The sequence below is a fragment of the Acidimicrobiia bacterium genome (assembly GCA_035471805.1).
Classification (GTDB): Bacteria; Actinomycetota; Acidimicrobiia; order Spongiisociales; family JAHEDJ01; genus JAHEDJ01.
Genome location: DATIPS010000057.1, coordinates 1 through 57,671 on the forward strand (window position 1 = coordinate 1; position 57,671 = coordinate 57,671).

56 protein-coding genes (1 of these 56 running past the window's edge) are annotated in these 57,671 nt (G+C 62.3%); 49 read left to right on the top strand and 7 right to left on the bottom strand.

Translation table 11 applies throughout. From position 1 onward, the window contains the following. Window positions 1-97 precede the first annotated feature (97 nt). Window positions 98-556: an SRPBCC family protein gene (locus VLT15_11340; protein ID HSR45805.1), complete on the top strand. Its 459-nt coding sequence runs from the start codon at window positions 98-100 to the stop codon at window positions 554-556. Window positions 557-804: 248 nt separating this feature from the next. Continuing rightward, window positions 805-1,194 (top strand): rhodanese-like domain-containing protein, encoded by a 390-nt coding sequence (locus VLT15_11345; protein HSR45806.1) that lies wholly within the window; start codon window positions 805-807, stop codon window positions 1,192-1,194. Between the two features lie 37 nt (window positions 1,195-1,231). Here the strand turns inward: VLT15_11345 and VLT15_11350 are convergent, their stop codons facing one another. Next, window positions 1,232-2,068 carry a hypothetical protein gene (locus VLT15_11350; GenBank protein ID HSR45807.1) on the bottom strand — a complete coding sequence of 279 codons (837 nt, stop codon included), beginning with the start codon at window positions 2,066-2,068 and terminating at the stop codon, window positions 1,232-1,234. Window position 2,069: 1 nt separating this feature from the next. Here VLT15_11350 and VLT15_11355 point away from each other — a divergent pair, with 1 nt between their 5' ends. Next, entirely contained in the window at window positions 2,070-2,225 is a 156-nt protein-coding gene (locus VLT15_11355) for a hypothetical protein (protein ID HSR45808.1), read from the top strand. A gap of 140 nt (window positions 2,226-2,365) precedes the next feature. Here the strand turns inward: VLT15_11355 and VLT15_11360 are convergent, their stop codons facing one another. After that, complete coding sequence (locus VLT15_11360; protein HSR45809.1) at window positions 2,366-3,013, bottom strand: hypothetical protein; 648 nt, start codon at window positions 3,011-3,013, stop codon at window positions 2,366-2,368. A 264-nt stretch (window positions 3,014-3,277) separates the two neighbouring features. On the opposite strand from VLT15_11360, the gene VLT15_11365 reads away from it, so the two are divergent. Both VLT15_11365 and VLT15_11370 read left to right on the top strand, forming a co-directional pair. Continuing rightward, window positions 3,278-5,173, top strand: coding sequence for a potassium transporter Kup (locus VLT15_11365; protein HSR45810.1), 1,896 nt, complete (start codon window positions 3,278-3,280; stop codon window positions 5,171-5,173). 109 nt (window positions 5,174-5,282) lie between these two features. Beyond that, the gene (locus VLT15_11370; protein ID HSR45811.1) at window positions 5,283-5,474 is read left to right on the top strand and encodes a hypothetical protein; all 192 of its coding nucleotides are present in this window, start codon (window positions 5,283-5,285) and stop codon (window positions 5,472-5,474) included. A 114-nt stretch (window positions 5,475-5,588) separates the two neighbouring features. On the opposite strand, the gene VLT15_11375 is transcribed toward VLT15_11370, so the two are convergent. Next, complete coding sequence (locus VLT15_11375; GenBank protein HSR45812.1) at window positions 5,589-6,785, bottom strand: methyltransferase; 1,197 nt, start codon at window positions 6,783-6,785, stop codon at window positions 5,589-5,591. A gap of 76 nt (window positions 6,786-6,861) precedes the next feature. Between VLT15_11375 and VLT15_11380 the strand changes: the two genes are divergently transcribed. After that, on the top strand, window positions 6,862-7,470 hold the full coding sequence (locus VLT15_11380; protein ID HSR45813.1) for a Maf family protein: 609 nt from the start codon (window positions 6,862-6,864) through the stop codon (window positions 7,468-7,470). A 146-nt stretch (window positions 7,471-7,616) separates the two neighbouring features. Here the strand turns inward: VLT15_11380 and VLT15_11385 are convergent, their stop codons facing one another. Then, the gene (locus VLT15_11385; protein ID HSR45814.1) at window positions 7,617-8,600 is read right to left on the bottom strand and encodes a patatin-like phospholipase family protein; all 984 of its coding nucleotides are present in this window, start codon (window positions 8,598-8,600) and stop codon (window positions 7,617-7,619) included. Between the two features lie 49 nt (window positions 8,601-8,649). Between VLT15_11385 and mshD the strand changes: the two genes are divergently transcribed. Then, entirely contained in the window at window positions 8,650-9,522 is an 873-nt protein-coding gene (mshD, locus tag VLT15_11390) for a mycothiol synthase (protein ID HSR45815.1), read from the top strand. Between the two features lie 411 nt (window positions 9,523-9,933). Here the strand turns inward: mshD and VLT15_11395 are convergent, their stop codons facing one another. Then, window positions 9,934-10,764 (bottom strand): aminoglycoside phosphotransferase family protein, encoded by an 831-nt coding sequence (locus tag VLT15_11395; protein ID HSR45816.1) that lies wholly within the window; start codon window positions 10,762-10,764, stop codon window positions 9,934-9,936. Between the two features lie 79 nt (window positions 10,765-10,843). On the opposite strand from VLT15_11395, the gene thrS reads away from it, so the two are divergent. Together thrS and VLT15_11405 are read left to right on the top strand one after the other, a co-directional pair. After that, window positions 10,844-12,775 carry a threonine--tRNA ligase gene (gene thrS / locus VLT15_11400; GenBank protein ID HSR45817.1) on the top strand — a complete coding sequence of 644 codons (1,932 nt, stop codon included), beginning with the start codon at window positions 10,844-10,846 and terminating at the stop codon, window positions 12,773-12,775. Continuing rightward, window positions 12,772-13,266, top strand: a complete 495-nt coding sequence (locus VLT15_11405) for a hypothetical protein (GenBank protein HSR45818.1) — start codon at window positions 12,772-12,774, stop codon at window positions 13,264-13,266. Before thrS ends, VLT15_11405 begins: the two co-directional genes overlap by 4 nt. Window positions 13,267-13,348: 82 nt before the next feature. Here VLT15_11405 and VLT15_11410 read toward each other — a convergent pair whose 3' ends face one another. Next, window positions 13,349-14,632: a citrate synthase gene (locus VLT15_11410; protein HSR45819.1), complete on the bottom strand. Its 1,284-nt coding sequence runs from the start codon at window positions 14,630-14,632 to the stop codon at window positions 13,349-13,351. A gap of 24 nt (window positions 14,633-14,656) precedes the next feature. Continuing rightward, a complete protein-coding gene (gene fusA / locus VLT15_11415) occupies window positions 14,657-16,705 on the bottom strand; it encodes an elongation factor G (GenBank protein HSR45820.1) in 2,049 nt (682 codons plus the stop codon). Window positions 16,706-16,801: 96 nt separating this feature from the next. Here fusA and VLT15_11420 point away from each other — a divergent pair, with 96 nt between their 5' ends. The 40 genes from VLT15_11420 to VLT15_11615 all read left to right on the top strand — a co-directional run. Then, window positions 16,802-17,377 carry a CDP-alcohol phosphatidyltransferase family protein gene (locus VLT15_11420; GenBank protein HSR45821.1) on the top strand — a complete coding sequence of 192 codons (576 nt, stop codon included), beginning with the start codon at window positions 16,802-16,804 and terminating at the stop codon, window positions 17,375-17,377. Continuing rightward, on the top strand, window positions 17,356-18,255 hold the full coding sequence (locus tag VLT15_11425; GenBank protein ID HSR45822.1) for a phosphatidylinositol mannoside acyltransferase: 900 nt from the start codon (window positions 17,356-17,358) through the stop codon (window positions 18,253-18,255). Before VLT15_11420 ends, VLT15_11425 begins: the two co-directional genes overlap by 22 nt. After that, a complete protein-coding gene (locus tag VLT15_11430) occupies window positions 18,207-19,295 on the top strand; it encodes a glycosyltransferase family 4 protein (protein ID HSR45823.1) in 1,089 nt (362 codons plus the stop codon). Before VLT15_11425 ends, VLT15_11430 begins: the two co-directional genes overlap by 49 nt. Before the next feature lie 20 nt (window positions 19,296-19,315). Then, window positions 19,316-20,431: a DUF3048 domain-containing protein gene (locus tag VLT15_11435; GenBank protein HSR45824.1), complete on the top strand. Its 1,116-nt coding sequence runs from the start codon at window positions 19,316-19,318 to the stop codon at window positions 20,429-20,431. Between the two features lie 23 nt (window positions 20,432-20,454). Then, the gene (gene pdxS / locus VLT15_11440; protein HSR45825.1) at window positions 20,455-21,330 is read left to right on the top strand and encodes a pyridoxal 5'-phosphate synthase lyase subunit PdxS; all 876 of its coding nucleotides are present in this window, start codon (window positions 20,455-20,457) and stop codon (window positions 21,328-21,330) included. A gap of 2 nt (window positions 21,331-21,332) precedes the next feature. Continuing rightward, window positions 21,333-21,905 (top strand): pyridoxal 5'-phosphate synthase glutaminase subunit PdxT, encoded by a 573-nt coding sequence (pdxT, locus tag VLT15_11445; GenBank protein ID HSR45826.1) that lies wholly within the window; start codon window positions 21,333-21,335, stop codon window positions 21,903-21,905. Continuing rightward, window positions 21,905-22,648 (top strand): YebC/PmpR family DNA-binding transcriptional regulator, encoded by a 744-nt coding sequence (locus tag VLT15_11450; GenBank protein HSR45827.1) that lies wholly within the window; start codon window positions 21,905-21,907, stop codon window positions 22,646-22,648. Before pdxT ends, VLT15_11450 begins: the two co-directional genes overlap by 1 nt. Window positions 22,649-22,742: 94 nt before the next feature. Next, window positions 22,743-23,234, top strand: coding sequence for a crossover junction endodeoxyribonuclease RuvC (ruvC, locus tag VLT15_11455; GenBank protein HSR45828.1), 492 nt, complete (start codon window positions 22,743-22,745; stop codon window positions 23,232-23,234). Further along, window positions 23,231-23,806, top strand: a complete 576-nt coding sequence (ruvA, locus tag VLT15_11460) for a Holliday junction branch migration protein RuvA (protein ID HSR45829.1) — start codon at window positions 23,231-23,233, stop codon at window positions 23,804-23,806. Before ruvC ends, ruvA begins: the two co-directional genes overlap by 4 nt. Further along, window positions 23,803-24,834, top strand: a complete 1,032-nt coding sequence (gene ruvB, locus VLT15_11465; protein HSR45830.1) for a Holliday junction branch migration DNA helicase RuvB — start codon at window positions 23,803-23,805, stop codon at window positions 24,832-24,834. The genes ruvA and ruvB overlap by 4 nt, the downstream gene beginning before the upstream one ends. 41 nt (window positions 24,835-24,875) lie before the next feature. Beyond that, on the top strand, window positions 24,876-25,901 hold the full coding sequence (gene queA / locus VLT15_11470) for a tRNA preQ1(34) S-adenosylmethionine ribosyltransferase-isomerase QueA (protein HSR45831.1): 1,026 nt from the start codon (window positions 24,876-24,878) through the stop codon (window positions 25,899-25,901). 8 nt (window positions 25,902-25,909) lie between these two features. Beyond that, window positions 25,910-27,022: a tRNA guanosine(34) transglycosylase Tgt gene (tgt, locus tag VLT15_11475; protein ID HSR45832.1), complete on the top strand. Its 1,113-nt coding sequence runs from the start codon at window positions 25,910-25,912 to the stop codon at window positions 27,020-27,022. A gap of 46 nt (window positions 27,023-27,068) precedes the next feature. After that, complete coding sequence (gene yajC / locus VLT15_11480; GenBank protein HSR45833.1) at window positions 27,069-27,359, top strand: preprotein translocase subunit YajC; 291 nt, start codon at window positions 27,069-27,071, stop codon at window positions 27,357-27,359. Continuing rightward, complete coding sequence (secD, locus tag VLT15_11485; protein HSR45834.1) at window positions 27,359-28,819, top strand: protein translocase subunit SecD; 1,461 nt, start codon at window positions 27,359-27,361, stop codon at window positions 28,817-28,819. Before yajC ends, secD begins: the two co-directional genes overlap by 1 nt. Further along, complete coding sequence (gene secF, locus VLT15_11490; protein ID HSR45835.1) at window positions 28,816-29,886, top strand: protein translocase subunit SecF; 1,071 nt, start codon at window positions 28,816-28,818, stop codon at window positions 29,884-29,886. The genes secD and secF overlap by 4 nt, the downstream gene beginning before the upstream one ends. A 53-nt stretch (window positions 29,887-29,939) precedes the next feature. Next, complete coding sequence (locus VLT15_11495) at window positions 29,940-30,467, top strand: adenine phosphoribosyltransferase (GenBank protein ID HSR45836.1); 528 nt, start codon at window positions 29,940-29,942, stop codon at window positions 30,465-30,467. After that, on the top strand, window positions 30,457-32,646 hold the full coding sequence (locus tag VLT15_11500; protein HSR45837.1) for a bifunctional (p)ppGpp synthetase/guanosine-3',5'-bis(diphosphate) 3'-pyrophosphohydrolase: 2,190 nt from the start codon (window positions 30,457-30,459) through the stop codon (window positions 32,644-32,646). Before VLT15_11495 ends, VLT15_11500 begins: the two co-directional genes overlap by 11 nt. Window positions 32,647-32,722: 76 nt before the next feature. After that, window positions 32,723-34,564, top strand: a complete 1,842-nt coding sequence (locus tag VLT15_11505) for a type II secretion system protein (protein HSR45838.1) — start codon at window positions 32,723-32,725, stop codon at window positions 34,562-34,564. A 2-nt stretch (window positions 34,565-34,566) separates the two neighbouring features. Beyond that, window positions 34,567-35,193: a prepilin-type N-terminal cleavage/methylation domain-containing protein gene (locus tag VLT15_11510; GenBank protein ID HSR45839.1), complete on the top strand. Its 627-nt coding sequence runs from the start codon at window positions 34,567-34,569 to the stop codon at window positions 35,191-35,193. Between the two features lie 8 nt (window positions 35,194-35,201). After that, window positions 35,202-36,686, top strand: coding sequence for a polymer-forming cytoskeletal protein (locus VLT15_11515; GenBank protein HSR45840.1), 1,485 nt, complete (start codon window positions 35,202-35,204; stop codon window positions 36,684-36,686). A 79-nt stretch (window positions 36,687-36,765) separates the two neighbouring features. Then, window positions 36,766-37,407, top strand: coding sequence for an MBL fold metallo-hydrolase (locus VLT15_11520; protein HSR45841.1), 642 nt, complete (start codon window positions 36,766-36,768; stop codon window positions 37,405-37,407). A gap of 4 nt (window positions 37,408-37,411) precedes the next feature. After that, the gene (gene hisS / locus VLT15_11525; GenBank protein ID HSR45842.1) at window positions 37,412-38,647 is read left to right on the top strand and encodes a histidine--tRNA ligase; all 1,236 of its coding nucleotides are present in this window, start codon (window positions 37,412-37,414) and stop codon (window positions 38,645-38,647) included. Then, the gene (gene aspS / locus VLT15_11530) at window positions 38,626-40,410 is read left to right on the top strand and encodes an aspartate--tRNA ligase (protein ID HSR45843.1); all 1,785 of its coding nucleotides are present in this window, start codon (window positions 38,626-38,628) and stop codon (window positions 40,408-40,410) included. The genes hisS and aspS overlap by 22 nt, the downstream gene beginning before the upstream one ends. Before the next feature lie 84 nt (window positions 40,411-40,494). Beyond that, a complete protein-coding gene (locus VLT15_11535) occupies window positions 40,495-41,841 on the top strand; it encodes a replication-associated recombination protein A (protein ID HSR45844.1) in 1,347 nt (448 codons plus the stop codon). Between the two features lie 9 nt (window positions 41,842-41,850). Then, complete coding sequence (locus VLT15_11540) at window positions 41,851-42,018, top strand: hypothetical protein (GenBank protein HSR45845.1); 168 nt, start codon at window positions 41,851-41,853, stop codon at window positions 42,016-42,018. Window positions 42,019-42,098: 80 nt separating this feature from the next. Then, window positions 42,099-44,723 (top strand): alanine--tRNA ligase, encoded by a 2,625-nt coding sequence (gene alaS, locus VLT15_11545; GenBank protein HSR45846.1) that lies wholly within the window; start codon window positions 42,099-42,101, stop codon window positions 44,721-44,723. Between the two features lie 13 nt (window positions 44,724-44,736). After that, entirely contained in the window at window positions 44,737-45,132 is a 396-nt protein-coding gene (gene ruvX / locus VLT15_11550; GenBank protein ID HSR45847.1) for a Holliday junction resolvase RuvX, read from the top strand. Beyond that, the gene (gene mltG / locus VLT15_11555) at window positions 45,129-46,244 is read left to right on the top strand and encodes an endolytic transglycosylase MltG (protein HSR45848.1); all 1,116 of its coding nucleotides are present in this window, start codon (window positions 45,129-45,131) and stop codon (window positions 46,242-46,244) included. Before ruvX ends, mltG begins: the two co-directional genes overlap by 4 nt. Then, window positions 46,241-47,026, top strand: coding sequence for a hypothetical protein (locus VLT15_11560; protein HSR45849.1), 786 nt, complete (start codon window positions 46,241-46,243; stop codon window positions 47,024-47,026). Before mltG ends, VLT15_11560 begins: the two co-directional genes overlap by 4 nt. A gap of 48 nt (window positions 47,027-47,074) precedes the next feature. After that, a complete protein-coding gene (locus VLT15_11565; protein ID HSR45850.1) occupies window positions 47,075-48,070 on the top strand; it encodes a DUF4388 domain-containing protein in 996 nt (331 codons plus the stop codon). Between the two features lie 8 nt (window positions 48,071-48,078). Beyond that, on the top strand, window positions 48,079-49,761 hold the full coding sequence (locus VLT15_11570) for an ATPase, T2SS/T4P/T4SS family (GenBank protein ID HSR45851.1): 1,683 nt from the start codon (window positions 48,079-48,081) through the stop codon (window positions 49,759-49,761). A gap of 123 nt (window positions 49,762-49,884) precedes the next feature. Beyond that, the gene (locus tag VLT15_11575) at window positions 49,885-51,456 is read left to right on the top strand and encodes a PilT/PilU family type 4a pilus ATPase (GenBank protein ID HSR45852.1); all 1,572 of its coding nucleotides are present in this window, start codon (window positions 49,885-49,887) and stop codon (window positions 51,454-51,456) included. A gap of 9 nt (window positions 51,457-51,465) precedes the next feature. Then, window positions 51,466-52,686 carry a type II secretion system F family protein gene (locus tag VLT15_11580; GenBank protein HSR45853.1) on the top strand — a complete coding sequence of 407 codons (1,221 nt, stop codon included), beginning with the start codon at window positions 51,466-51,468 and terminating at the stop codon, window positions 52,684-52,686. Window positions 52,687-52,978: 292 nt separating this feature from the next. Further along, window positions 52,979-53,488, top strand: coding sequence for a prepilin-type N-terminal cleavage/methylation domain-containing protein (locus VLT15_11585; protein HSR45854.1), 510 nt, complete (start codon window positions 52,979-52,981; stop codon window positions 53,486-53,488). 89 nt (window positions 53,489-53,577) lie between these two features. Further along, window positions 53,578-54,063, top strand: coding sequence for a prepilin-type N-terminal cleavage/methylation domain-containing protein (locus VLT15_11590; GenBank protein ID HSR45855.1), 486 nt, complete (start codon window positions 53,578-53,580; stop codon window positions 54,061-54,063). A 93-nt stretch (window positions 54,064-54,156) separates the two neighbouring features. Then, window positions 54,157-54,930: a prepilin peptidase gene (locus VLT15_11595; GenBank protein ID HSR45856.1), complete on the top strand. Its 774-nt coding sequence runs from the start codon at window positions 54,157-54,159 to the stop codon at window positions 54,928-54,930. A gap of 147 nt (window positions 54,931-55,077) precedes the next feature. Then, on the top strand, window positions 55,078-56,223 hold the full coding sequence (gene pilM, locus VLT15_11600) for a type IV pilus assembly protein PilM (GenBank protein HSR45857.1): 1,146 nt from the start codon (window positions 55,078-55,080) through the stop codon (window positions 56,221-56,223). Next, the gene (locus VLT15_11605) at window positions 56,223-56,843 is read left to right on the top strand and encodes a hypothetical protein (GenBank protein HSR45858.1); all 621 of its coding nucleotides are present in this window, start codon (window positions 56,223-56,225) and stop codon (window positions 56,841-56,843) included. Before pilM ends, VLT15_11605 begins: the two co-directional genes overlap by 1 nt. After that, window positions 56,840-57,511, top strand: a complete 672-nt coding sequence (gene pilO, locus VLT15_11610; GenBank protein HSR45859.1) for a type 4a pilus biogenesis protein PilO — start codon at window positions 56,840-56,842, stop codon at window positions 57,509-57,511. Before VLT15_11605 ends, pilO begins: the two co-directional genes overlap by 4 nt. A gap of 1 nt (window position 57,512) precedes the next feature. After that, window positions 57,513-57,671, top strand: partial view of a hypothetical protein gene (locus tag VLT15_11615; protein HSR45860.1) — the start only. 387 nt of this gene lie beyond the right edge of the window; 159 of the gene's 546 nt are visible here — the first part of the coding sequence; it begins with the start codon at window positions 57,513-57,515; its stop codon lies off the right edge, out of view.

Below are 57,671 nucleotides of genomic sequence, written 5' to 3' on the forward strand. Positions count from 1 at the left end.
CTGAGACTGCTCAGCAGGACACGGGACAGATGGAGACCGTTCAACAGGGTCTTTTGACTCTGGCATCTTCGTGCGCTGACTGGTACTGATCGAAGCCATGGACCAATCGGCAACAATCATCATCGATCGGCCCGTCGCTGAAGTGTTCGACTACGTCATGGAGGTATCCCACGATGCCCAGTGGCGCACCGGCATTGTCGAAGCCGCCTACACGTCGGAAGGACCACTCGGAGTGGGAACAACCGGGTTCGACCGGATTTCGGGTAGTGGCCGTGACACAATCGCAGCGTGGACGGCTGTCGAGTACGAACCGGGGAGCCTCGCCAGATGGACATTCGACTCAGGTCCAATCGAAGGTTCGGGTGGCTACATCTGCGAACAGGCCGGAGACGGGACGCGGTTCACTCTCGAATCACGGGTTAGATCGACGGGTCCTCTCCGGTTGTTGGGGCCAATCTTCGGAATGGTCGTCAAACGACTGCACCGCTCTGACGTTCGGAAGCTCAAGAACATCCTCGAGAACCAGGGCGGGTCGGTCGTCGAGGAGGAAACGTAGCTTGAACGGCCTGCTCGAGCTTGCCCCGAACACGTGACAGGGTTTCTTCTACAACCGGCGAGATCGACCTCTACGTGGATGGGCCGGCTTTACCAGGTACTACCAGACGCATTACACCGTTTCGGCACTTGCTACCTGCCAAGCACAGCGACGTGGCCGGTCTGACGTTTATGGTCGGATGCAGTTCTGCGAGGTTTGGCAGGTCGGGTTGTGTCCCTGAAGAACCCCGAGCTGTGGAGGAGGGTGGCGTGAGGAGAACCGTGCTCCAGATGTGGGCCGAGGCGAACGAGAGGGTCGAGATTCTCCCTCCCGGCGAACTCGCCAAGGAGTTGGAATCAGGAAGGGTTCTGCTGCTTGATGTTCGAATGCCAAACGAGATAGAACGGTCTGGTCGGATCCAAGGCGCAGTCCCGGTGCCTCGACAGGTGCTGGAGTGGTGGGCTGATCCCGACAGCCCCTACTTCCGGTCTGACGGAGTCTTTGGCGACTTCGACAGGCGCATCGTCACCTTCTGTGATGGCGGCGGCAACGGGGCGTTCACGGCAGTCGCACTGCAGGAGCTGGGCTACCGCGATGTGGCAACCCTCGAAGGCGGTTTCTATGGATGGGTTGGTGCCGGCCTGCCCGTGACGACCTGAACCGCCTGAATCAGGATAGGTACGGCTCTTCGCAAAGTCAGGGCAGTCCCAGTTCCTCCGCCAACCACTCGGAGCGGTCGGACGATGCCTGTTCGCTGGCGAAGCTGTGGGTTGTGTCGTAACTCTCGATCCGCTTCGGTTCGCTGCCGGCATCGTAGAACTGGATGGACATTTCGGCCGTCACGTTCTCGTCCCGGTCGGCGTATTGGAAGAACAGGGAGGCCGGAGCTGCCCGTCCGATGTGGTCGATACCGTCGAATGGGACCATGTCTTCTGAGTCCCAGAACTCAGAGAGCGAGGGGACACCTGCCATCAGAATGTAGGTGCGGAATCGTCTGTCGACGTCGGCGAGGATGGCTCCGAACGCCGCCCCCCAACTATGGCCGACGAATCCGAGCCGAGAAACGTCCACATCAGAACGGGCGCTGAGTAGGTCTGTGCCCCGGCGAAGACCGACCACGACTTCGGCGAAGTAGCCGGCGTCCTGTCTGAACGGAGCGTTGACGAGTAGCGACACAACTCCCTCTGTTGCCAGCTTCTTTGCCTCCTCCAGAAAACTGGATCTGGAACCCCCTCCCCAATGCATGAACACGACTCCGGCGAACGGGCCCTCTCCCACGGGAACAACCAGGTATGCCGAGACCCGGGTGTCGCCGCTACCGCCTGCGTAGGAGATGTCATGGACTTCAGCACCATCGACCTCGGACATCGACACTTCCTCGATCGCGAGCGGAACTTGCGGGTCGTATTCGAACAGCAGTCGCGCTTCCTCGCCGCCGGCGACTTCTGTCGGGGGTAGGGAGGCCGGCGCCGATGGTGTAGACGTGGGACCGGTGGTACCAGAGGAGCCACATGCCGCAAGGAGGACTGTCATCATGAACAAGGAGCCCGACCGGTGTGATGTTCGCCGTCCCGAAGAAGAACCGCTGCAACTCGGCACCGGCCCGGCCGGACCCGACGTGGCGGACACATGGAAACTGGGGGAACGGTCTACGGACAAGAAGGTCCAATCGAAAGCTCTCCTCCGATGAAACCTACCCCGATCCACGAAAGGAGGCGCCCTCCTATGGGCAAAGTGCCGGCCGGGATGATTCGATTACGGCGGGGGACAGGGGAAACCTGCGAAGGCAGACGAACCGGGGCATGTAGCGCGGCGGCGGGCCGGAATCGCCTACGAATCGACCCTTTCGAGCAGGATGCCGTCGATTCGACCTCCGACTGTGTCGGTCGGATCGCCGCCTGCCGGTCGACACTCCAGACTCATCCGGTCGCCTGCTCGGGGTTCGATGATCATCGCGTTCGACTCGAGGCGGCGGGTCTTGACCGTCACCCAATGCAGTCCGGCCGGAATCTCCCACTCACCTGTCTGTCCCGGCCGGAGCTTGCCTAGCGGTTCGTCATCGAACGAGACCGTGTAAGGCCGACCTCCCATTTCGAGAGGACGGGTGATGAGCAGGAATGACGCGGTCGGGGAAGCCGCATTCGGATGCTCATCTGCGTAAACACCGCTGCCCGGCTCCTCGGTGTGTGTCCCAACGGACGGTGGCGGCTGTTCTCCACCGGTTCGAGGCTGTGTGGCAGGCGTGCGACTTCGACGACGGGCACGTCGGATCAGGTGGACACCAGGTAGCACTGTGACGGCCAGCAGGAACAGGTATGCGCCGGTGTTGTCTGTCACCCTGTCGTCGCTCGACACGACACCGTCCACGAACGTCAAGAGAAACAGGCTCCCAAACAGAATCAGGAGAACGCCGGAGATTGCCGCGACGCACCCACAGCCACTCCGGTTGCTTGCGTTCAGGTCATCGTTGACGTTCATACCTATTCCAGGGATCCCCCAGGACCATACCAAGCCGAACCGGGCAAGCCGGGGAAAGGGACCGGGCGGCCCGGGTCAACCGGGTCCGCATTGGATCAGTTCAACGCCGAAGTGTTTCGAAGGCGGGACCATCCGGTCGTCTGCCGGGCGGAGATCCTCTCGGAGTTACTTCGGGTCGTGGTCACCACACCTAGCATGTCAGACAGTGTCTGAGAACCTGATCATCAGGGGCCCTTGTTCCGCTCCCGCCATTCGCGCGGCGTCATGAGTCGCCGGCCGAGATCCGGAGGCGAGTCGTCGCCGATCCCTGTGGCAGGGGCTGTTGCCGCGCTCGGTATCGTGTTCGGAGACATCGGAACGAGCCCGCTCTACGCACTCCGAGAGTCCTTTCTGGGGCATGAAGGCCTCGAGGTCAATGAAGCGAACGTGCTGGGTATTCTCTCACTGATCTTCTGGGCGCTGGTGATAGTCATCTCGATCAAGTACCTGGCCCTCGTGATGCGAGCAGACAACGGCGGCGAAGGCGGGATCCTGGCACTCACCGCGCTCATCGCACCCGGCCGGAACGGCGCGGCGGGTCGCCGTCATGGTGTCCTGATCCTCATGGGTCTCTTCGGCACTGCCATTCTCTACGGTGACGGGATGATCACTCCGGCCATCTCCGTTCTTTCCGCGGTAGAAGGAGTGCACGTCGCCACCCCGGCACTGGAGCACTATGTGGTCCCGACGGCTGCGCTGATTCTCGTCGGGTTGTTCATGCTTCAGCGTCGCGGGACGGCCAGAATCGGGTCGGTCTTCGGGCCGGTGATGCTCCTTTGGTTCATAGTCCTGGCCGTGCTCGGGTTCGCGCAACTGGCCCAGGAGCCGTCGGTCCTGGCCGCACTCAACCCGGGACATGCCGCCTCGTTCTTCGTTCGCAATGCCGGTCTCGGCTTCCTGGCGCTCGGCTCGGTGTTTCTCGTCGTCACCGGTGGCGAGGCCCTGTACGCCGACATGGGCCACTTCGGAAAGCGTCCGATCCAGATTGGCTGGTTCGCTCTGGTCCTTCCGGCTCTGTTGCTGAACTACTTCGGTCAGGGGGCGCTCCTCTTGACCGACCCCGGCGCCATCGACAACCCCTTCTACAGGATGGCTCCGTCCTGGGCTCTTTACCCGATGGTGGTTCTCGCCACGGTGGCGACGGTGGTTGCATCTCAGGCGTTGATCTCCGGCGCGTTCTCGTTGACCCGGCAAGCAGTGCAGCTCGGCTATCTGCCACGGGTCCGAATCGAGCACACCTCTGCGCAGGAGATCGGCCAGATCTACATACCCTCAGTCAACTATGCCCTCATGGTGGCGTGTGTGGGACTGGTGTTCGGTTTCCGCTCGTCCGGCAACCTCGCCGCCGCATACGGCGTGGCTGTGACCGCCACGATGGTGATCACCACGGTCCTCTTCTACGCGGTGGCTCGTAGCCGCTGGCACTGGCGTCTACCCGTGGCGGTGGCAGTCGTGTCCTGCCTGATGGTGGTCGACTTGTCATTCTTCGGGGCCAATCTCTTCAAGATTCCGGCCGGCGGATGGTTTCCGCTCGTCGTCGGCTTGGTCGTATTCACGGGCTTGACGACCTGGAAGAGAGGAAGGCAGTTGATCGGTGCCCGCCTCAGACGCGGCCAACTGCCCATCGAGCGGTTCATTGCGAGTATCGCCGCCAGACCGCCGCAGCGGGTGCCGGGCACTGCCGTGTACATGTTCCCAGAGCCGGGGCCGACACCGCCGGCACTCCTCGCCAACCTCCGTCACAACGAGATTCTCCATGAACGAATCGTGCTGTTGTCTGTCCAGTTCGCCGATGTGCCACGGGTCTCAGCCGCGCGCCGCTCGACCGTCCACGACCTCGGCGACGGCTTTCATCAGGTGGTCTTGCTGTTCGGGTTCCAGGACAAACCCGATGTGCCTCATGCCCTCGAGAGCATCGTTGCGCGTACATTCGGGTTCGATCCCGGAGATGCGAAGTATTTCCTGGCCCGGGAGAACGTCATCCCCACGAAGCAACCGGGCATGGCCATGTGGAGGGAACGGCTCTATTCCTTGCTGCACCGCAACGCCACCAGCGCGGCGCGCTTCTTCGAACTCCCCGCTCGCGACGTCATAGAGATCGGTATACAAGTGGAGATCTGAGGCGGCCGCCCCGGCGAACACGCGGCTCCAGGTCGGCCGCCGCCGGCGATCGAGCATCGCACGGGAACCTACCGGTACCCCGACGGCGTCTCATCGGTGGAGGCAACCAATGAACAACACACAACTCCGTCGCCACCGATATGGTTTGTTCCTGGACGACTCGCTCCGGCGAGCAACGAGTCTGGGCTACCGCCGGCACACGTACCGGCTACCCGTCGCGGAGGCCACCGGCAGATCCCAGCAAACCCGGGCAGACGGCCCGGACATCCTCGGTCGACAGAGCGACGCCGGAATCGGTTAGAAGCCGCAAGGGTCTGCAAACTGCCGACTCTCCTGTACGGTGGAGACAACGTCGGGCCGGCGATCTCACAGGCTGGGAGTTCGCCGCGGCAGGCCACCCGTCCGGGCAGACGCGTTACTTTCGCAGCCGTGCCGCAGTGAAACCATGTGAGCGGCTGCGTTCCCTCAACTCGAACCCGTCGAGGACATTCGATCCGAGCACCCGGGTGACGGCGGTGCTCCGGCCCCCGAGAATCAGCGAACCCCCGCCGGCGACGTGCGCCGCCAAACTCGAAACCGTTTCGGCGATGATGCCGGTGGACAGCTTGTCCGGCAAGGCGGCAACCACTAGATCGAAAGGTCCTCCGCGAACGTCGAAACCGGCGTCATGGTGAAGACGAACACGGTCCGGTGAGAAGTCGTTTCGAGACAAATTGGCGAGGGAGGTTTGCAGTGCCAGGAGGTCTCGTCCGACAAGGACGATTTCCCGCGGCTTCGACTGCAGTGCAATCGCCACCGGAACGTGGCCTTGCCCTGGATTGAGCACAAGGGTCCTAGGTCGCTTCGGTTGTGAATTGACGATCCTGTCGATCACCAAGGCAGTTTGGAAGCTCAAGGAATCGAACTCGGGCAATCCCCAGACGGACACAGCATCCCAGCTGATCGAGGCTCTCGAAAACCGGGCCCTGTGTCGTTCATAAGCATTGGGAAGGACAGACCGTCCGGCATCGGACCGGGAACCGAGCGAGTATTGGAATACGGCATGGGCCTTGGAGACCTGCCGGAAGAGAACATCCGCCTCTGCCTGCTGCAGAACACGGGACACCTCGTCCAGCAGCGCGGAAACGACGACGACTGCGACCTTGCCGCCCTTCTGTAACAGGTCCGCCGCTCCGATCAGCAAGTCTTCGATCACCGGGTTGCCGGCTTTGCCCGGGACATTGCAAACGACCAGGTCGAAGCGTCGATCTGGGTCGATGCCGTCGTATCCGACGCTGCCGTATGTCGCAACATCGGGCATACGGTTCAGCGCGGCGTTGCCCGACGCGAACTGGACTGCCAGAGCGTCGCGGTCGATCATGTCGACCCGGGCGGCGGGGTATCTCGCTTTCAGGCCGAGTCCGAGCGGACCGTATCCGCAACCAACATCCAGGATGGATTCCGGATCTGTCTCCTCCATGAGGCTCCGCAGTAGCATCCGCGAGCCGGCGTCGACCGCCTGACTGCTGAAGAGGTCATGCGCCACCATCAGGTTCACGGGTGAGCGACCGGTATGCAACGTCAAGGTCTTCTTGTAATAGGGGGACGAAGGCGCTTCCTGCAAGCCGCTCAACTCACGACCATCTCACTCATGAGGTCACGATAGGGCCTGGTGACTCGAAACCGTCAACCCGCCTACTCTTCTGAGCATGCTGATCCTCGCATCCGGTTCTCCCCGACGTCGGCAACTCCTCGACCTCCTCGGGGTTCGCTACCGAGTCGAAGCTGCCGGCATCGACGAGTCCCTCGTTCCCGGTGAGACTCCCGCCGAAGCCGTGCTGCGACTGGCGCGTTCAAAGGGACTAGCCGTTTCCGATGCCAACCCGGGGCGGTGGGTACTCAGCGCCGACACCGTTGTTGCTCTGGACGGCCGCATACTCGGAAAGCCGGCAGATGAGCAGGAGGCCATCCAGATGCTGGCATCGCTGTCGGGGAACTCCCACACGGTTCACACCGGGGTCGCATTGTGTCGCAGCGGCGAGCCTGCTCCGGCCATGCACTCGACGACCGTCGTCCGTTTTCGTCAACTCGAGTCCGTCGAGATCGCCGCATACGTGGCGACGGGGGAACCGTTCGGCAAGGCGGGGGCATACGCAATCCAGGGTCTGGGGGGCTCGCTCGTCGACAAGATCGAAGGCGAGTTGTCGACGGTTGTCGGGCTCACCCTTTCGACTACCGCACAGATGCTGTCCGGGGCCGGAATCCGGCATCGCCTGTCCGCGTCGATGGATCGTCGAACGAACTCGAAGACGGAGTAGGTGGCTTCTGGCCCGCGCTGGTGGGCCATAAGACTCTACGGACGACTAGGGACCTGAGGGTAGGGTTTCCGGTGTTGGGTCCCCCCTCAGCGATCGAGACCCCCGGCATCGCCGGGGGTCTCAAATCTTTCTCTTTGGCCGGCCTATCAGGGCGTCACCCGACTACTGGCTGCGCGTGTTTGGGAGGCTGGAGCGAGGTGCTTGCGCAGCATTGCCCACACCTCCGGCCGCGCCAGTTTCATTCGGAGTGAGGCCAGAGCTTTGATGAAAGCCGGAACCGCTGCCGTTGCGCTCATCGGATTGGGCCCCATCAAAGCCTGTACGTCCACAGAAGGGGTGATGATGAGCACTTCGGTGGACGGCCATGCCTTGTGGATCATCGCCACCTCTTCATCGAGAGCGGCCCGTCCGACCCGATCGAATAACCCCTCGTAGAAACGGCCGCCTTCCCGGATCTCGTCGGCCGCCATCGGGGCGATAACGAGCACGAAATCGAGCGGCTCTTCATTGGCCAGCAGCAGGTCGGCGTGAGTGCCGGAGGAAACACCGCCGTCCACATAATGCTTGCCGTCGAGTTCGAACGGGGCGAAGATCAGCGGTACGGCCGAAGAGGCGGCTACCGCGTCGCGCAGCTCCACGTCGGGAGCGTCGAGCGTCCCGAACGCCACACGTCGCCTCGACTCGAGTTCGTAGGCGACTATGACGGTGGGGTCGTCGGGCCATCCTTCGGCAAAGTCGCCTATCTCCTCGGTGAGCCACTCACCGATTCCGCCTGAGTCGAAAGGTGCCGGCGATCCGAGGATGAGAGACAGTCCCGGCCTCCGGATTCCCGGAACCAGCCCGTGCTTTATCCAGCGACCCACGCCGCCCGGCCGCTGACGTCGATAGACCGCGGTTCGGATTCGATTGGCGACATCCTCCCGGCTCTCATCGTGGCGGGCGAGGGAGTCGATGGAGAGCCGGCCCGAACGCACGGTGCTGGCCACGAACGACCCGGCCGACGTGCCGATGATGACCTCAGACTCGTTCGGATCCCAACTCGTGGCCATATGGATGGCCATCAGAGCTGCTAGTTCATATGCGGCACCGGTAATGCCGCCACCACCGAGAACCAGTCCTACCTTGCTCACGGCGAACAGAATAGGGCCAACGATCGTTTCTCGCGGTAGGGTCGCCCGGATGTTTGCCCGCCCTCTCGATTACCCCGCCGACCTTCCCGCACTCGACCGCCTGTTCGGACTGTGCCAATCCCACGATGGGCATCATCCTCTGAGCGAGCACAAATACGCCTCTCTCAGAAGAGGCGACCCGCACGGGGATGGATTCGCCGTCGAAAGAGAACGTCGCATAGTGGGCTATGTCCATCTCCTGGAAAGTAGACGCGCCGGAACATTCGAGCTCGAGAAGGCCGTGGAACCTCCCTATCGCGGCCTGGTGGATAGAGATTTGTTGCTGGCGGCTCTCGAGAAGGTACGGCGCCGCGACGGTGAAGAGGTTCATGCCTGGGTGTATCAGCGGGGTGAAGCCCGGTCCCTGGAGGATCTCGGGTTCGAGTTGGTGAGAAGACTCAAACAGATGAGAGTCGCCCTGCCGGTCGTCGACCAGACAATCCCTCCCGGCATCGAGTTCCGCGGGTACGAACCATCGGATGAGGCGCAACTCCTCCACATCCACAACCGTGCGTTCGAGGGCCACCTCGAGGCGGGCAACTGGAGTCCGCAGGACCTGCACGAACGTCAGGCATACGAATGGTACGACCCGGCTGGTCTACGAACGGCCTGGAAGGGGGAGCGACTGGTCGCTTTCTGCTGGACCAAAGTGCATTCCGGGGGACTCGGCGAGATCTATCTCATTGCGACCGACCCCGACCAGAGAGGCAGGGGATACGGTCGGGCCGCAGCTCTCGAGGGTCTGCGATTCCTCAACCGCCGGGCGGGCTCAACGACCGGAATGCTCTATGTGGACGCGGTGAACGACGGTGCTCTTCGGCTATACGAGCAGCTCGGATTCAGATGCCATCACACCGACCTGGATTTCCGGCTGAGGATCTGAGTCTCATCGACCAGGGGTGTTCGAATCTCCGCCGTGCGGAGAGCCAAAACGCCTTCCACACGAGGGACAAGTCGGATCCTGCTCGGTTGTCTGGGCGAAGCACCAAGGGCACGGCAGGTCCTCTTCCAGCTCCTGCGTCATTGACGCCTCCTGCAAGCGAGGTCCACCGAACTTTCCCCCCAACACAATGCCGATTGAGAGTATCGGTACTGTCAGCAATGCGATCACGTCGTCCTCCTTCGTTTGCGAGGATACGCGGTTTGAGGTGGTTAGTGATGGATTTCGCGCTTTCGGCGGGGCCGGCGTCGCCGGTGGATAGACGGGCGGGGCAGGTCGGAGAGCCTGGATCAGCGCGACTTGCATTCGGCCCCAAGGCAGATTCCGGGCGACCTTGTATCCGTAGTCTTCGAGTCAGTCGAGCAGCGCTGCTTCGAGCTCCCGGACGACGACCGCCAGGTTGTCGAGGCGACCGTCGCGTGTCTCGGCCTCCTGGAGCATCTCCCGGCCGCTGTGGAACACGATCCACGGTCGCAGGATCTCTTCGGGCATCGTGCGGCCGTAACCTTCGATGAGGGCGTTGGCGGCGTTCTGCCCGGTGGTGCGACGCAACGTGGAGACCGCCAGAGAGAAGTCCCATTCCGCGGGAGCGGCTGTCGCCCAGGCCCAGTCGACGAGTGTGACGCGGCCCGACTCGTCGTCGACCCGGAAGCGGTCGGGTCGAGGATTGGTGTGACAGGAGGTCGGAACGCCGCCCACCGGGGGCTCCGCTGCGAGGGCACGCTCCAGTAACTGCTGTGAAAGGCCCACCCTCCGCCGGTAGCGTGTGAGTCTGTTGAAGACCGACTGATACTCCGATCGGAGCCAGGCCGCGTCCATGCCTCCCGCCAGATTCGTCAGCTGGTCCGGGCTTGCCTCGTGAACCGACCGGAGGATTCGCCCGGCTTGTCGGGCCGCACTCGTACTACTCGGAAGCGTTGCGAGGTTCCAGGCTCCCGCGTCCTCGAACAACCCCCATGCGGTGTCGTCTTCTATGCCCCACTCGATGACCTTCGGGATGCCTTCAACGCCGCTCAACGACTCCAGAGCCCGTTGTTCCCGCCTTTGCAGGGAAGTCGATCGATACACCGTCAGGATGGTGGTTGCATGTGGGGCGAAGAGACGAAAAGCTCGACCAGAGATGCCGGAAAGCTCGTGAACGCGGCCACCGCGAGCGAGTTTCTTGGCGATGTCAATCGCGTCCATACAGTCTCCCTGGAAAGAAAGGTTCCTACAGTTCCGATTGCCTCCATTACCCTACCCGCGATATGAACAAAGACATGAGATGACCATCCAACTTACTTTTCCCGACGGATCTGTTCATGAACACGAAGACGGCGTCACCGGCCTCGACGTTGCGGCTTCGATAGGCGCCCGCCTCGCCAAGGCGGCGGTGGCCGTCAAGCTCGACGGTGACCTCCTCGACTTGAGCAGGCCGCTGCCGGGCGGCGGACCGTTCGAAGTCGTGACCGAGTCGACCGAAGAGGGCCGCCACATCATCAGACATTCGGCGGCGCACATCATGGCTCAGGCCGTCCTCGATCTGTTCGACGGGGCGACCTTTGCCATCGGACCGGCGATCACCGACGGCTTCTACTACGACTTCAACATCGGCCGGCCGTTCGATGCAGACGATCTGGAGCGAATAGAGCAGCGGATGGCTGAAATCGTGCTGGCCGACCAGACTTTCTCGAGGGAGGAACACTCGATACCGGACGCTCTCGGGATGTTCGCCGATCAGCCCTACAAGACCGAGATCATCGAGTCCGTCGACGAGACTGAGGTGGGAGGGGGCGACGGCGTCACCGTCTATCGCAACGAAGACTTCGTTGATCTCTGTCGGGGACCACACCTTCCGAGCACGGGTCGCCTCAAGGCGGTGAAGCTGCTTCGGTCGGCCGGCGCTTACTGGCGTGGGGATGAGAACCGGGACCAACTCCAGCGCATCTACGGCACCGCCTGGGAGTCGAAGAAGGCTCTGGACGAATACGTCGAGCGTCTCGCAGAGGCAGAGCGACGTGATCACCGGCGGCTGGGCAACGAGCTGGATCTGTTCTCTTTCCCCTCTGAGCTGGGTTCCGGGTTGGCCGTTTGGCATCCGAAGGGCGGACTTCTGCGCACGATCATCGAGGACTACAGCCGAAGGACCCACCTGAGTCACGGTTACGAGATCGTCGCGACTCCTCACGTCGCCAAGGCGCACCTTTGGGAGACCTCAGGGCATCTCGACTTCTATGCGGAGGGCATGTTCCCCGGGATGATCCTCGATGAACAGACCGAGTACCGGATGAAACCGATGAATTGTCCCTTCCACATCTTGATCTACAAGAGCAAGGGGCGAAGCTATCGGGAGCTTCCTCTGCGGCTGTTCGAGCTCGGTACCGTTTACCGCTACGAGCGTTCCGGAGTCGTGCACGGGCTCTTGCGGGCCAGGGGCTTCACCCAGGACGACAGTCACATCTTCGCCATGGAGTCTCAGATCGGCGACGAGTTGCAGAACCTCCTCGATTTCACACTGATGGTTCTGAGAGATTTCGGATTCGAGGAGTTCGAGGCCGACCTCTCGACGAAGCCGGACAAGTATGTGGGCGAGGACGAATCCTGGGAAAAGGCCGAGTCTGCTTTGCAGCAGGCGCTTGAAACTGCGGGCTTGCCCTTTGAGATCGCGGCCGGCGAGGGCGCCTTCTACGGCCCGAAGATCGATGTGCACGTGCGCGACGCGATCGGCCGCCGCTGGCAACTCTCGACCCTCCAAGTCGATTTCGGGCAACCCGCCAACTTCGACCTGCTCTACGCCTCCGGGGACAACACGCGCGAGCGCCCCGTGATGATCCATCGTGCACTCATGGGTTCGATAGAGCGCTTCGTCGGAATCCTCGTCGAGCACTACGCGGGAGCTTTTCCACCCTGGCTTTCGCCGGTCCAGGCCGCCGTCGTTCCGGTAGCCGACCGTCATATCGAATACGCTCGCAAGGTGGCCGGCTCTCTCCACGAGGCTCGTTTGCGGGTCGAGGTCGACGAGGCAGATGACACGGTGGGTGAGAAGATTCGCCGGGCGATCACTTCCAAGACACCGGCGGTTCTCGTAGTCGGAGATCAGGATGTCGAGACCGGCACGGTGGGTATCCGGCTGCGCGGCGATGAGAATGAGCGGCGTGGAATAGCAATCGAGTCTGCCATTCTGGAACTCGCCGCCCTGGCGGCACCGCCGCGATGAGCGACCGCGATACCCCGAGCATTCACATACCTCAGGAGCTCGCCGATGCTGAGGGTGTCCCCGACGACCTCGACTCGGCGGTGCTCGGTCCGTACGTGCTGCCCAGTCCAACTCGCCGCCGGATTTCGGGATGGGTTTACGTGGCAAGCTCTGTGGCGGCAGCAGTTGGAGCCCTATCGGGATTGCCGGCAGGGATGTGGGTGGTCGCGGCTGTGCTCCTGGTTCTCGGCATCTGGCACTTCATCACCGCCTGGCCGCTGGCCGTCGACGATTCCGAAGCTCTCGAACTTGCCGCTCAGGCGATCTCGTTTCCGGTTGGGCACTCGTCGGGTGCGGTTCGTTTCGAAGGCTGGCGATCGCGTCCGGTATGGAATGTGCTGCTCTATGCCGCCGACAATCCCCCTTCGAAGCGCGGTTTGGTGCTGATCGACGCGGTGACCGGCGAGGTGCGGCGTGATCCATTCGAAGAGGTTCTGGGTCCCGAGGCCTAGATTCCGTGCGTGCAGTCAGAAGGCGGCCCCTGTCGGAGCCGCCTTCCGTCTTGTGTGATGTCCCGGTACCTGGAGCCGGTTTCTACCTCTGGTCCATGCTGATGAACTTGCGCTCGGATTCACCGACGTAGATCTGCCGTGGACGACCGATCCGCGTGGTCGGGTCGAAGCGCATCTCCTTCCACTGGGCGATCCAGCCCGGGAGCCTTCCGATGGCGAACAGCACGGTGAACAGGTCGACCGGGAATCCCATCGCCTTGTAGATGATGCCCGAGTAGAAGTCGACGTTCGGATAGAGCTTGCGCTCTGCGAAGTATTCATCCGACAAGGCAACCTCTTCGAGTTGCTTGGCGACATCGAGCATCGGGTCGTCCTTGCCGAGTTTGTCGAGCACATCACCTGCGTAGCGCTTGATGATCCGAGCCCGCGGGTCGAAGTTCTTGTAGACGCGGTGACCGAATCCCATGAGCCGGAACGGATCATCCTTGTCCTTGGCCTTCTCGACGAACTGCTCGACGTCGCCGCCGCCCTTGATGATCTCATCGAGCATGACCACGACCTGCTGGTTCGCTCCACCGTGGAGCGGGCCCGACAGGGCATGGATGCCCGACGCGACCGATGAGAACAGGTTGGCTTGTGATGAGCCGACCATCCGCACGGTCGATGTCGAACAGTTCTGCTCGTGGTCGGCGTGAAGGTTCAGCAGGACGTCGAGAGCCTTGGAGATGACCGGGTCGACCTCGTAGGCCTCGGTCGGGTACGAGAACATCATGTGCAGGAAGTTCGACGTGTAGTCGAGGTCGTTCCTCGGGTACTGGAATGGTTGGCTCAGGCCGTACTTGTATCCCCAGGCCACCAAGGTGATCATCTTGGCGATGAGTCGCTTGGCGCTGATGTCGATGGCCTGCTCATCCGTTGGATCCAGGGCATCCGGATAGAAGGTCGCCAGCGCGGAAACCGCCGACGCCAGCATCTGCATCGGGTGGGCGTCGGTCGGGAAGGCCTCGTAGAGGTGCTTCATGTCCTCGCGCACCAGCGTGTGATGGTTGATGTCGTCGACGAACTCTTCGTACTGAGAAGCCGTCGGCAGCTCACCGTAGAGGCAGAGATAGGAGACCTCGAGGAAAGAAGCGCTGTCGGCGATCTGCTCGATCGGGTAGCCCCGATAGCGCAGGATGCCTTTTTCCCCGTCGAGGAAAGTGACCGAACTGAGCGCCTCTGCCGTGTTGGCGAATCCCTTGTCGTGAGTGACGAATCCCGTCTGCGCGCGCAGCTGGTTGGTATCGATCGCCACTTCGCCTTCCGTGCCGACGATCACCGGTAATGTGATCTCTCGATCTCCCACTCGTAGTACGGCCTCGTCCATATCGATCTCCTTTGTTGCGTACCTCTAGGACTCGTCCTTTTGGGCCGCGTCGATCACCTTCTGCGCTTCCTGATGAGGCATTTCCTCATATCGTGCGAACTTCATTTCGAAGAACCCGCGGCCTCCGGTCATCGAGCGAAGGTCAACCGCATACCGCTGCATTTCTCCGAGCGGTGCTTCGACGGTGATAACCCGTAGGTGGCCCTCGGTGTCCATTCCGAGAACGCGCCCACGTTTGGCGTTGATGTCGCCGATGACGTCACCCATGAAATCTTCCGGCACGCGGACCCTTGCTTCGACGATTGGCTCCAGGATCACCGCTCCGAGTTTCGGAGACGCCGCACGGAAGGCCATGATGCCGGCCATTCGGAAAGACATCTCGTCCGAATCCACGGAATGGTATTTCCCGTCATAGAGCGTGGCCTGTACGTCGACCACCGGGTACCCGGCGAGCGGACCTTTCTCTAGGGCCTCCTGGACCCCTTTTTCAACGGCGGGTATGAACTGGCGGGGTACGGAGCCACCTTTGGTGGCGTTCACGAACTCGAAACCGGTACCGCGCGGAAGCGGGGCGAACTTGACGAACGCTACGCCAAACTGGCCACGACCGCCGCTTTGCTTCTTGTGCTTGCCTTCGGCTTCGGTAGTGGCCGTGATGCTTTCCCGGTAAGGGACGGTTGGGATAGCGGTGTCGATTTCCACACCGAACTTCCTGTTGATGCGCGCTGCGGTGACGTCGAGGTGGTTGTCGCCGAGTCCCGACAGCACCGTCTCGTGGGTCTCCGGTCGTCGTTCGACGGCCAGCGTCGGGTCCTCTTCGATGACCTTCTGGAGAGCTACGGACAACTTGTCTTCGTCCTGGGATGACTTAGGAAAGATCGCCACCGACATCACCGGGCTCGGGAAGGACACCGGTTTGATCCGGATACCTGTGCCCGGGGTGACGAGAGTGTCGCCCGCCAGAACGTTGTCGAGTTTGGCGACTGCTGCGATGTCTCCGGTGACGATTTCCGTTGCGTCGTGGTGGTCCTTGCCTTGCATGAAGAACAAGTTGTGCATGCGCCCGCTACTGGAGCGGGCGGCGTTCTCGAGGTTGTCGTCGACCTTGACCGATCCGGAGAAGACCCGGAACAGCGATATGCGGCCGACGTATGGATCCGAGTGGGTTTTGAACACGAAGGCGGTCGCCGGTCCGTCTGCCGACACGGCCAGTTCTCCGGACTCCATCGGGGGAGCGGAATGCTCCAGGGGATTGGGTCCGAACTCGACGATGAAGTCTGCCAGGGTGTCGATCCCGATCAGCGAACCGGCCGATCCGCACAGGACGGGGAATATCTCTCCGTGGAGCATTCCCGAGTGCACCGATGAGATGATCTTGTCGCGAGACGGTTCCTCGCCCTCGAAGTACCTCTCCATCATTTCATCGTCGGTCTCGACCACCGCTTCGATGAGGGTGGTATGGGCACCGGACACGAGGTCGACCATGTCTTCCGGGAGTTCAATTTCAGATGATTTGGACTTGCCGCTGTATCCGAATGCGCGGCTGGAGACGACCCTGACGATTCCGCTGAGGTTTTGCTCGGAGCCGATTGGAAGCTGAATCGGCGCGATCCGCTTCCCGAAAGTCTCGGTGAGTTGCTCGAGAGTCCGCTGGAACGAAGACCGTTCTCGATCGAGTTTGTTGATGAATACAACGCGCGGGATCCTTTCCGCGGCGGCGGCACGCCAGAGTGCTTCTGTTTGCACTTCGACCCCGTCGACGCCCGACACGACGAAGATGGCCATGTCGGCGACCCGGAGGGCGGCGAGGGCATCACCGGTGAAGTCTGCATATCCCGGTGTGTCGAGGATGTTGATCTTGTGGCCCTTCCACTCGCAGGAGGCCACTGCGACGTTCAGGGAGATCTGTCGTTCGATCTCTTCGGGTTCGAAATCGGTGACCGTGGTGCCGTCTTCGACGCGCCCCACCCGTGTGGTTGCGCCGGCGGTATTGAGGAGAGCTTCGGCGAGACTCGTCTTCCCGGCGCCGCCATGTCCTACCAGCACCACGTTGCGGATTCTCTCGGGAATCACGCTACCTCCTTGTACTTCGGGTTCACGGGGATACTAGTTGCGGTGAGGCGGCCGGATTCCTGCTACGTTTGGCAACTCCGCGGAGAAAGTCTCCTGATGATCGAACAACGAGCTCGAGGGCATATCGAACGCTACGTCGAACCGATCGGCCGCGTTCTCGTGTCTGCTCGCTTCACGCCGATGACCGTGACCATCGTGGGATTACTCCTCGTGGTCAGCGGAGCGGTCCTCGTCGGGTTGGAGGTCACGGTTCTCGGAGCGTGGATAGTCGCGCTCGGATCTGCACTCGACGGCCTCGATGGAGCGGTTGCCCGCCTGTCGGGCAAGGCCTCGAAACGGGGAGCGTTCGTCGACTCAGTTTCTGATCGGCTCGGTGAGACCGCCATGTGGGCGGGCCTTGCCTTTGCAGTTTCCGATGAGACCTCCGTCCTGGCCCTGCTCTGTGTGCTCAACCTCGGCGCATCCCTGCTCGTCTCGTATCTGCGAGCGCGAGCCGAGTCCGTCGGAGCCGACGGCCGGGGCGGTCTCATGGGTCGCGCCGAAAGGGTGATCCTCTTCTCCGCCGGGTTGGTCTTCAACTTCGTTCCGATAATGCTGTGGGTGATGGCAGCTCTCACCTGGATGACGGTCGCGCAACGGTTCGCTTTGGTGTGGCGACGACTCGAAGACTGAAACGCGCCGCGTCGTACATTGCCATCAGGGCCGCCGCCGGCGCGATGGCGATCGTTCCAGAGCGTCTCGCGTTGTCCATCGGCCGGATTGGTGGCCGCGTCGCATGGTTGATTGCAGGCGAGCGGAGGAAGTTGGCAATACGTCACATGCGACGCGTCGCCGGCGAAGAAGGTGCCGAACAGCGTGCACGCCGGATGTACTCCCAATACGGCCGGTACTGGGCGGAGGTGTTGTGGATGCGACCGCGCCGGGCTCACGGTGCCTGGAAGAGGGTGACTGTTGAGGGTCTCGACCGCGTGCTGGCGGCCCGCGACGCCGGGAGCGGCATGATCTTTGCCTTGCCGCACCTGGGAAACTGGGAGATCGCCGGAACGATCGCTTTGCACGAGCAGATAGAGTTGCTGGCGGTGGCCGAGAAGCTCGGCAGCCGCCGTCTCGTCGACTGGTTCGTGGAGCTTCGTAACATGCTCGGTATCCAGATAGTGCTCGCGGACGGGACCCGCGAGGTTTTCCGGAGGATGTTCAGCATGATCGAGCGTGGCGGAGCGGTCGCCCTCCTCTCGGATCGTGACTTGAGCGGTCGAGGCGTCGAGGTGGAATTCTTCGGTGAGAAGACGACTCTGCCGGGTGGTGCCGTAAGCATCGGTATGCGCACCGGGGCCCCTGTGTTTCCTGTCGGCTCGTTCTTTCAAGAGGGCCGTGGCCATCGAGTCGTGGTCGGCCCACCTATCTCAATCCCAACCGAAGGTTCTCCGGATCAGAGGCTGTCCGCCGGCGTACAGGCGTTGGCAGGTGCCCTCGAAGATCTTGTGCGGGTGGCTCCCGACCAATGGCATCTCCTCCAGCCGAACTGGCCGTCCGACCGGGCACTCCAGTGAAGGTGGCCGTCGTATCCCCTTATGCCGTCGACCAGCCGGGCGGCGTTCAAGACCAGGTCATGGGGATAAGCCTGCGCCTCGCCGGCCACGGCATTGATTCTTGGGTGGTGGCACCCGGGCTGTCCGGCCCACCCGGTGCCAGGCTGGTGGGAAGAGCCCTGAAGGTTCCCGCCAACGGCTCCCGGGCGCCGATCGCGGTGAATCCATCGACACTGCGACGCGTCGGAGAGGCCGTAGAAGGCGCCGACGTCGTGCATCTCCACGAGCCGCTGATGCCGCTGGTGGGATGGGGTCTCCTGCGGAAGGTGGCTATTCCGACCGTCGGGACCTTTCACGCAGACCCCTCGACGCTCGTTCGCGCCGCCTACCGCCGCCTCGGTCCGATCACACGGCGCCTGGTGCGCGGATTGGCGAGTGTCACGGCGGTGAGCGAGGTGGCTGCCTCGGCGGTGCGGTCGTTGAGGCCAGATCTCAGAATCATCCCGAACGCGGTCGATGTCGGGCAATATCGAGGTGAACTCGACAAGAAGCCGCGGCGGATCGTGTTCCTGGGTCGGGATGAGCCTCGCAAGGGATTGGATGTTCTGCTCGCCGCTTGGCCTGACATCATAAGAGTGGTGCCGGCCGCGGAACTCGACGTGATCGGGGCGGACCGTGCCGAGCCGCTTCGAGGCGTCCGGTTCCACGGACGGGTCGCGGATTCCGAGAAACGCAGCATCCTGGGAGAAGCTTCGGTATTCGTTGCGCCGAACCTCGGCGGTGAGAGTTTCGGGATCACCTTGCTCGAGGGCATGGCCGCCGGCTGCGCGGTGGTTGCCTCTGATTTGCCGGCGTTTCAAGCGGTTGGAGGAGACGCAGTCGAGTTCTTCCCGCGCGGGAACGTCGAGGGACTTGCGACCAAGGTCGCCGGGCTTCTGCTGGACGAGAAACGCAGGGTCGGAGTGGCGGAAGCCGGCATGCGGCGATCGGAGATCTACGACTGGACTACAGTGCTGCCTGCGTACATAGATTTGTACCAGTCCGCCCTTTGCGGCCCCTGATCGCATTACCCCCTGAGGCCATGCAAAAGCTACTCGAACGCTTCAAGAATCTCTCCAGTGCACAGCAACTCGCCGCCGGGGGCGGAGCGGCTGTGATACTCATCCTGCTGGTCACTGCTCTACTGCTGTCGGGCGGCGGTGACGGGTCACAGGAAGAGCCGTCGACCACGACTACAACCACCACTGTTGCCGAGACCACGACGACGACCGAACCGGAAACGACCACCACAACCACCCCGCCTGAGGTCACCGGGCAGGTTTGGCCCTTGACCGGTGTGACCGATCCGGAGGCCGTGCCCTCGGCGCCGATTCTCGTGGCGAAGATAGACAACAGCCCATCTTCTCGACCCCAGACCGGGCTGCGCGAGGCCGACATGGTGATCGAGGTCTTGGTGGAGGGCGGGGTAGCCCGGTTTCTCGCCTTCTATCAATCGACGATCCCGATCGAAATCGGGCCCATCCGCAGCACACGCGAGGTAGATCCGAAGCTCATCGCACCGTTTGGGGTCGTGTTCGCTCACTCGGGCGGAGTCGATTCCAACGTACAGGCAATCCGTGAGGTGGCGGTTGATGCCGGCCACCCGGTTCTCGGCGCGGCGGCTTATGCTCGAGACCCGGATCGGCCGGCGGTTTACGACCTCATGCTGAATCCGGACCCGGCGCTCGAACTGGCCGGGGAGACCAGCGGTGATATCTGGTTCCGGTTCGACCAGGACTTGCCCGAAGGCGACTACGAGCAAGCGCTCACCGTCGACGTGTCGATGTCGCCGTTGACCGACCTCACCTACCGGTGGTCGTCGACGGACGAGGGCTTCCTGCGTTTTCACGGAGACAAGGCTCACCTCGACGACACCGGGGAGCAGGTAGTTGTGAACAACGTCTTGGTGCTCGAAGTCGAGCAATTCGACAGCGGCCGAACCGACGGTGCAGGCAATCCCGTGCCCGATTACCGGGTCACCGGAACCGGTGATGCCTACCTGTTCCGCGATGGGGTCGCCATCCGGGGAACATGGGAGAGAGGCAGTCAGGACGGCTTCTTCAGAATCCTCGACGATGACAGCCAGCCCATCCCACTGGCACCGGGAAGCGTTTGGATCGAACTCATGCCGAACGGCCGCAGTCTGGCCTGGCAGTAGAATCAGTAGAAAAGGAGCACGAGGTGGAACGAGGGACCGAACGAGTCAAGCGAGGGCTTGCGGAAATGCTCAAGGGCGGCGTCATCATGGACGTCGTCAACGCCGAGCACGCAAGAATCGCTCAGGATGCCGGCGCTGTGGCAGTCATGGCCCTCGAACGGGTTCCCGCCGATATTCGAGCCGACGGCGGGGTCGCCCGTATGTCGGACCCGGAAATGATCGAAGGGATCATGGATGCGGTCACCATCCCGGTGATGGCCAAAGTCCGTATCGGACACTTCGTCGAAGCGCAGATCCTCCAGTCGATGGGCGTCGACTACATCGACGAGTCCGAAGTGCTCACGCCTGCCGACGAAGAGCACCACATCGACAAATGGTCGTTCACGACCCCCTTCGTGTGCGGAGCCCGCAACCTGGGTGAGGCACTTCGCCGGATCGGCGAAGGGGCCGCCATGATTCGCACTAAGGGTGAGGCGGGTACCGGAAACGTCGTTGAGGCGGTCCGGCACATGCGGCGCATCACAAACGAGATACGGTCGCTCGCCTCGATGACGCCGGAGCAGCTGATGTCGGCGGCAAGGGATCTGGGAGCCCCGTTCGATCTCGTCCAGGAAGTCGCCGAGACCGGCAAGCTGCCCGTGGTCAACTTCGCAGCGGGGGGGCTCGCCACTCCGGCGGATGCGGCCCTCATGATGCAACTGGGATGCGACGGAGTGTTTGTCGGCTCCGGGATATTCAAGAGCTCGGACCCGTCGGCGCGTGCCAAAGCAATCGTTGAAGCCACCACCTATGCCAACGACCCGGACCAGCTGGTCAAGGTTTCCAGAGGCCTCGGTGAGGCCATGCCCGGCAAGGAGATCGCCGGCCTCGACGTGCAGTTGGCCGACCGGGGCTGGTGAGGATGGGCCCGGTCGGCGTTCTCGCCCTCCAGGGAGATTTCCGGGAGCACCAGCAGAGCCTCGAACGATTGGAAGTCGAGACTCGTCAAATCAGAAGACCGACCGATCTGAACGGCGTGACCGCTCTCGTCCTTCCGGGTGGCGAATCGACGACCATCGGACGGCTGGCCACCCTATACGGAATGATCGACCCACTTCGAGAAGCGATCAGAGGCGGACTGCCGACTCTCGGCACCTGCGCCGGTCTCATCTTCCTCGCCGCCGAGGTTGTCAGGGACGGTCCGCCCCTACTCGAAGTCCTGGACGTCGTGGTCGAGCGAAATGCCTTCGGTCGTCAGAACGAGTCCTTTGAGAACCTGGTGGATGTCGAGGGTCTCGACTCGCCGATCGTCGGCGTCTTCATCAGGGCACCCCGGGTGGTCGGCGTCGGGCCGGACGTCCGGGTCCTGGCCACCCACGCCGAACAGATCGTGATGGTGCGACAGGGCAATGTTCTCGCCGCCGCGTTCCATCCGGAGTTGACGGACGATCTGCGGATTCACGAGATGTTGTTGAGTATGCGGGAGGAGAACTGATGGCAGGTCATTCGAAATGGGCCAACATCAAGCATCGGAAGGGCCGCCAGGACGCGGCTCGCGGAAAGCTGTTTGCCAAACTCGCCAAGGCTATCGAAGCCTCCGCCCGCCAGGGTGGGGGTGATCCGGCGATGAATCCCACCCTGGCGACCGCGATCGCCAAGGCCAAGGCTGCCTCGATGCCCAACGACAACATCGATCGGGCGGTCAAGCGAGGGTCCGGAGAAGGCGCAGATGCCGTCGACTTCAGCGAGGTCTGGTATGAGGGATACGGCCCGGGGGGCGTTGCGGTATACATCCATGTTCTGACCGACAACCGGAATCGGGCGGCTTCGGACGTCCGATCGACGATGACTCGAAACAACGGGAGCCTCGGGGAACCCGGTTCCGTCGGATATCTCTTCGAGCAGAAGGGATACATAATCGCCACCGGAGACGAGGAGACGGTGATGCTCGGCGCCCTCGACGCAGGCGCGGAGGATGTTCGTGAATCGGATGGAGCCTTCGAGGTCATCACACCGCCTTCCGATATGCCTTCGGTCAAAGACGCTTTGGAAGAGCTGGGGGCCACAATCGAATCCGCCGACGTGACCCAGTTGCCCAGCACGACGGTTCCTCTCGAAAGAGAGACGGCAGGCAAGGTGCTACGACTGATCGACGCGTTGGAGGATCTCGATGACGTCCAGGACGTCTACGCCAATTTCGACATACCGGACGAGGTCATGGCGGCACTCAGTGAGTGAGAAGCCCAGGTTCCCCGGTACCCGGTCTCATCGGTACCGTGTCACCTGCGAAATACTCCGTACGGAGCAGCCGGCCGCCTAGGCTCTCGTACATATGTTCGTTTTGGGAATCGATCCCGGACTCACCAGAACCGGATACGGGCTCATCGACAGCACTGCCGACGGACCGCGTCTCCGCGCAGTCGGTGTGATCCGAACCGACACCGGAGATTCAACTGCATACCGTTTGCTGGAGCTGCACCGTGATCTGACCGAGATCATCGAAGAGCACCGGCCGGACGCCATGGCGATAGAACAGGTATTCACAAACAAGAATCTCCGAACCTCGATCGCCGTCGGGCGGGCCTCCGGCGTCGCCCTGCTGGCGGCCGCGGCAGCCGGGCTCCCGGTTCACGAGTACACCCCCACGCAGGTGAAATCGGCGGTGGCCGGCTTCGGCCAGGCCGACAAACGCCAGGTTCAGCGTATGGTGGCTCAGCGGCTCGGACTGGTAGAGGCACCGAAACCGGCGGATGCCGCAGACGCCCTGGCAGTCGCTATCTGCCATCTTCAGGCTTTTCGCCTGGCGGCGAGGATGCCGGGATGATCGGTCGTCTCCGGGGAACGATCGTCGCGCGTCGCACCGACGGTGTGACTCTGGACGTTGCAGGCGTCGGGTACGAGGTCATTGTGACTCCACAGACCCTCAGCTCTGTTCCGGGCGTTGGAGAAGCCGCCGTGCTCCACACCCACCTGCACGTTCGTGAAGATGCGATGACTCTCTACGGCTTCGCGGACGAGCAGGGTCGCGACATGTTCAGGCTGCTTCTGGCTACCTCGGGCATTGGTCCGAAGGTGGCGATGGCGATCCTGGGCAGCATGCGCGTCGATGAGCTTCATCGTGCCGTCATCGGAGAAGACATCGATGCTCTCACGGTCGTTCCCGGCATCGGCAAGCGGAGTGCACAGAGGTTGTTGATCGACCTCAAGCCGAAACTGGTCGACGCAGACTATGTTTCGCTGGGCGGAGACTCCGGGTCCGGACGGGTTCGCGAGGCACTCGAAGGTCTCGGCTACGCGGCCGCGGAGATCCGTGCGATCATTCCCGAGATTCCCGAAGATGCGCCCCTGGAGGAGCAGATCCGTGTGGCGCTGAGGGCTTTGGGGAGGCAAGCATGAGAGACGAGCGGATCCTGATGGCCGACCCAGTGAGCGAGGAAGAGCAGGCCACCGAGCTGAGCCTGCGGCCGCGTCGACTCGACGAGTTCGTCGGCCAGCCGAAACTGAAGGAACGGCTCGGCATCTCGATCGACGCAGCGGCACAGTTGGGCAAACCACTCGACCACGTCTTGCTGTCCGGCCCGCCGGGGCTCGGAAAGACGACCCTGGCAACGATCCTCGCCAACGAACTAGGCACTCGCCTCCGTGTTACGTCAGGTCCGGCGCTCGAGCGACCGGGCGACCTCGCTTCGATGTTGACCAATCTCGAACAGGGTGATGTGTTCTTTGTCGATGAGATTCACCGGCTGCCCCGTATTGTCGAAGAGGTCCTCTATCCGGCGATGGAAGATTTCGAACTCGACATCATTCTCGGCAAGGGGCCGTCGGCTCAGTCGATTCGACTCGACCTTCCTCGTTTCACGCTGGTCGGGGCAACAACGCGCAAGGGCAAGGTGACCGCCCCTTTGCGGGACAGGTTCGGAATCGTCGACAAACTGGATTACTACGAGGCCTCCGATCTGAAGGCGATCGTCACCCGGTCTGCTGCGATCCTCGACGTGGACATCACGGAAGATGGGGCTGGGATAATCTCACGGCGGAGCCGCGGAACCCCCCGAATCGCCAATAGGTTGCTGGCACGGGTCAGGGATTACGCCATCGCCCGCGCCGCCGGCATCGTCGATGAGCCCACGACCCGCAAGGCCCTCGAGATCTTCGAAGTCGACGAGTTGGGCCTCGACAAAGTCGACCGAGCGATAATTGCTTCCATCGTGAACAAGTTCGGAGGCGGGCCGGTGGGCCTGTCCACTCTGGCGATCGCGGTCGGCGAAGAACCGGAGACCGTCGAAGACGCCTACGAGCCGTTCCTGCTCCAGATCGGCCTGCTGCAGCGCACCCCTCGCGGGCGGATGGCAACCGCCTACGCCTACACGCACCTGGGACTCGAGCCACCTGCGACACCGCAGCAGATCCTGCCGGGTACCTAGGAGTCCTCGAAGCCCGGAGGCCGACCTAAGCTTCCTGCTCGATGAAAACGGCCGATTTCTTCTACGACCTGCCGGAGACGGCCATTGCCCAGACCCCGATCGAGCCGCGCGATGCGGCGCGGCTGTTGGACACCCGCGACATGACGGATAGGCGATTCGAGGAGCTTCCCCACATGCTCGAAGCGGGCGATCTCCTGGTCGTGAATCGGACGAGGGTTCGGGCGGCACGCCTGCTGGGAACGAAGAGTGAGACCGGAGGAGCCGTTGAAACCCTCCTTCTCTCCCAGACGGGTGACGGTGGTTGGGATGCACTGATAAAACCGGCACGACGGGTCCGTGCCGGCTTGCGGATCGAGTTCGCGCGAGGGCTCAACGCGGTCGTGCGGCAAGCGCCCGTCGACGGGCGCTGCATCATCGAGTTTCCCGGGCGGGACGATCACGAGTTGCCTGATCTCATCGAGGCAATCGGTCAGGTTCCGCTTCCTCCATACATCCGGGAACCCCTGGCGGACGCAAGTCGATACCAGACGGTCTACGCGAACGAGGTCGGCTCGGCAGCCGCTCCGACGGCCGGACTGCACTTCACGGAGAATGTATTGAAATCCCTCGCCGAGCGGGGAGTCGAAAGGGCGCACGTCGATCTGGAGGTCGGTCTGGACACTTTCAGGCCGATTTCCGTCGAGGAGGTTGAAGACCATCGAATGCACAGCGAGAAGGTGCTGGTTCCCGAGGAAACCTGCGCGGCGATTTCTGCGACGAGAAGAAGGGGGGGACGGATCGTTGCGGTCGGAACCACGGTCGTGCGCTCCTTGGAGTCGGCGGCCGACGAGGACGGCATCGTCCATCCTTTCGATGCTGCAACCGCACTCTTCATCAATCCCGGCTACCGGTTTCGCGCCGTCGACGGTTTGATCACGAACTTCCATGTACCCGGTTCTACCCTGGTAGTCCTCGTTGCGGCGATTCTCGGCAATCGATGGAGAGCGGCATATGAGGAGGCTCTCGAACGGGGGTATCGGTTCTTGTCTTTCGGTGATGCGATGTATGCGGAAGTGAAACGCCTGTGAATCCACCGGTGTCCCTTTCCATAGAAGCCAGGGACGGCCCGGCGCGTGCCGGCAAGCTCTCCACGCCGCACGGAGAGGTTCCGACACCGGGATTCATGCCCGTCGGAACGCGAGGCTCCGTCAGGGCACTGGACACAGCCGACCTCGTGGAAGTCGGGGCGCATATGGTTCTGGCCAACACATACCACTTGATGCTGCGCCCCGGGGCCGAGTTGATCGATCGGCTGGGCGGTCTCCATGAGTTCATGGCCTGGGACGGGCCGATCCTGACGGACTCGGGCGGGTACCAGATTTTCTCGCTCGGTCCGAAGATCGATGACGACGGTGCTTCCTTCCGCTCCACCTATGACGGCTCGCAGGTGCGTCTGACACCGGAGGAGGCCGTTCGTGTTCAAGAACTCCTCGGCCCCGATATCGCGATGGTGCTGGACGAGTGCATAGGGCTGCCGGCTCCCAGAGAACAGGTGCAATCGGCCATGGAGCGAAGCCTCCGGTGGGCCGAACGAGCAGTCGAAGCCCATTCGCGGCCCGACCAGGCGCTGTTCGGGATCGTGCAGGGGGGCGTCGATGATGAGCTCAGGGCTATGAGCGCCAGGGCCACGGCGGAACTGGGGTTTGCCGGGTTCGGGATAGGGGGGTTGTCGGTCGGCGAACCGCCCGAGGAGAGAAACCGAGCTCTCGAGGCGGCGCTGGCCGAACTCCCGGACGGCAAGACCCGCTACGTGATGGGGCTGGGCGATGCCGAGGGCGTTCTAGACGCTATTCAACGCGGAGCCGACCTCTTCGATTGTGTGTGGCCGACACGCCTCGCCCGCCACGGGAAGGTCCTGACTGTCGACGGGGACTTCAATATCCGTCGAGCCGAGAACTCAGACGATGCAGGACCCATTCACCCCGAATGTACCTGCACCACTTGCCGGCGCTACAGCAGGGCGTACCTCCGGCATCTGGTGGTGACCGGTGAACTCGCCGCCCACCGATTGCTGACGATCCACAACCTGCACTTCACTCTGAATCTCTTGAAGGAAGCCCGGCTGGCCATCACGGCCGGTTCCTTTGCCGAGTTCCGCGCGACGGTCGGCGACCGCCGCGCGTTTTCCGATATCGGTCGCGGTAGCTAGCATCCCGCCGGAGCCCGCACAGCGGGCCATCTTCGTGGAGAGCATTGTGATTCTTGCCCAAGCTGCTGAAACTCAGCCAAGTTCATTACCAACACTGATTCTGTTCCTGTTCCTCGGAGCGGTCTTCTATCTGATGATCATCCGGCCCCAGCGTTCGCGCATGCGGAAGCAACAGGAACTGGCCGATTCCCTGGAGATCGGTGACCGGGTTCAGACCGTAGGAGGCATCTTCGGTTCCGTTCGGCGCATCGATGAGGACGGTGTCGTTCTCGATGTGGAGAACGGCGCACTGAAGTTCAGCAAACGAGCTATAGCCACCAAGGTCAACCAAGACTGATGTCCAAACGCATTGTTGCGCTCGCGGCGGTCCTGACGATCGCCTGGGGAGGTGTCGCGCTGGCCGTTGCCACCGACACCGGTCCCGAACTCGGCCTCGACTTGCAGGGCGGTGTTTCGGTGATTCTGCGTGCGCCCGAAGACACCGATGCGGATGTCCTCAAGAGAGCGGTCGAGGTCATGCGGAGACGCATAGAAGCCTTCGGCGTCCAAGAACCGGACATTGTCCAGTCGGGTGATCGCAACGTGCTCATCCAGCTTCCCGGCGTCACCAATCAAGAGCAAGCTCTGAGCGTGATCGGCCAGACGGGCCGATTGTCGTTCCGCCCCGTGCTGGCGCAGCGGGACACCCTCACGGACATCTTCGGCAGCACCGACACGACGCAGGCGGCCGAGGATGAAGGTTCCACGACGACGACGATCCCCGGGGTCGATCCAGTCACAGGGCTGACGATCAAAGACGAGCCGAGCCAGCAGGCTTGGCTGGCGTCCTATCTCCCCGACGGATCCGTCGATGAGGTCTTCCTGCTCGACGGGACCGACCTTCTCGGTGAACAGATCGATGAAGCACTTCCCTATTTCGACCCGACGGAAAACCGCTGGGTCGTGCAGCTCGGTCTCGACTCCACCGGAGCCCAAGCTTTCGAGGCGATGACCAGAGCGGCCGCGCAATACGCCTTGTACGTCGATCCGCAGCGCCGCATCGCAATTGTGCTCGACGGCGAGGTCATGTCCGCACCCTGGGTGACTCCCGATGAGGGCATCGCCGGCGGTACGGCGATCATCAGCGTCGGATCTCAGGAGGAGGCCAACGACTTGTCGGTTGTGCTTCGCTACGGCTCACTGCCGATTTCCTTCGAGCGGCTTGACGTGAAGAAGGTCTCCGCGACGCTCGGGTCCGATTCACTGCAGGCAGGTTTGCTGGCGGGGATCGGCGGCCTGGTCCTGGTAGCCGTCGCCGTCATCGTTTACTACCGGGTCCTCGGATTGGTCACCGTCGTGGGAATCACCGTCTTCGGCAGCCTGTTGATCGCCACCATCGGATTGCTGGGCCGATGGCCGGGCGTGACGCTGACCCTGTCCGGAGTCACGGGAATCATCGTCGCGATCGGCATCACCGCCGATTCCTATATCGTGTTCTTTGAGCGGATAAAGGAGGAGATCCGTGAGGGGCGGCCTTTGCAGCTGGCAGTCGACGAAGGGTTCTCACGGGCATTTCGCACGATCCTGACCGCCGATACCGTCTCCATCATGGGTGCATTCCTCCTGTATGCACTGGCCATCGGTCCGGTCAAGGGTTTTGCGCTCTCGCTAGGGATCGCAACGTTCGTCGACATCGCCGTTGCCTACTTCTTCACCAGGAACGCCGTCGGCCTGTTGGCGCGCACGAGCCTTGGTGAGGGTGGCTGGTTCTCGATACGAGGTGCATCCGGCGTTGCACTCGAGGGAGGCAGATCATGAGCACCTTCTCGCGGTTGTATCGCGCCGAGACCGAATACGACTTCGTCGGCGGACGCAAGCGATGGTTCGCGGTCTCCCTGGCGTTGGTGAGTCTGTCTCTCCTGGGGTTTCTGATCCGGGGACTGAACCTCAACGTCGACTTCGAGGGTGGCGTCACCGTCCAGGTGGACAACAAGACCAACTCGAGTGTGGCCGACATGCGCGAGGCGCTGTCGGGAATAGGGTTGAGCGACGCCCGTATCGAGTTTCTGGAGTCGCTCGACGGCTCCAGCGCCTTCCGTGTGCGGACCCAGGCACTAGACCCGTCGGTTGAAAGCCGGCTGGTTCTGACGGTGGCCGAGACCGCCGGCGTCGGAATCGACGAAACCGACGTAGATGCGGTGGGCCCAACGTTCGGCGAGGAAATCACGCGGCGCGCCGTAGAGGCTCTTCTGGTGTTCCTGGTAGTCGTTGCTTTGTTCATCTCCTGGCGTTTCGAATGGAAGATGGCGATGGCCGGGCTGACCGCCCTGTTTCATGATCTGGTCATAACGTTCGGCGTCTACGCGCTGGTGGGTTTCGAAGTCACTCCGGCGACGGTTGTCGCCGTGCTGACGATCCTTGGATACTCGCTGTACGACACGGTCGTGGTGTTCGACAAGGTGAACGAGAACGTCGAATCGTGGAGCGACAAACACACCTACACCGAGGTAGTCAACAAGGCGATGAACCAGGTGTTGATGCGGTCGATAAACACATCTATGACGAGCTTGTTGCCGGTCGGGTCCTTGCTGTTCATCGGTTCCTATCTTCTCGGCGCCAGCACACTTCGCGAGTTCGCCCTGGCGTTGTTCGTGGGGATCGCGGCCGGCACGTACTCGTCGATATTCGTCGCCTCGCCACTGCTCGCCGTATGGAAGGAAAAGGAGGAATACTGGCATAACCATCGTCGCCGGCTGGAAGGCCGGCGCGATGCGAGAATCGCCAAGACCTCCGCCACTCCGGCCGTCGCGCCGCAGGCATCCAGACCCCCATCTTCCGGCGGGGCCACGCCCAGGCCTCCAAAGAAGAAGCGCAGGAAGCGCTAGGGGCCTGACCCGCCGCCATCTGCGCTGCTTTCTCTACCTGGTACGCTCCGCCCGTGATAGAAACAACGCTTCGCTCGCTGATCCGTGACGTTCCCGACTTTCCAGAGCCGGGTGTCCTGTTCAAAGACATCACACCGGTTCTCGGCAACGCGGATGCTCTGGCCGAAATCGTCGAGGCGCTGGCCGAGCCGTATAGGGAGCGCGGGATCACGAAAGTGGCAGGAATCGAATCGCGCGGATTCATTCTGGCAACGCCGGTGGCGACGGCCCTCGGCGCAGGATTCGTGCCTCTTCGCAAGCCGGGCAAGCTTCCCTACGACGTGATTCGTGAGGAGTACTCACTCGAGTACGGAACCGACGCACTCGAGATGCACACGGACGCGGTCGATTCGAATGATCGGGTCCTGGTAGTCGACGATGTGATCGCAACCGGGGGCACTGCTGCAGCAGCCCTCCGGCTCCTCGAGCGTCCCGGTGCAGACATCGTGGGCATGGTTGTGCTGGTCGAACTCGCGTTCCTCAACGGTCGAGCTGCGTTGAACGGCGTGCCGATGAGTGCTCTAGTTACGTATGGCGACTGAGGCCGAGCATCGCGCCGACGAAGCCCTCGTCGCTGAAGTCGATCCAATCGTTCGCGTGTTCGCGAAGTCCCATCCGGGTGCGGAAATCGACCCGATCATCCGGGCCTACGATGTCGCTCACCGGCAGCACATGGGTCAGTTCCGCATGTCCGGAGAGCCCTACATAACGCACCCTCTGGCGGTGGCGCTGGTACTCGCCGAGTACGGCCTCGACCTCGACACGATCGTCGCCGGCATCCTCCACGACACTGTTGAGGACACGGATCTAACGCTCGAAGACGTCGAGAAGGAGTTCAACCCGCAGGTGGCAGCTCTGATCGATGGTGTCACGAAACTCGACCGGGTGCGTTTCGGCTCGAAGGAAGTCGCTCAGGCGGCCACGATCCGGAAAATGGTCGTGGCGATGGCACAGGACGTGCGGGTTCTCTTGATCAAACTGGCCGATCGCTTGCACAACCTTCGCACCATCGATCCGCTCCCGAGCGAGAAACAGCTCCGCATCGCCACCGAGTCTCTCGAGGTATACGCACCGCTGGCCCATCGCCTCGGCGTGCAGGAGATCAAGCACGAAATGGAGAATCGTTGCTTCAAGATCCTGATGCCCGGCCGATACGCCGAGATCGAGGAACAGATCCAGCAGCGTGCCCCTGCGCGCGGCGCTTCGATCGATGCGGCAGTCGGTGAAGTCCGCGAAGTTCTCGCGGCGTCCGGAATCGTCGCTGAGGTAACCGGGCGCCCCAAGCACCACTATTCGATCTACCGGAAGATGGTGACTACCGGCCAACCCTTCGAAGATATCCATGATCTGATCGGCATCCGCATAATCACCGACGATGTTCGCAGCTGCTACGGAGCTCTGGGCCTGATTCACACGATGTGGCCCCCCGTTCATGGCCGTTTCAAGGACTACATCGCGATGCCGAAGTTCAACCTGTATCAGAGCATCCACACCACGGTGATCGGCTCGGACGCCAAACCGCTGGAAGTGCAGATCCGCTCCCGGGACATGCACGAGAGGGCCGAGTACGGTATCGCCGCCCATTGGCGATACAAGGAGGGAGCCGGCTCCGACTTGCCGTGGATGGCCGATCTCAGGCTCCTCCAGGACGAGCACGACGATCCCGAGGAGTTCCTCGCCCATTTGAAGCTGGACCTCTACCAGGACGAAGTGTTCGTGCTCACCCCGAAGGGCCAGGTAAAGACACTCCCGCGCGGCGCGACACCGATCGATTTCGCCTACTCGATTCACACTGAGGTCGGTCACCGATGTGCGGGCGCCAAGGTGAACGGGCGCCTCGTTCCTCTCGGTACGCGTTTGGAGTCGGGTGACATCGTCGAGGTCATGACCTCCAAGGCCCAGGACGCGGGGCCCAGCCGCGATTGGATGAACATCGTCCGCACCTCTCGCGCCAAGGCAAAGATCCGTCAATGGTTCTCAAAAGAGCGCCGAGAAGCAGCGCTGTCCGAGGGACGCGACCGGGTCGCCACGCTGATCAAGAAAGAGAACCTCGGCCTCAACGCGGCCGACCGCGATAACTCCCTCCTGCAGGTGGCACAAGAACTGGGTCACGCTGAACTGGAGAGTCTGTATGTTGCGGTCGGGGAGGGGGGCACCAGCGCTCAATCGGTATTGACCAGGTTCCTCCGTCTGGTTCGACCTGAGGAGACGATCGACGACCTCCTGGTGCCGCCCAGGCCGCGTAGTGAGATTCGGACCGGTCCGGGAATCATCGTCGAGGGTCTCGATGACGTCTGGGTACGTATTGCCCGTTGCTGTGCTCCCGTGCCCGGCGACGACATCATCGGTTTCGTCACGGTTGGTCGGGGCGTCTCGGTTCACCGTTCCGACTGTACGAACGTCGAGGCAATGGGTGACCGGCGGGAACGGATGATCGAGGTGACCTGGTCTCCCGAGCGGTCGGGTGTCTTTGCAGTGTGGATCCAGGTGGAGGCGCTCGATCGATCCGGATTGCTGCGTGATGTCACGAGCGCCGTTTCGGATCTCGGTGGAAACATCACCGCCTCCTCGTCCGGGACGGGACGCGATCGGGTCGCCATTCTCCGGTACGAGGTAGAAGTCTCGGAACCTGCCCAGGTCGAACGGCTTGTGGCAGAACTCCGCACCGTTGACGGCGTCTATGAAGCGTACAGGCTCGTTCCCGGGGGGCCGGGGGCCTAACTAGTCCCGACACGTCGGGTCCAGATGATTCTACGGAGTCCTCAAGGCCGGCATCTGCGATCCCGATAACCAACGCATGGAAGCTTTCCGCCAGCCCTGGCGTCGCGACGGCGAGGCCGGTTTCACGATCGTGGAATCGGTCGTGGCGCTGATGATCATCTTTGGGACCATTCTCGTCCTACTCCAGGCCCTGGACGGGTCGATCCGGGTCGTCAATGAGAGCCGGCACCAAACCGCGGCAATCGCCCTTTCGTCGGAGTTGCTCGAGCGAGCCCGTTCCCTCGAATGGGAAAACGTCGGGCTTACTGCGGCGAGCAACGACGCCGACTGCCTGACTCCGCCGCCGGTCGACGGGACGGCCGGCGTGGCCTGCCCGGACTGGGCGACCGAGTTCGGCGTGGTTCCCGACGGCATGGGTGGATACCTCTTCGAAGGAGAGCGGATCGTCTTCACGAACGGTGTGACATTCGACCCCTTCCTTCGATTCACCGATCAGGTCGTCCGGGACAACGTGAACTTCGATCGATTCCTGTTTGTAACCCAGCAAACCGACGCCGCCGGCAACGAGTTGTACCGGAAGATGACCGCCATCGTCCAGTGGAAACCCCCCAACGGTTACCCCAGGGAGGTGCGTCAGGTCACATTTGCATCTGCCTTCGAGGCACCCCCGAGCCCGATTCTGGACGCCAATATCGACTTCACGGGTGGGGCCGTCGCGATCGAGGGAGTCGTTGCGGGAACTTCCGGATGGTTGGACATGGCCCAGGAACGTCCCCTGCTCGTCAGCGGATCGTTTGTCGAGGGTCCAAGCAGCCACGTCCGTGCCACCTCCGACTATGTGTCTGCAGTTCATGTCGAAGTCAGTTCGCCCGCCAGCGAATGGGTATGGGACGATCCTCTGACCGGTTTCCGAAGCAGGGTGGCCGCCGACTCATTCGAGCTGAACTCGGACGATGATTTCGGCACTGCTGCCCCCCCGGCCGCTGCCGACGTCTTCACTCGAGCCCTTTCCACCTGGCAGGCCCCGGGAGTCACCCCTTTCCCTCCGAACTACGTGCTGATCGGGCGTGAATGGTCCGAAGGAGGAACGCCGAACTACACCGAGGTGACCTCGGCCGTTGCCCGAGCGAAGGATCCGTTCGACGGGTTGCCGCACGCCGAGTTGAGCGTCGAAGGTCCGGGCCGACTGGGCATCGCCACTATCGAATACGACCCCGCTATGTCGGTCTTCTACGGTGAGGCGCTCGGAACCTATGCCTTCCTTCCCTACTACCACGGAGCGACCGAGACAGGCAGCGCTCTCACCTACGAAGCAGTCATCGACCGCTTCTCGACCACCGACGTCTCCCGCAAGATCAGCGGAAAGCTCGGGCTCGAGAGCGAGATGGTCAATCTGCTGGTCGACGAGGTCTATTACAAGTTCGACAACAAGTTCATGGGGTGGCTACAGATCACCATGCCCTCATTGTCCGCCTCCTTTGCAGCAGGTGAGGCCGCCCTCGCTCCCACCCTGACTTCGGGTGAAGTACAGATCGAGTTCTGGAATCCGGACGACTCGGGTGAATACGAGGACCTCTTGGGGAAGACCGACCTCGACTCGATCTCCGGGTCGCTGATCGTTGTCGATCCTTCTTCTCCATTCTTGATGACAACCTCTATCGCGCCGCCGGGACATCCGGACCTCTACTACGAGGTCGTCATCGAGGAACTGGTCGTCAACGGGCCGGTCTCTTCCCGAACCACCTACGCAGGCGGGGCTACTGCGACGGTCCAGGTGGAGTTTCCACCGGTGGTGAGCGGCACGATTCACTATTACGTTCAGGACACCGTGATGGGGAGAGTCCTCTTCGACTACGAGATGACCTTCCACCTCGCCGGCGTGACGGGATCCGCCGCCTACATCAACCCGGACCTCTAGCCATGCGCTCCTTTCACGCCAGACAAGAAGGTTTGACCCTCCCGGAGCTCATGGTGGCGATTTTCCTGCTCGCGGTGGTATCCGTCGTGTTCCTTCCGACGCTGGTCAGCGGGATGCGGGCCACCGAGCAGATCACCAACGCCGCCCGCAGCAACGACAGTGCGCGCCTGGCGGTCCAGCGAATCGATCGCGAGATGCGAGCGGCACAGCAAATCTGCACCCCGCTTCCGGGCGACCCGCCGGGCGACACTCTCAGCTTCATCACACGGGCCTACACCGCCTCAACCACCGCCACGGGCACGCGCAACGTCGTCTACCAGCTCAACGGCACCGTTCTCGAGAAGTCGTTGGACGACGGAGCTACCTGGTCTCCGGTGATCGAGGGAGTCCTGAATGCGACGAAGGTCGATGAGGATTACAACCTGAGCCGGACGCCGTCGCGCGCACCCGGTACGGCGGGCGTTCCGCTCTTCACAAACGAACAGGCGAACGGTGAGCCGTCTTTCGGCAAAGTGATCACGGTCCGCATTTGGGTCGACGATGATCCGACGGACGACATCGGCGAGATCCTGCTGACGACTGAACTGTCCGGCCGGAACATCTGGGTACCGAACGGCCCGGGTTGCTAGGGGGAGGCATGACACACAGATTGAATGATCATGATGCAGGAATCGGAATCGTCACGGCGGTGATCGTCGCCTTCATCGTTTTCACTCTTGGTGCGGTCTGGTACTCGATTTCGATGCACGAGATCGACGAGACGACCTTCGATTCACATCGAACAACGGCCTTGCACGTGGCAGACGGAGGCATTCGCGAGGCGATGTATCAGCTATCTGCAACAACGCTGAACAACGATCCGTTCTGGGAGGGTTCCGGCACGGATGTGAGCGGGGTGTGCGAAGTGGTCACGGTCACCTCCGAGGTAAACGGTTCCCCGCGTCAACTTGGACAGTATTGGGTCCAGGTGACCGACTCGACTCCTTCCGACCTGACGGATTCTCGCTACTTCATAGAAGCCTGGGGTTGGGCGAGGGACACTCAGTCGCGGCAGCAGAGCATGAGGAAGATAGAGCAGGAAGTGGAGATCGCCACCGAACGCGGCTTCGTGTACGCCCTGTTCGCAGCCTCCGGCGGCCTTGCAGCCGGCAATCAAAAAACCATCTACGGCGACATCTACTCCGGCGCCGACATCGTCGTCGGCAATCACACCGAAATCTGGGCGAACGATGCCGGATTCGCCGGGGAGGGCGACATAACCACAGCCGGAACGTTGACGATCCCCAACGGTTCGAATCTCGAGATCGAAGGTAGCGCGTTCGTGCAGGAATACCTGTGGGACCACAGCTTGGGCTCGGTGTTCGGCACCGACGTCACCGTCGTCGAAGGCGGTGCCTACTTCAGGAAGTCGAACGTGGTGGGGAGCGTCAGCCTCGGAGGCGCCCTGGATCCGACATCCGACCTGACGGCCGGATCCCTGGCCACGGGGCTGCCGACTCTGGCCGACATCGACTCCCAGCCGCTCCCAGGCTTCGATTGGTCAACCATCGTGCTTGCTCACTCCGGCTTGTCCGTGGACGGTGGCCCGACTGCGAGTGGGCCGGTGTTCGAATGGTCGACCTGGGACAACTTCGAGGAATGGTACGAAGAGAATCGCGACGCAATGTACGGATACCACTACGTCAAGGAGTCCGGGTCGTATGCGTGGAAACTGTCCCAGGGTGGTTCGACCGAGTGGTCGGAAGACTTCATGCTGGTGTTCGACGGAAACCTCCTGCTCGAGGGAGGGTCGAGTCTCGATCCGTCTGCAACGGCACCGGTCTTGCTGACCTTCATCGCCAATGAGACGACCTCGGACTTCCAGTTCGGCAAGAACCTCTCCTCCAGTGACGATCTCCAATACGTCGTCTTCTCGAGGGGGACGGTCGGGGCCTCGAACCTGGCGAAGATCTACGGTGTCGTCTACGGCGAATCCGATAACTCGGCTAACAAGCTGGAGGTCCACTTCCGGCCGCCGAAGAGCGACATAGGTTTCACCTTCCCCACCAACCTGCGCGTGATGGCTCGACCGCTCGTGTGGCGCGAGGTTCCGGACGATCCGATTCCCTGCACGTTGCCGTAGAGGTCCGTTCGGGAACGCGTTCGCCATACCGGGTTTCCGGCCCATGGCCTCTGTCTGGCCTCCGCTAGCCTTCTGCGACATGCTGGTGGAATCCCGTTCGCTCTGGGTGGCGGAGACCAACACCTACGTAGTAGCAGCTGATGCCGGAGGTCCGGCCGTCGTCATCGACGCGCCGCCGGACCCTGCGGGAATCGGTCGCCTGCTGGTGGATCACGACCTGTACCCGGCCGCACTTCTGCTGACCCACGGTCACGTCGATCACATGGGCGGGGCGGGCGCGATCGCCAAAGGAAACGAGATGGCCGTATACGTCCATCCCGACGACGACTTCCTGACTTTGCACCCCGAACGGCAACTCCAACTGCTCTTCGGGATGACGCCGCCGGGAGACTACTCGCCGCCGGACCGGCTTCGCGACCTGGCCGACGGTCAGAAGTTGGAGATCGGCGGGATATCGATAGAAGTCCTTCATACTCCGGGACATACCCCCGGCCACTGCTGCTTCTTAGTTGAAGATGAGGGTGTGCTCTTCTCCGGTGATCAGCTGTTTGCAGGCTCGATCGGTAGGACGGATCTCCCCGGGGGCGACTACGAGACATTGATGCGGAGCATGGTCGACAAGATCCTTCCCCTGGGCGATGACGTAGTCGTGCATCCGGGTCACGGGCCTGCGACTACCCTGGCCCGCGAACGCCTCTTGAATCCCTTCCTTCAGGTCTGAACCAATGAACTTCACTCCGCCGAAAGGCACCGACGACATCCTTCCTCCCACGTCGCGCGCGTGGCGGCGAACCCTTCTCTGCTGGGAGAACCTCGCAGAACGTTACGGCTACGACCTGGTCATGGGTCCGATATTCGAGTCGACGGAAGTCTTCGCGCGAGGTGTCGGGGAATCCACCGAGGTCGTCCAGAAGCAGATGTACACCTTCGCAGACAAAGGCGGACGCTCTCTGACCCTCAGACCGGAAGGCACGGCATCGGTCGTCCGCGCCTTTCTCGGATCCGGCGCGCAGGGTGAGATGAAGCTCGCCTATTCGGGTCCGATGTTCCGGTATGAGCGGCCACAGGCAGGCAGACGCAGACAGTTCTATCAGACCGGTGTCGAGTACCTGGCGACCGCCGCACCCGATGCCGATGCCGAGGTGATCGAGTTGGGCTATCGATTCCTCGAGGAACTCGGATTCCCGGCGGTGGAGGTAGCGCTCAACTCGATCGGCGATGCAGCCTGCCGGCCGGCATATGTCGACGCCCTGCGGATCTACCTGAACGAGAAGCGGGAGGCGTTGTGCGATGAGAGCCTGGCCAATCTCGAAGCAAACCCGCTTCGGGTCCTCGACTGCAAAGTGTGTGCACCGCACCTCAGCGACTCACCGAAGGCCGTTGACTATCTGTGTTTCGAATGCGCCGCGCACTTCGCGTCGGTTCGGGAGCGTCTGGACGGTATCGGTATTCCATACCGCCTCGAACCGCGGCTCGTCAGGGGCCTTGACTACTACACCCGTACCGCGTTCGAATACATAGCGACCGGTTTCGATGCCGCCCAGAACGCGGTCGGCGGGGGAGGACGATACGATGGGCTGGCCGAGACTCTGGGCGGCCCGCCCGTCCCCGGGGTGGGGCTCGCCATGGGTATCGACCGCATTCTGCTGGCGGCCGGACAGACCGGACTCGATGTGATTCCTCTGGACCTCTTCGTTGTGGTCGCCTCACCGGAGCTGCGCGAACGGGCGGCCGGATTCCTGTCGGATCTGCGACGTGCCGGGGTGAGGGCCGACATGACACCGGACCAGCGGTCTGTGAAGGCGCAGTTCAGGGCAGCCAATCGCAGGAAGGCGGCCGGCGTGGCGGTCATCGGCGAAGAGTGGAACTCGAACCGGGTGGTCGTGAGAGATTTGACGACAAGTAGCCAAGAATTGATAAGCATCGAGGAGGTCGCCGAATGGGCGAAGAACATCCGTTGAGAACCGATTACGCGGGCACGCTGACCTCCGAGCGTGTCGGCGACCAGGTTCGATTGGCGGGCTGGGTGGATCGCCGGCGCGACCACGGGGGAGTCGTCTTCTTCGACATCCGTGACGCCTCAGGTCTGGCACAGGTCGTGGTGGATCCCGAGCAGCTACCGGCCGGTCGGGACTTGAAAATGGAGTACACGGTCACCGTCGGAGGGGAGGTACGGCTTCGCCCTGAAGGCACGATCAACTCTGATATGCCAACGGGTGAGATCGAAGTAGTCGCATCCGACGTTCAGATTCTCAGCTCTGCCGAGACGCTTCCCTTCATGATCAACGACCGGGTCGAAGTAGACGAGCGACTCAGGCTCCAGTACCGCTATCTCGATCTTCGCCGGCCGCGGATGGCCGCCAACCTGCGTGCACGTTCGAACGCCATCCGGGCGATGCGAGAGACTCTCGACGAGTTGGGTTTCCTCGAAGTCGAGACACCGACGTTGATCCGTTCGACCCCTGAAGGGGCACGGGACATGCTCGTGCCGAGTCGCCTCAACAAGGGGTCGTTCTATGCCCTCCCGCAATCGCCGCAACTGTTCAAGCAGTTGCTGATGGTCGGCGGCGTAGATCGTTACTACCAGATCGCTCGCTGCTATCGCGACGAGGACTTTCGCAGCGATCGGCAGCTCGAGTTCACCCAGCTGGATATCGAGGGCGCTTTCTGGGGACAAGACGGGGTTCTCGAGACGCTGGAGCAGGTGATCGTGTCGGTCGTCGAGCGGGCAAGAGGAGTAACCATTCCTCGCCCTTTCAAACGCATGACCTACGCAGAGTCGATGGCCCGCTACGGCACGGACAAACCCGACCTGCGGTTCGGAATGGAGATCACAGACCTCGGCGACATCTTCGAGAAGAGTGAGTTCAAAGCTTTCAGCGGCGCTCTGGAAGGCGGTGGTGCCGTTAGGGGAATGAATGTCGGTGCTCTCGGGCTCTCTCGCTCAGGACTGGACGGGCTCGTCGCCAGGGCCAAGGAACTCGGCGCGAAGGGCATTGTGTGGATGGTCACGGAGGATGATGGAACGCTCCGCTCTCCTGTGGCCAAGTTCCTGACCACTGCGGAGCTGCAGAGCTTGAGTTCCAGATTCGATACCGCTCCCGGAGATGTCCTCCTCATTGCGGCGGACGATGCGAAGCTGGTGAGCAGCGTGCTCGGACAGCTGCGAATCGAAGTGGGTCGACCCAAAGGTCACAGTGAGCTGGCGTTCCTGTGGGTTGTCGATTTCCCGGTCTTCGAGGAGACGGAGGGCGGCGACCTGGCCCCGGCACATCATCCGTTCACTTCGCCCGTGAGTGTCTCTGAGATGCGGGACAATCCCAAGGAAGCTATCTCGAAGGCCTACGACCTCGTTCTCAACGGCAGCGAGCTCGGATCCGGAAGCGTCAGAATTCACGACCCGGAGGTGCAGAAACAGGTCTTTGAGGTTCTCGGGATATCAGATGAGGAAGCCGAGAGCCGCTTCGGGTGGTTCATCAAAGCATTGCGATACGGCACGCCTCCGCATGCCGGATTCGCAGTGGGAATCGACCGTTTGCTGGCAATTCTGCAGGGAGAGCAGAGCATTCGGGATGTGATTCCTTTCCCGAAGACGCAGACGGGCGTCGATCCCATGACAGAATCTCCCAAGCCGGTGGACGACTTCCAGCTCATTGAGCTTGGAGTGAATCTTCGCCCCGAGGTACGCGCCGCGCTGGCCGGCTCGAGCGAAGCCAAAGAGTAGAACCGGTGGGAAGGCCGATCGATCCCATGAAAAAGAGTGCGCAGCAGGACGACGCTGCCGTCGCGCACGGCTCGATCTAGCGGAATGCAGGACGACCTCTTCGCCCCTCACCGTCGAGCGCGGCTCTCCGCGGTCGCCCCGCTCCCTGCCAGGATTCGCCCGGCAACGCTCGACGAAGTGGTCGGCCAGAAGCACCTTCTCGAGAAAGGCTCTGCTTTTCGTTCGATGGTCGAGCAGGGTCGCCCGGTATCAATGATCTTGTGGGGCCCTCCGGGCACCGGCAAGACGACTCTCGCTCGTCTGGTGGCGAGCGAGTCCGCGGCAGTATTCGAGCAACTCTCTGCGGTCTCGGCGGGCGTCAAGGATGTTCGTGAGGTCCTGCAAAGAGCCCGGCAGCGCCTCGAAACCGACGAACGGCGCACCGTTCTCTTCCTGGACGAGATCCACCGGTTCACCAAATCACAGCAAGACGCCCTGCTTCCCGGAGTTGAGGACGGAACGGTCATCCTCGTGGGAGCGACCACCGAGAACCCGTTCTTCGAGGTCAACTCTCCGCTGATCAGCCGTTGCACTCTGTTTCGTCTGGAGTCCCTGACCCCGGCAGAGCTGTCAGAGCTCATCCGGCGCGCCGTTTCCGACCCGGATCGCGGGATAGGCAAACCGGGAGTCGAGATCTCCCCGGAGGCTGAGACGGCACTGGCGGATCGGACCGGAGGCGACGCGCGCCTTGCGCTGAACGCTCTCGAGATGGCCGCTCATGTCGCCGCCGGGCGTGGGTCGGGGCTCATCGAAACGACAGATATCGAGGATTCACTGCAGCGCCGCATCATTCGTTACGACAAGTCGGGCGATCAGCACTACGACATCGTGTCGGCCTTCATCAAATCAATGCGCGGGTCCGACCCCGACGGCGCCATGTTCTGGCTGCACACGATGCTCGGAGCCGGCGAGGACCCGGAGTTCATCGCAAGGCGTATGATCATCTTTGCCTCCGAGGACGTTGGTCTTGCCGATCCCCATGCACTGTCCATCTCGGTTGGGGCGTTCCAGGCTCTCCAGTTCGTGGGACTTCCGGAGGCGTCTTTCGCGCTCAGCGAGGCTGCGATCTACCTTGCAACCGCGCCCAAGTCCAACTCTGTCACCCGGGCAATGGCACGGGCCCGCGAAACGGTTGAGAGCAATCCGGGGGCTCAGGTTCCGGCACATCTCCGGGACTCCCACTATCCGGGTGCCGGCAAACTGGGCCATGGTTCCGGGTACCGCTATCCCCACGACTTCGAGGGTCACATCGTCCGGCAGCAGTATCTTCCCGATGGAGTCGAAGACGTTGTCCTCTACGTGCCGGACGCCGAAGGCCATGAGAGTGAGATCGCGGAGCGGCTGGCCGCCTGGGATGCTCTTCTTGGCCGTCCGAACAGGCCGGGACGGTAGGATCTCGTTATGTTGCGTCGGATACGCTGGTTCCTTCTCGGCCTCACAGCCGGGATCGGAGGTTCGGCCTGGCTGGTGAGCAAGGCACGTGTCGCCCGCCAGCGTCTCTCCCCGGCAACGGCCGCTCAGGTGGCCGCCGACCTCCTCGACGCCGGGAGCCGGAGATTGGCCGGATAACGGCCCGGCGGTCGGTGCTTGCCCGCCCGGTAGACCACCGCTGATGGCTCACAGCTCATTGGAGCTAACCTGTGGCCTCCATGAACAGCAATCAAATCCGCAGAAAATTCTTGTCGTTCTTCGAAGAGCGCGACCACGTCGTCCGCCCGTCGGCCTCACTGATTCCGATCGACCCCACTCTGCTGCTCACCAATGCCGGGATGGTCCCGTTCAAACCGTACTTCCTGGGTGAGGAGACCCCTCCCTACCGGCGCGCCACGTCCATTCAGAAATGCGCACGCACGGTCGACATCGACATCATCGGCACCACGACACGTCACTTCTCCTTCTTTGAAATGCTCGGGAATTTCAGCTTCGGCGAGTATTTCAAGGAAAAGGCCATCCCCTGGAGTCATGAGCTGGTCACCGAGGTGTTCGGGATCGACCCGGAGAGGCTCTGGTACACGGTCTACGACACCGACGACGAAGCGGCGCAGATCTGGATCGACCAGGTCGGCGTTCCCGCCGAGAGGGTGCAGAAGGGCGGACGAGACAATTTCTGGCAGATGGGCGTCCCCGGCCCATGCGGACCTAGTTCCGAGATATTCGTGGACAGAGGAGAGCGCTGGGGCGATCCCGGCGGACCAATAGGCGGCGGCGAGGAGCGCTTCGTCGAGGTGTGGAACCTGGTTTTCATGCAGAACATTCAGGATGAGCCGTACCACGTGGTCGGTGACCTCCCCGCCAAGAGCATCGACACCGGTATGGGACTCGATCGGATGGCGATGGTCCTGCAGGACGCCGAGACCGTCTTTGAAACCGACATCGTTCTCCCTCTGCTGCAGACCGGCGCATCCGCCTGCGACGTGACGTACGGTCGCGATGAGCTCGTCGACGTTTCTCTGCGAGTACTGGCAGATCACGGGCGGGCAATGACCTTTCTCATCGGCGACGGTGTTGTGCCGTCCAATGAGGGGCGCGGCTACGTCCTGCGGCGGCTTCTGCGCCGTGCGGTGCGTCATGCGTGGCAACTTGGAAGTGCCGATCTGGTGACACCGCGTCTCGTTTCGACGACGGTCGAGGTGATGGGGGAGGCGTATCCGGATCTCGTCGGTCAGCAGGACTTCATCCTCGACGTTGTCTCCCGAGAGGAGGGGCGGTTCCGCAGGACGCTCGAGAGCGGACACAATCTCCTGGATACCGAGTTATCCGGCCTCGCCGGAGGCGATCAACTTGAAGGTCGGGTCGCTTTCAAGCTCCACGACACGTACGGATTCCCCATCGAGCTGACCAAAGAGATCGCCGCGGAGCGGGGGTACGGCGTCGATGAGTCGGGTTTCGCGGCGGCGATGGATGAACAGCGGCAGCGGGCGCGTGCCGCGTGGAAGGGGGGCGAGGAGGCGGCCGCCGAGGACCTGTACCGGCGGCTACTCGACGATGTGGGCCAGACGGCTTTTCTCGGCTACGAACTCGAGTCCTCCGGTGGGCGGGTTCTCGCGATCCTGCGCCAGGGTGATCCGGTGGACCGGGCCGACAAGGGCGATGAGGTCGAGGTCTTTCTCGACCGGACCCCCTTCTATGCCGAGGCCGGCGGGCAAGTCGGAGACGTCGGCCGCATCGGAAGTGAAACAGGCGTGCTATCCGTGTCGGACACGCAACACGCGGTGCAGGGTCTGTACTCGCACCGCGGCAAGGTTACCTCCGGTTTCCTGCAGGTCGGCCAGGACGTCGAAGCAGCCATAGACTCGCCGCGCAGGGAGAGGATTCGCAAGAGCCACACGGGCACCCACATTCTTCACTGGGCGCTCCGCGACGTGGTCGGAGATCACGTGAAGCAGGCCGGATCATATGTGGAGGCCGGTCGACTGCGTTTCGACGTTACGCATTTCGCAGCGGTGTCCGAGGAGGAACTCGCTGAGGTCGAGCGCCTCGCCAACGACAAGATCATTGCCAACTCATCCGTCCAGACTCTGGAAACCACCAAGGACGAGGCGCAGGAGATGGGAGCGCTGGCCTTCTTCGGTGACAAGTACGGCGATGTTGTGCGCGTCGTCCGGGTGGGTGACTTCTCCACAGAGTTCTGTGGAGGAACGCACACGCCGGCGGCCGGGCAGGTTGGCCCGTTGATCGTCATCGGTGAATCATCGATCGGCTCGAATATGCGACGGGTCGAGGCGCTGACCGGTTCCAGCGCGTATTCCCATCTCGTGGGTGTGCGGGATGCGCTTTCGGATACCGGCCGTCTTCTTCGGTCGACCCCGGCCGAAGTCCCGCTGCGCGTCCGGCAGATGATCGAGCGGAACAGAGAGCTCGAGTCGGAGTTGAGCCGGATGGCTGATCGGATTCGATCTGAAGCGGCCGGTGAGGCAGCGGGAAGAGCAGAGCGGATCGGTGAACACGCCCTCGCCGTACTCGAGGAACGCGACATGTCTCCGGAGGCGATGCGAGCGCTGGCGCTGCAGACGCGGGATCGGATGATCTCCGGGGTCGTCGTCGTTGGCTCGATCAACGACGGGAAGGGGGCACTGGTCGCCGCCGTTTCCGCCGATCTGGTCGCCAAAGGACTGTCGGCCGCCGAACTGATCTCGCCCGCTGCCCGCCTGTTGGGTGGCGGAGGAAGCCGGGATCCGGAGCTTGCCCAGGCAGGCGGTCCCAACGGAACAGCTCTGCCCGACGCGCTCGATCTGGCGCGTGAGGCCGCCGGATCCGCACTCAGGGAGCTTTGACCTGTCGCGCATCATGGGAATCGACTACGGCACGAGCCGTATCGGGGTTGCGCTCTCCGACCCGCTGCACATAACCGCGCAGGGGTTCTCGGTCATCGACGCCCGGTCCGAAGATGTTGTTGAGGCCATCTCCGTGATCGCCCGTGAGCAGGAAGTCGAGCGGGTCGTCGTGGGATTGCCGGTGTCGCTGTCCGGCTACGAGGGTCCTTCCGCCGCCGGCGCCCGAGAACTGGCGGAGCGAGTCTCGGCCGCCACCGGTCTGCCGGTCGAACTCTCAGACGAGCGGTTCACCACCCATACGGCTGAAAGCGCTCTGCTCGAGGCGAATGTGCGCAGACGCCGTCGCCGTGAGGTCATCGATCAAGTCGCAGCCGCCGTGATGCTCCAGCACTACCTGGATCGAAAATGACGTTCGAGTCCCGGGAGCCCGATCCTCTCCACGGCGACGAACGCCGGTCCGGCCGATCTCTCGGAGTCGTGGTCGCGGTTCTACTGATCGCCGCGGTGGCCATCCTCGGAGCCCGTGCAGCTGCCAACTGGGTCGGTGGGTTGACCGGCGAAGGTGTAGACGAGATCACGTCGCCTCCCGTCGATGCCGGTGAGCCGGTCACCGTAGAAATCCCCCTCGGGGCCTCAGCCCGCACGATCGGCGAACTCCTGGCCTCTCGAGGTGTAGTGGAGTCTTCTCTCCAGTTTGAGACTGCGGTTCGACTGGCAGGCGCCGACTCGGAGCTCCAGGCAGGGGAATACGACATGTTCACCGGCATGAGCAACGACGAAGTAATCACCGCCCTCCTCCGGGGGCCGGTCGTGGATACATACTGGATCACCGTCAATGAAGGCCTTCGGATCGGTGAGATGCTCGATCTGGTGGCGGACCAAACCAGGTTCTCTGTCGCCGAGTTGGAAGCGGCACTGGTGGGCGGCTCAGTCACGACATCGCTCTTCCCGGGCGGGCAACCGGAGACGCTTCAAGATTGGGAAGGACTCCTGTTCCCGGATACCTACGAGTTCCTAACAGAGTCGGGACCGGAGACCGTACTCGGCCTGCTCGCCTCGACCATGGAGCGGCGGGTTGACGAGATCGATTGGTCGTCACTGACGGATGCCGGCTACACGCCCTACGAAGGCATCGTTATCGCCTCCCTGATCGAGGCGGAGACGCGAGTGAACGATGAACGTCCCCTCGTGTCGGCGGTGGTGAGAAACCGGCTCGACATCGGAATGGCATTGCAGATCGATGCGACGGTGTTGTACGCGCTGGGCGAGCGTCGCACAGGTTTGACCCTCGCCGACCTCGAAGTCGACTCTCCCTACAACACCTATCAACAGCCCGGTCTGCCGCCGACGCCGATCGGCGGACCCGGCAGAGCCTCGTTGCAGGCTGCCGCGGAACCCGCCGCCGTCGACTACCTGTATTACGTTCTCACGAGCACAGAGGGCACACACTCCTTCACCGCCAGTTACGACGAGTTCCTCTCCTACAAGAACCAAGCCAAGGAGGACGGAGTTCTTCCATGACCGACCTGTATGCGGTGATAGGAGATCCCGTCTCTCACTCGCTTTCTCCGGTAATCCAGCAAGCGGCATTCGACGCAGCCGGGATCGACGCTGAGTACTCCGCGATCCGTCTTGTTCGTGAGAACCTGCCGGGATTCCTCGACGACATCCGAACGGGACGGCTGTCGGGAGCGAACGTGACCATGCCTCACAAACATCCGGTGTTTGAACTGGTTGACAGGGTCGAGGGCGATGCGGTGTTGGCCGAATCCGTCAACACCCTGGTCGCTGCCGGCGGGGAGGTAGTAGGACTCTCAACCGACATTCCTGCCATTCAAGCCGAGTGGAGCCGCAAGAGACTGCCGGAAGGGTCTGTGCTGGTCCTGGGCTCGGGAGGAGCAGCGGCAGCCGCCCTGGTGGCACTGAGCGGCATGGAAGTGTTTGCCAGCGCGCGATCGGAAGTGCGCCTCGAAGAGCTCCTCGGCCGCCTTGGACTTACGGCCAGAGTCGTTCCCTGGGCGACACCGGTTCCGGGAGCCGTGGTCGTCAACGCCACACCAATCGGAATGGGTAATGAGTCACTGCCCGCAGGACTCCTCGCCGAATCCGACGGGCTCTTCGACATGGCCTACGGGCCTCTGCCCACACCTGCCGTAGTGAGTGCTCGCGCCCTCGCCGTGCCGGTCGTAGACGGTCTAGACATGCTCGTGGCACAGGCAGGCCTGTCATTCGAAGCCTGGACCGGCTTGCGGCCCCCCCTGAAGGTGATGCTGGAGGCAGCGCAAATCGCTCAAGGGTGGTGATCCCGGCGCCGAAGTTTCGGAAGATGGGGTCAATCGAGGAGTACAACCATGGCGTTGACAGGCACGCTTGAATCAATCCCGCTGCCCGAAGTACTGCGAATGCTCGCACGATCTCGTAAATCCGGTTGCCTGCGGGTCGACGCGGGGGGTCTGCAGGGCAAGGTCTACCTAACAGACGGATGGATGACGTACGCTACAACGCGCCGGGACCAGGACCTGCGCGCAGATCTCCTGTCGGCCGGGATGGTCGACGAAGCGGGTTGGAAGTATGTCGAGAGGCGCGAACGGGGAATCGCTGAGATTCTCACAGATGGCCACCAGAGGGAAGACCTCACTCACTTCATCACCGAGCAGATAACCGATGTTCTCTTCCGGTTGAGCCGTCCGGGCCATGGCACGTTCGACTTCGGTGAGGATGTCGGACCCCACTATCCAACCGAACAGCAGATCAACATCGAAGTCTGCCTCGACGAGGCGGAGAAGCGCATTGCGCAATGGCGTCTGATCGAAGAGGTAATTCCGGGTGTGAACTTCCGGCTCCGCATGGTCCAGATACTCCCCGAAGAGGCGAGGGAGGTCACGATCACGGCCGACACCTGGCGGCTTCTCTCAGCCCTCAACGGTCAAGGCACTGTTGAAGAGGTTGCAGCCCGGCTCGGCGCCACAGATTTCCAGATTGCCCAGGTGATGGCCCTGATGGTTCGCCAGGGCCTTCTGGAGGTCGTAGACCAGCTGGCACCCGCCCGCTACTCCTACGGCGACGGAGAGGATGAACGCGGCGCGGTTGCCGATGGAGCCGGTGGAGCGGGCCAGGACAATTTCGAAGAGATCACGATCCTACGACCGGGAGCCGTCGAAGACGGGCCCGGCGAAGAGGATGCGGCAACCGAAGACGACGTCGACGATTCAGACTTGCTGCAAAGCGTTCTGAACGGATTCACGTCGGACGCCGACGACGAAGCGACCGATGGGGCCGAGCGGTCCCTCGGAAGGCGTCGCGGTCTCGGTGCGCTGGCTCGCGAGCTCAGTGATCTGGGCGAGTAGGAGGACAGGTGAGCACCGACACGGGGCATCTGGGAACCCTTCTCATCGATGAGGGTTTGGTCACCCCCGAGATTCTCGAGACGGGCATGGCCCTCCAGGAATCGACGGGACGGCCGCTCGGCCGCGTGCTCGTTGAAGAAGGACTCGTAGAGGAATCGGATCTCGTTCGAGCTCTTGCCAAGCACATCGGCATAGAGTTCGTGGATCTCAACGCGGTAACCGTAGACCCCGCGGCCGCGTCCCTGATTCCCGAGTCCCTGGCACGGCGCTATGCAGCAGTGCCGATCGCATTCCAAGACAACGCCTTGATCGTTGCGATGGCGGATCCGGCCAACGTGCTGGCCATCGACGACATTCGTGCTCTCACCGGGCGTGAGGTGCTCCCACGAGTCGCCACCCGCTCCGACGTCGAACGGGCCATCGGCGGTGTCGCCGGCTTGGAAGACTCGGTATCGGACCTGGCGGATTTCGCCGGCGAGGACGACATCGAGGCGCAGGACCTGGCTTCCGTCGAGGCAGCCACGGAGGACGCACCGGTCGTCAAGCTCGTCAACATGCTGATCTCCAAGGCTGCAGCTGATCGTGCCTCGGACATTCACATCGAGCCGACCGAACGTGATCTGCGGGTCCGCTACAGGATCGACGGCGTTCTGCACGAGGTCATGCGCACCCCGAGGTCGATCATGAACGCGGTCGTCAGCCGCCTCAAGATCATGGCCGACATCGACATCGCGGAACGGCGCCGCCCTCAAGACGGACGCATCAGCCTCAAGGTCGGGACGCGCTCCGTCGATTTGCGCGTGTCTTCGCTGCCGACGATCTACGGCGAAAAGGTCGTCATGCGTATCCTCGACACATCACAGGCACTTCTTCAGTTGCAGGACTTGGGGTTCCTGCCGGACACGCACAGGCGGTACGAAGAGTCATTCACCAAGCCGTACGGAACGATCCTCGTCACGGGTCCGACCGGTTCGGGAAAATCGACGACTCTGTATGCGACTCTCAACGTTCTCAACAGACCCGAGGTGAACATCGTCACCGTCGAGGATCCGGTTGAATACCGTCTCAGCGGCATCAGTCAGGTGCAAGTCAACCGAAAGGCCGGCCTCGATTTCGCCTCGGCTCTTCGTTCCTTCCTCCGCCAGGATCCCGACATCATGCTCGTGGGTGAGATTCGAGACAAAGAGACCGCCACGATCGCGATCGAATCCGCCCTCACCGGTCACCTGGTGCTTTCGACGTTGCACACCAACGATGCTCCGTCGGCCGTCACCCGGCTCACTGAGATGGGTGTGGAGCCGTTCCTGGTTGGATCGGCAATCGACGCGGTTCTCGGACAGAGGCTCGCGCGCCGGCTCTGCAAGCAGTGCAAGGAGCCATACGAGCCGACCGGCGAGGCTCTGCGCGATGTTGGATGGCCTTTCGAGGAACTCGGGGAGGACCTACCGGAGCTCTACCGGGCGAAGGGCTGCGGAGCATGCAGCGGAACCGGATATCGCGGTCGGCTGGCAATCCACGAACTGATGCACGTCACCGAGGAAATCGAACGTTTGACCGTTGAGCGCGCATCGACGGAGGAGCTGGCGAAGGTCGCGATCGCCCAGGGTATGAGGCCGCTCCGCCAGGACGGGCTGGTCAAGGTCGCCAAGGGTCACACGTCGATAGAAGAGATCCTGCGGGTGGTTGTCTAGAGGTTCATCGGCCAGCGGCCACGGGCTTGCCTACTGCCTACTGCCTACTGCCCACGGCCTCTCTCAGTATCCCTCAAGACCTCCCCTGGGCGTGCCGACATACTCTTGATACACGAGGTGGGTATGAACACAGCATCGAGAAAACTTGGAGAGTTGCTGGTGGACCAGCGACTCCTGTCGCGGGACGATCTCGAGTTCTTGATCCCGCGCGAGGCCGAGTCGGGAATCCCTCTGGCGAAACTTCTGGTCGATGAGGGTTACGTTCGCGAGGAGGACCTCCTCAGAACCGTTGCAGCCCGTATTGGAATGGAGTACGTCGAGATCGACGACGAACTCCTGGATCCAGATGCGGTCAAGCGACTCGAGCCGGCGGATGCCAGGGCCCTCGTGGCGATGCCGGTCCGATTCGTCGACGACAAGCTGATCGTCGCAGTTGCCGACCCATTCGATCCCGATCGGCATGCGCGCCTTGAAGATCTCGTGGGGGCAAGGGTGAAACTCGCCCTGGCGACCAGGGACGGTATCGGCCGCTCGATCGACTTCGTGCACGGACCGGAAGTGATACCGGTCCTGCGTCACCCGGGTGACGGTGGCGGCATCGTGGAGGTGCCGGACGAGGACGTCGAGGAACTCCACGTCAACACTCTGCTCGGCTACCTGCTCGATGTAGGTGGCTCCGACCTCCATTTGACCGCCGGCTCTCCACCCCAGGTACGTGTCCACGGTCAGCTGCGCAAGCTCGATGACTACGGCAAGTTGATGCCCGCCGAGCTCCGCAGAATGATCTACGGCATCCTGACGGTGAAGCAACGCGAGAAGCTCGAGGAGTCGCTCGAGCTCGACGCGTCCCACCCGCTGCCGGGTAAGGGCAGGTTCCGACTCAACGTGTTCTTCCAGCGGGACGCCATCGGCGCCGTGTTTCGTGCCATCCCCGAGGCCATCAGGAGTCTGAACGATCTCGGTATTCCGCCCATCGTGGGGGAGTTCGCGGATCTGCCCAGGGGCCTGGTGCTGGTGACCGGCCCGACCGGATCCGGAAAGTCCACGACGCTGGCGGCGATCATCGATATGGTCAACACCAAACGAGCGTGTCATATCCTCACCGTCGAGGATCCAATCGAGTTCCTGCATACGCACAAGCGGGCCATCGTCAACCAACGCGAAGTGGGGGCGGACACGATGGGTTTCCAGCATGCACTCCGGCATGCACTCCGCCAGGATCCGGATGTCATCCTCGTCGGCGAGCTCCGCGACCTCGAGACCATATCCACGGCGCTCACCGCCGCAGAAACCGGTCACCTCGTCTTCGCGACCCTGCACACACAGGATGCGCCGCAGACGATCGACCGTATCGTCGATGTGTTTCCGTCCCATCAGCAGGAACAGGTTCGTGTGCAGCTGGCGGCAACCCTCCAGGCGGTCGTCACCCAGCAGCTGGTGCCCACCCGCAATAGGGACGGTCGCGTCGCTGCGGTAGAGGTGATGGTGGCCACCCCCGCCATCCGGAACCTCATCCGGGAAGCCAAGATCCACCAGATCACAACGGCCATGCAGGCGGGTGGCAGGTACGGCATGCAGACAATGGATCAATCGCTTGCCGATCTCGTCAAACGGCATCAGATCAGTTTCGAGACGGCCGCCGAGCTTTGCGCCAATCTCGAAGACCTGCAACGTCTCGTAGGTCGAGTGGCTTAGGGAGAAAACATGGCAACGACATTCGCCTACAAGGTCAAGGACAGAGACGGTCAGGTTCATTCCGGAGAAATGGAGGGTTCGTCGCAGACTGCGGTAACCAAGGCGCTGCGCGATCGCGGCTACCAGCCGATATCCGTAGACGAGAAGACAGAGTCTGCGCTCCAGAAGGAAATACGGATTCCGGGGCTCACCGACCGGGTCAAACTCAAGGAAGTGGCGGTGTTCTCCCGTCAGTTCGCGACGATGATCAACGCCGGCCTGTCCCTGCTGCGGGCGTTGAGCATCCTGGCCGACCAGACACCGAACAAGGCTTTCGCACGGATCATCGTCGCGGTGAAGGCGGACGTAGAGCGCGGCACCAGCCTCTCTGGGGCCATGGAAGAGCACCCGAAAGCATTCAATCGGCTCTACACCGCCATGGTCAAGGCGGGTGAGATCGGCGGTGTGCTCGACGACACTCTGATGCGCCTGGCCGACACGCTGGAGGCCCAGGTGGAGCTCCGAGCCAAGATCAAATCGGCGATGATGTACCCGGTGGCGGTATTCGGACTCGTGGTGATGATCGTCGCGGCCATGTTGATGTTCATCGTTCCGATGTTCGAACAGCTCTACGCCGACCTCGGCGGAGACCTGCCGGCGCCGACCAGAATGCTTCTGGCGGTGTCGTCGATTGTCACCTCCTACTGGTACATCCTCATCGCCGTGACATTCGGTCTCGTTTTCGGGTTTCGCAGATGGATCGCGACGGACTCCGGCAGGGCGACGTTCGACGCGATCAAGTTGAAGATGCCCATCTTCGGCAAGCTGGTTCACAAGACCGCCATTGCGCGCTTCGCGCACACGCTCGCATCGCTGACCAAGACCGGCGTTCCGATCCTGCAGGCAATGGACATCGTTGCGGAGACCAGCGGCAACGCAGTGGTGTCGGCGGCGGTCCTGGACGTCAAGGACTCGGTGCGAGACGGCGAATCGATCGCCCAACCGCTCGAAAGCCACACCATCTTCCCTCCGATGGTCGTACAGATGATTGCGGTTGGTGAGGAGACGGGTGCGCTGGACACGATGCTCGAGAAGATCGGCACCTTCTACGACTCGGAGGTCCAGACGATGGTCGACGGCCTGACGAGCCTCATCGAACCGCTGCTGATCGTTATTCTCGGTGCGACGGTCGGCGGCATGCTGATCTCGCTCTATATGCCGATGTTCAACGTGATCAACCTGATCGATTGAGCATCTCACCGTCGGCTGATCCTCGGGCCCCGGACATTCGTTGTCCGGGGCCCCGGCAGTTTGACCTTCGACAGCCGGGCGGCGCGGCCGCGGTGCAATGGCGTCTCTTACTTGGAATGTCTATTCACACAACTCGGCAAGCTTTCCGTGGATCCCGGCTCCCGGTCCGTCCACCGGTTTCTTTCCCTCTCCGGATTTCGTGAGAAATGTCCTCAAGTTGAGCCGGTGTGCGAGCCGATAAGTCACCTGTAGGCCGAAGTCCGGCCTCACGCAAAGGACAAGGAGTCCCAACATGTCCAAGTGGATTCGTGAAAGCCTCAACAAGGATGAGGGCTTCACCTTGGTCGAGTTGATGGTGGTTGTGCTCATCATTGCCATTCTGATCGCCATCGCCATCCCGACCTTCCTCGGAGCCCGTGAGCGGGCCCAGGACCGTGCTGCTCAATCCAACCTGCGCAATGCGCTGACGGCCGCCAAGGTGTTCTACACCGACGGCGAGCAGTTCCCGACGAATGATGCCGCCGGCGCAGCCCTGCTGCAGGCCATCGAGCCCAGCATGGTCTTCGTGCAGGGCAACGCTCCCGACCTGACGGTTCCCGAGGATGTAGGCATGCTGTCTCTGGCGAATGCCGATGCCGACGCTCTTCAAGCCGTCATCTTCGTAGCCGAGAGCAGGTCCGGGACCTGGTTCTGCATTGCCGACCAAGCTACCGGCTCTGCCGCGGGAACCTACTACGGATCATCCGCCGTCGATGGAGCCGCCCTGGACACTCTCGCCGAGTGCGCCGCGGCGCAGTGGTAATACGATCCATTAGCAACTTCTAGTAGAGCGCGAAGGAGGGCGGGCATGGCTCGCCCTCCTTCTCTCTATAGGTGGGAAAGAGGTGGACTGTGCGACAACTGCGGAGTCGTGAGGAGGGCTTCACCCTGGTCGAGTTGATGGTGGTTGTGCTCATCATTGCCATTCTCATCGCCATCGCCGTCCCGACCTTCCTCGGAGGCCGGGTTCGTGCACAGAATCGAGCAGCACAAAGCGATCTGCGGAACGCACTGACGGCTGCCAAGGTCTACTACTCGGACAACGACACACAGGACTATGCGTTCGGCATTGCCGACCTGCTGGCCGTCCACGCGAACCTGGCATTCGTGGCGGGGAATGCGCCGGCCGACGGAGAGGTCGGCTTCATCACGCTCGACGGCACGGGTGGAGATGCCGATCAGGCGGTCGTCTTCATAACCAGGAGCAGATCGGGGACGTGGTTCTGCCTGTTGAACGAAGCAGTCGAGCCGCGGGCCGGCACATACTACGGGGAATCCTCGGCGGGGACGGGTGCCGATCTCGACACGCTCGCTGAATGCGTGGGTGGATGGAGCTGACGGCATCGAACCCCCGACCGGCGTGGGCCGGCGGGGTCCGCCAACGCTCGCCGGGTCGGATTTAGGCTGGGGAGCGATGACACGGATGGCGAGATGACTGCTGCGATAGCCGGCGTCGCCGGCGTTTTGGGTTTGGCGTTCGGTTCTTTCCTGAACGTCGTTGCCTACAGGGTGCCGATTGGTTTGTCGGTCGTCAGGCCGCCCTCTGCTTGTCCGACATGCAAATCTCCTGTGCGGCCGCGCGACAACGTCCCGGTCGTCTCGTGGTTCTTGCTGCGGGGCAAGTGCAGGGATTGCGCTTCGCCTATCTCATTTCGGTATCCAGTGGTCGAGGCTCTCACAGGCGCCTTGTTTGCCGCCACGGTGCTGGTGGTGGGCCTCGTATGGGCACTGCCTGCATACCTGTGGTTCGGGGCGGTGACCATGGCATTGATTCTCACCGACCTCGACCACAAGCGTATCCCCAATCGAATTCTCTATCCGGGAACGGTCGTCGGCACGGTCCTCCTCGCCGTCGGGTCTTCAATCGACGGCCGGTTCAGCGATTTCGGGCGGGCCATGGTGGGCGGGCTCATCTACTTCGGCGGTCTGTTCCTGCTGGCACTAATCGCGCGGGGCGGATTCGGGTTCGGTGATGTCAAACTCGCGTTCTTCCTGGGGTTGTTCCTCACATTCCGAGGTTGGGAACACCTCCTCGTCGGCGTGTTCCTGGCCTTCTTCATAGGAGGTTTGGTGGCGATACTCCTGCTGGTCACCCGAAAGAAGGGCAGGAAGGATGCCGTACCGTTCGGCCCGAGCCTGGTCGTCGGAGCGTGGGTGGCGATCGGTTTCGGACTCGAGATAGCCGAGTGGTACCTGGGGATGTAGGGCAGGCGGTCGGCCGTCGCCTGAGGGCCGCGGCCGGATCTCGACTCCACGGCCGGATGCCGCCCGTGTGAGGTAGTTCAACCGCAGCCGTTGCGGGCGCGCCAATACCCGCCGTTACGCTTGCGATGGTTACACTTGTGTAGTTACATGTTCGTAATCAACGCGGCACGCGCTGTGCTGCGAGGGGCAGACATCGATGCGGTGGCCTGGAGCGGAGAACTGATGGCCGTCAACGTGGGGCTGGATATCGGCACTAGTGCCGTGCGCGCCGCGCTCGTCAACACCGGAAAAGGCACACCGACACTGCAGAGATACGGTGAGGTTGCATTGCCGCCGGGAGCAGTAGTCGGCGGTGAGATCGTCGACGAGGAACTCGTTCAGGGCGCTATCAGCCGACTCTGGAAGACGGCGAAACTACCCAAGAAGCGCGTAGTGCTCGGAATCGCCAACCAGCGGGTGATCGTCCGCAGGGTGGATCTTCCCTACATGGCTGAGAGTGAACTGTCCGAGTCCCTCGCCTTTCAGGCCCAGGAGTACATACCCATCCCGATCGACGATGCGATCCTCGACTTCATTCCCCTGGAGGAGTTCACGACCCCTGAGGGAGAGCCGATGCTCTCCGTTCTCGTTGTTGCCGCGCAGAAGCAAATGGCATCAGACGTTCTCCGGGTCGTCCAAGCCGTTGGGATCAAACCGATGGCCGTTGATCTGCAGGCGTTTGCGCTTGTGCGTGTCCTGTTCGGAGGCGATCTCAATCTGGATGCCGCACCGCAGGTCATAGTCAACATCGGCGCCGGTCTGACGCAGGTCGTGATCGTCAAGGGCGGGTCCGTACGGTTCCTGCGCATCGTGTCCCTGGCCGGCGAGGATTTCTCGAGGGTTCTCATCGAAGGCATGGGAATGGACGCCGCTCAGGCGGAGCAGACGAAACGGCGGGTCGGCGTCGCCATCGAGGGGACTCCCTCGGGCGGGGATGGAGACGAGAAGGCCCGGTTGCTGCTCACCAGGCAGGCCGACGCGCTCATAGATGAAATTCGCGGCTCGGTCGACTACTACCTCTCGCAGGCAGCGGACACCGGCATACAGCAGCTGTACGTTGCCGGGAACGCGGCGAGGTTGCCGCATCTCGCCAACCGTCTCGGGCGGTCCCTCAACGTCGAAGTCTCTCCGATTCGCATGCTCGAGGGAGATCGTCTGTCGGTGGGAAAGATCGGGCTGTCCGAGGCCGAGTTGGCACAGGCGCAACCGGTACTGCCGGTACCGGTCGGGTTGGCGTTGTGGGGTGAGGTCTGATGCGACCCATCAACCTGCTTCCACCTGAGATCTCTGAGAAGTCGAAAGCCCGCCGGCGGGTATTCTCGGCCGTCGTGGGGGTCGTCGGGTTCATCGCGATCCTGGTGATGGCAACATTCTGGTTGCGCGGCCAGGCGACCCAGGTGGAAGATGATCTCGCAGCACAACAGCAGGAGAATCAGCGGATTCAGGCAGAGATTGGCCAGCTGGACGGTGCGAGGCAGCTCCGCAACGATTATCAGGCCGGAGTCACGCACCTGCAATCAGCCCTCGCCAACGACATTGCCTGGGGGCGTCTGCTGAACGACCTCGGCAGGATCATCAACCCCAACGCCTGGTTGTCCAGCTTCGCGGCACAGTCGACACCGCCGACCGATGTCGATTTCACATTCGGTTCGATGAGCGTGGCAGGAACGGCCTTCTGGTTCGAGGACGCCTCCTCTTGGCTCCGGGTGCTGGATTCGAGCTACTGGCCGGCGGTCGGTGGCGGTTGGGTCAGCTCTGCAAACGTGGCAGAGATCGAAGGAATACCGGTTGTCAACTTCAGCTCCGGAGCAGTTCTGACATCGGCGGCGCTGTCCACACGGATGATCGATCTCATACCGGAGGTCCCCGAGTGAGACGTTTCCTCATCGGGCTCCTTGTCGCCGTTCTCATCTCCGCCGTCTGGTACTTCTTCGTTGTGGGGCCCATAAACGAACGAAAGGAAATCGCGCAGACCGATCTGGAGACCGCCCAGACCGAAGAGTTCACGCTGCGCACCACGCTGTCCAGGCTGAAGAAGATCGAAGAGAATCAGCTCGAATACGCCACCGCCATCGGGCAACTGGAAACTGCGATTCCGTCCACGCCTCGCCTCGCCGAACTCATCGACGATCTGAGTTTCCTGGCGGACGAGAACGGTATCGCCCTGTCCAGCCTGGCATTCTCGACGCCGACTCTGCTGGAGGAGGGCGAGGTCTTCGGCGTCGGAGTGTCGATGTCGATCGACGGCCAGTTCTTCGAGATCCTCGGGTTTCTCTACGGCACAGCCGAGCTCGAACGAGTAATGACCATTGAGAGTCTGACGCTTTCGCCTTCCTCCGATGATGCCGGATTCCACACGATGAGCGCCGCCCTGACCGGAACCGTGTACACGACGAGCGATATCGCGGCAAGCATCGATCTGACCGACCTCTTGCCGCAGGAGGAGGAGACCGAGCCTCCGGCGGAGGATGCGCCGCTCGACGGCGGAGGCGAGGCGACCGACGACACCACGACTACCACCACGACCACAGCAGGGGCCTGAGATGCAGCCGCGCACAATACGTCGAGCAGGTACTTCGGTAGCAGTCTCCATCCTCCTCATCGGCTTCGGTGTTGCAGCCACCTGGCTGGCGGTGACGGCAGGCCCTGGCGCCGACACACAGGTGCTGTCGGGTGAACTGGCATCGACCGAGATCATCGAG

Bases quoted from the DNA above. Each gene is read 5' to 3' on its own strand.
- VLT15_11340 (HSR45805.1), top strand. From the start codon at position 98: ATGGACCAATCGGCAACAATCATCATCGATCGGCCCGTCGCTGAAGTG.
- VLT15_11350 (HSR45807.1), bottom strand. From the start codon at position 2,068: ATGACAGTCCTCCTTGCGGCATGTGGCTCCTCTGGTACCACCGGTCCC.
- VLT15_11355 (HSR45808.1), top strand. From the start codon at position 2,070: ATGAACAAGGAGCCCGACCGGTGTGATGTTCGCCGTCCCGAAGAAGAA.
- VLT15_11360 (HSR45809.1), bottom strand. From the start codon at position 3,013: ATGAACGTCAACGATGACCTGAACGCAAGCAACCGGAGTGGCTGTGGG.
- VLT15_11365 (HSR45810.1), top strand. From the start codon at position 3,278: ATGAGTCGCCGGCCGAGATCCGGAGGCGAGTCGTCGCCGATCCCTGTG.
- VLT15_11370 (HSR45811.1), top strand. From the start codon at position 5,283: ATGAACAACACACAACTCCGTCGCCACCGATATGGTTTGTTCCTGGAC.
- VLT15_11380 (HSR45813.1), top strand. From the start codon at position 6,862: ATGCTGATCCTCGCATCCGGTTCTCCCCGACGTCGGCAACTCCTCGAC.
- mshD (HSR45815.1), top strand. From the start codon at position 8,650: ATGTTTGCCCGCCCTCTCGATTACCCCGCCGACCTTCCCGCACTCGAC.
- VLT15_11395 (HSR45816.1), bottom strand. From the start codon at position 10,764: ATGGACGCGATTGACATCGCCAAGAAACTCGCTCGCGGTGGCCGCGTT.
- thrS (HSR45817.1), top strand. From the start codon at position 10,844: ATGACCATCCAACTTACTTTTCCCGACGGATCTGTTCATGAACACGAA.
- VLT15_11405 (HSR45818.1), top strand. From the start codon at position 12,772: ATGAGCGACCGCGATACCCCGAGCATTCACATACCTCAGGAGCTCGCC.
- VLT15_11410 (HSR45819.1), bottom strand. From the start codon at position 14,632: ATGGACGAGGCCGTACTACGAGTGGGAGATCGAGAGATCACATTACCG.
- VLT15_11420 (HSR45821.1), top strand. From the start codon at position 16,802: ATGATCGAACAACGAGCTCGAGGGCATATCGAACGCTACGTCGAACCG.
- VLT15_11430 (HSR45823.1), top strand. From the start codon at position 18,207: ATGGCATCTCCTCCAGCCGAACTGGCCGTCCGACCGGGCACTCCAGTG.
- VLT15_11435 (HSR45824.1), top strand. From the start codon at position 19,316: ATGCAAAAGCTACTCGAACGCTTCAAGAATCTCTCCAGTGCACAGCAA.
- pdxT (HSR45826.1), top strand. From the start codon at position 21,333: ATGGGCCCGGTCGGCGTTCTCGCCCTCCAGGGAGATTTCCGGGAGCAC.
- VLT15_11450 (HSR45827.1), top strand. From the start codon at position 21,905: ATGGCAGGTCATTCGAAATGGGCCAACATCAAGCATCGGAAGGGCCGC.
- ruvC (HSR45828.1), top strand. From the start codon at position 22,743: ATGTTCGTTTTGGGAATCGATCCCGGACTCACCAGAACCGGATACGGG.
- ruvA (HSR45829.1), top strand. From the start codon at position 23,231: ATGATCGGTCGTCTCCGGGGAACGATCGTCGCGCGTCGCACCGACGGT.
- ruvB (HSR45830.1), top strand. From the start codon at position 23,803: ATGAGAGACGAGCGGATCCTGATGGCCGACCCAGTGAGCGAGGAAGAG.
- queA (HSR45831.1), top strand. From the start codon at position 24,876: ATGAAAACGGCCGATTTCTTCTACGACCTGCCGGAGACGGCCATTGCC.
- secD (HSR45834.1), top strand. From the start codon at position 27,359: ATGTCCAAACGCATTGTTGCGCTCGCGGCGGTCCTGACGATCGCCTGG.
- secF (HSR45835.1), top strand. From the start codon at position 28,816: ATGAGCACCTTCTCGCGGTTGTATCGCGCCGAGACCGAATACGACTTC.
- VLT15_11500 (HSR45837.1), top strand. From the start codon at position 30,457: ATGGCGACTGAGGCCGAGCATCGCGCCGACGAAGCCCTCGTCGCTGAA.
- VLT15_11505 (HSR45838.1), top strand. From the start codon at position 32,723: ATGGAAGCTTTCCGCCAGCCCTGGCGTCGCGACGGCGAGGCCGGTTTC.
- VLT15_11510 (HSR45839.1), top strand. From the start codon at position 34,567: ATGCGCTCCTTTCACGCCAGACAAGAAGGTTTGACCCTCCCGGAGCTC.
- VLT15_11515 (HSR45840.1), top strand. From the start codon at position 35,202: ATGACACACAGATTGAATGATCATGATGCAGGAATCGGAATCGTCACG.
- VLT15_11520 (HSR45841.1), top strand. From the start codon at position 36,766: ATGCTGGTGGAATCCCGTTCGCTCTGGGTGGCGGAGACCAACACCTAC.
- hisS (HSR45842.1), top strand. From the start codon at position 37,412: ATGAACTTCACTCCGCCGAAAGGCACCGACGACATCCTTCCTCCCACG.
- aspS (HSR45843.1), top strand. From the start codon at position 38,626: ATGGGCGAAGAACATCCGTTGAGAACCGATTACGCGGGCACGCTGACC.
- VLT15_11535 (HSR45844.1), top strand. From the start codon at position 40,495: ATGCAGGACGACCTCTTCGCCCCTCACCGTCGAGCGCGGCTCTCCGCG.
- VLT15_11540 (HSR45845.1), top strand. From the start codon at position 41,851: ATGTTGCGTCGGATACGCTGGTTCCTTCTCGGCCTCACAGCCGGGATC.
- alaS (HSR45846.1), top strand. From the start codon at position 42,099: ATGAACAGCAATCAAATCCGCAGAAAATTCTTGTCGTTCTTCGAAGAG.
- ruvX (HSR45847.1), top strand. From the start codon at position 44,737: ATGGGAATCGACTACGGCACGAGCCGTATCGGGGTTGCGCTCTCCGAC.
- mltG (HSR45848.1), top strand. From the start codon at position 45,129: ATGACGTTCGAGTCCCGGGAGCCCGATCCTCTCCACGGCGACGAACGC.
- VLT15_11560 (HSR45849.1), top strand. From the start codon at position 46,241: ATGACCGACCTGTATGCGGTGATAGGAGATCCCGTCTCTCACTCGCTT.
- VLT15_11565 (HSR45850.1), top strand. From the start codon at position 47,075: ATGGCGTTGACAGGCACGCTTGAATCAATCCCGCTGCCCGAAGTACTG.
- VLT15_11575 (HSR45852.1), top strand. From the start codon at position 49,885: ATGAACACAGCATCGAGAAAACTTGGAGAGTTGCTGGTGGACCAGCGA.
- VLT15_11580 (HSR45853.1), top strand. From the start codon at position 51,466: ATGGCAACGACATTCGCCTACAAGGTCAAGGACAGAGACGGTCAGGTT.
- VLT15_11585 (HSR45854.1), top strand. From the start codon at position 52,979: ATGTCCAAGTGGATTCGTGAAAGCCTCAACAAGGATGAGGGCTTCACC.
- VLT15_11595 (HSR45856.1), top strand. From the start codon at position 54,157: ATGACTGCTGCGATAGCCGGCGTCGCCGGCGTTTTGGGTTTGGCGTTC.
- pilM (HSR45857.1), top strand. From the start codon at position 55,078: ATGTTCGTAATCAACGCGGCACGCGCTGTGCTGCGAGGGGCAGACATC.
- VLT15_11605 (HSR45858.1), top strand. From the start codon at position 56,223: ATGCGACCCATCAACCTGCTTCCACCTGAGATCTCTGAGAAGTCGAAA.